Genomic DNA, 55,972 nt, shown 5'->3' with positions numbered 1-55,972 from the left:
AAGAGGCCGCCGAGCGCGAAGAGCCAGAATTCCGGGAAGGCGGCGGTGAAGACGCTCTTTCCGCCGTTGACGAGGATGGCGCCCACGATAGGGCCGATCAGCGTGCCGCGGCCGCCGACCGCCGTCCAGATGACGACCTCGATGGAATTGGCCGGATCGAACTCGCCCGGATTGATGATGCCGACCTGCGGCACGTAGAGCGCGCCGGCGACGCCCGCCATCATGGCCGAGACGGTGAAGGCGAAGAGCTTCATGTGCTCGACCCGGTAGCCGAGGAAGCGCGTGCGGCTTTCCGCATCGCGCACGCCGACGAGGATCTTGCCGTATTTCGAGCGGACGATGCCCGAGGTGACCACCAGCGAGAGGGCGAGCGCGACGGCCGAGGCGGCAAAGAGCGCCGAGCGCGTGCCGGTCGCCTGGATGTTGAAGCCGAGGATGTCCTTGAAGTCGGTGAGGCCGTTGTTGCCGCCGAAGCCCATGTCGTTGCGGAAGAAGGCGAGCAGCAGGGCGAAGGTCATCGCCTGGGTGATGATCGAGAGGTAGACGCCGTTGACGCGCGAGCGGAAAGCGAACCAGCCGAAGACGAAGGCGACGAGGCCCGGCACGGCGACCGCCATCAGCGCGGCGAACCAGAACATGTCGAAGCCGTGCCAGAACCAGGGCAGCTCCTTCCAGTTGAGGAAGACCATGAAGTCCGGCAGGAGCGGATTGCCGTAGGAGCCGCGCGCGCCGATCTGGCGCATCAGGTACATGCCCATGGCATAGCCGCCGAGCGCGAAGAAGGCGGCGTGGCCGAGCGAGAGGATGCCGCAGAAGCCCCAGACGAGATCGAGCGCCAGCGCGAGCAGCGCATAGGTGAGGTACTTGCCGAACAGCGAGACGATGTAGGTCGGGATGTGCAGCGGATGGTCCGGCGCGGTCATGAGGTTCAGCACGGGAACAAGAGCGGCCACGGCGAGGAGCAGCGCCACGACGATGACGATGTTGCGGTCGAGCGCTTTCACGAGAAACGAGGTGATCATGCTTCCACCGCCCTGCCCTTGAGTGCGAAGAGCCCGCGCGGCCGCTTCTGGATGAAGAGGATGATCAGCACGAGCACGAGGATCTTTCCGAGCACCGCGCCGGCATAGGGCTCCAGCACCTTGTTGAGGATGCCGAGCGTGAAGGCGCCGACGAGCGTGCCCCAGAGATTGCCGACGCCGCCGAAGACCACGACCATGAAGCTGTCGATGATGTAGCCCTGGCCGAGGTTCGGCGAGACGTTGTCGATCTGCGAGAGCGCGACGCCGGCAATGCCCGCGATGCCCGAGCCGAGCGCGAAGGTGAGCGCGTCGACCCAGGGCGTGCGGATGCCCATGGAGGCGGCCATGCGCCGGTTCTGCGTGACGGCGCGCATCTGAAGGCCCATCGGCGTCCTCTTCAAAAGGAAGAGCAGGAAGGAAAAGACGGCGAGCGAGAAGAGGATGATCCAGAGCCGGTTCCAGGTGACCGTCAGGCCGCCGAGCTCGAAGGCGCCGGACATCCAGGAGGGATTGCCGACCTCCTGGTTCGTCGGGCCGAAGATCGAGCGCACGGCCTGCTGGAGGATCAGCGAGACGCCCCAGGTGGCGAGCAGCGTTTCCAGCGGCCGGCCGTAGAGGAAGCGGATGATGCCGCGCTCCATGACGAGGCCGACCGCGCCGGTGACGAGGAAGGCGAGCGGCAGGGCGATGGCCAGCGACCAGTCGAAGAGGTCGGGAAAGGACGTGCGGATGACCTGCTGCACGACGAAGGTCGTATAGGCGCCGAGCATGACCATCTCGCCGTGCGCCATGTTGATGATGCCCATCACGCCGAAGGTGATGGCAAGGCCGATGGCCGCGAGCAGCAGCACCGAGCCGAGCGACAGGCCGTACCAGATGTTCTGGCCGGCGGCCCAGAGCGCAAGCTGGTCCTCGATCTGCCGGATGCCGGTCTCGATGTCGGGCCTGAGGCTTTCGTCGGCGGAGGCGAGCACGGCGGAAAGCAGCGAGAGCGAATCGCGCCCGCCGGTCTCGACGATGGTGGCGATGGCCGCCTTCTTCTCCGCCGCCGGACGGTCGGAAACGAGGATGGAGGCCGCGCGGGCCCGTTCGAGCACGGCCTTCACCGTGCGGTCGGTCTCGGCGGCGAGCGCCGTGTCGAGCCCTTCCAGCGCATCGGCGGAGGGCGTGCGCAGGATCGTGCCGGCGGCCTGGAGGCGAACGCCGGCATCCGGGCTCATCAGCGTGAGGCCGCCGAGCGCGGCGCGGATCGTGCGGCGCAGGCTGTTGTTGACCTTGACCTTTTCGAGCGCGGCCTTGGCCTCCTCGCCCGCCTCCTCGCCGGTCAGCGCGTCGATGAGCCTGAAATCGGCGCCGGCCGGCCTGACGATGAACACGGTTCCGTCGGCCTTGCGCTGGTAGAGGTCGCCCTCGGCGAGCGCTTCGAGCGCCGGAACGACCTTCGGATCGCCCGTCTTCGCCAGCGCCTCGACCTGCTGCTGGTTCTCCCGGAAGCTGCCGCCGCCGAGCGCGTCGACCATGGCGCGCAGGTCGTCCGCGGCCCTGAGGTCGGTCGCCATCAGGCACAGGGCGACGAGCAGGCTTTGCAGGAAACGATGGATGAGCCGCGTGTGCATATCATGGCCCTCGGCGCGGTGAGCGATAAAGCCACCCCGGTGCAACGGGATGGCGTTTGGTCGGCAAGGCCCCTCATCCGCCTGCCGGCACCTTCTCCCCACAAGCGAGGGAGAAGGGATATGCCGGACCGTTTTCCCGATTCTGGGCATCCAGGCAGGGCAGGTCCCCTCTCCCCGCTTGCGGGGAGAGGGTTAGGGTGAGGGTTAGGGTGAGGGGCAGAGCCACATCCCGACTGGAAAAGCCGGCTGCATCAGGATCAAGACCCCTTGCCGCCGCACTTGCCGGTGGCGACGTTGAAGTTGCCGCAGGACATCGGCGCGCGCCAGTCGGCGATCAGGTCCTTGGAGTCCGGCAGGTAATCGGACCATTCGTCGCCGACCACGAGGCCGGGCGTTTCCCAGACGGTCTCGAACTGGCCGTCGGCCTGGATCTCGCCGATCAGCACCGGCTTGGTGATGTGGTGGTTCGGCATCATGGTGGAATAGCCGCCCGAAAGGTTCGGCACGGAGACGCCGATCATCGCATCGAGCACGGCGTCCGTATCCGTGGTGCCGGCCTTCTCGACAGCCTTCAGCCACATGTTGAAGCCGATGTAATGGGCTTCCATCGGGTCGTTGGTGACGCGCTTGTCGTTCTTGGTGAAGGCCTTCCACGTCTTGATGAACTCGGCGTTCGCCGGGTTGTCGACGGACTGGAAGTAGTTCCAGGCGGCCAGGTGCCCGACGAGCGGGCCGGTGTCGAGGCCGGCAAGCTCCTCCTCGCCGACCGAGAAGGCGACGACCGGGATGTCCTCGGCCTTGATGCCCTGGTTGCCGAGCTCCTTGTAGAAGGGAACGTTGGCATCGCCGTTGATGGTCGACACGACCGCCGTCTTCTTGCCCGCCGAGCCGAACTTCTTGATGTCGGAGACGATCGTCTGCCAGTCGGAATGGCCGAAGGGGGTGTAGTTGATCATGATGTCCTCGGCGGCGACGCCCTTGGACTTCAGGTAGGCTTCGAGGATCTTGTTGGTCGTGCGCGGATAGACGTAGTCGGTGCCGGCGAGCACCCAGCGCTCGACCTCCTCGTTCTCCATCAGGTAGTCGACGGCCGGGATCGCCTGCTGGTTCGGCGCCGCGCCGGTGTAGAAGACGTTGCGCTGGCTCTCCTCGCCCTCGTACTGGACGGGATAGAAGAGGATCGAGTTCAGCTCCTCGAAGACCGGCAGGACCGACTTGCGCGATACCGAGGTCCAGCAGCCGAACACGGCCGAGACCTTGTTGACCGAGACCAGCTCGCGCGCCTTCTCGGCGAAGAGCGGCCAGTCGGAGGCCGGGTCGACGACGACGGCTTCCAGTTTCTTGCCGAGCAGGCCGCCCTTCTTGTTCTGCTCCTCGATGAGCATCAGCATGGCGTCCTTGAGGGTCGTCTCGGAGATCGCCATCGTGCCGGAAAGCGAATGCAGGATGCCGACCTTGATCGTGTCGTCGGCCGCGAAAGCGCCGTGGAAGGCCGTCGTCGAAAGAATGGCTGCGAGCAGTGCGCCGGTGGCGCGCGCCTTGATGGACATGGTCTGAACCCCTCTGTTCTTTTGACCGCAACGGGGCGGATTGGTTTTTTACCGTTGCTTGAAGAACTATCGGCCAGCCATGCTGCGCCGCACATACGTCATTCTGCGTAGTCGGGAGGGATAAGGCGGAAGCATTTGCGGCACCGCAGCAATTTCGGGGAGGAAGCATCCATGCTAGAACGCTTGATGTGCCGGGTTTCGTCCCCTCCCCTCCGCCATCCTCGGGCTTGACCCGAGGATGGCGGAGGGGAGGGCGGGATGGAGCGGTGCCTCACGCACTTCAAGGGCCGGACGGACGGGCCTGAAAACACAGGGGAACAGCAGGGCACGATGGCCGCACGCCAGCGCATCATACCGGTCCGCCGCGAATACAACCGCTGGGTCGCCAACCAGACGCTGGAGGACTACGCGCTGCGCTTCACCGCCAAGAGCGCGCGGCGGTTCTCGTCCGACCGCATCTCGCAGACCGCCATCGGCGCCATTTCCTTCCTCGCGCTGGAGGCCATCGGCGGCGCGATCACCATGTCCTACGGCACGACGAACGCCATCGCCGCGATCCTCGTCGCCAGCCTGATGATCCTTCTCGTCGGCCTGCCGATCAGCCGCTACGCCATCCGCCACGGCGTCGACATCGACCTCCTGACGCGCGGGGCGAGCTTCGGCTATATCGGCTCGACGCTGACCTCGCTCATCTATGCGAGCTTCACCTTCATCCTCTTCGCCATCGAGGCGTCCATCATGTCCGGCGCGCTGGAGCTGGCGCTCGGCATCCCGCTGTGGATCGGCTACATCATCTCCTCCGTCGTGGTGATCCCGCTCGTCACGCACGGCGTGCAGCTCATCTCGCGCTTCCAGCTCGTCACCCAGCCGTTCTGGATCGTGCTCAACGTCCTGCCCTTCGTCTTCATCGCCTTCGCGGACTGGGAGAAGGTCGGCGAATGGCTCGCCTATTCGGGCCTGCACCATCCGTCCGGGCCGCCCGGCACCTATGCGCCGTTCAACCTCGTCGAGTTCGGCGCGGCCTCGGCCGTCATCTTCGCGCTGATGGCGCAGATCGGCGAGCAGGTCGACTTCCTGCGCTTCCTGCCGCCGGACGGGCAGCGCAAGCTGCACCACCGCATCGCCGTCTTCCTCGCGGGCTCCGGCTGGGTGATCGTCGGCGCGCCGAAGCTGGTCGCCGGCTCCTTCCTCGTCGTGCTGGCGCTCTCGGCGGGCGTGCCCTCCACGCGGGCGGCCGACCCGGCGCAGATGTACTACACCGCCTTCGGCTACATGCTGCCCTGGGATGCCGCCGCGCTGCTGCTGATGGTCGCCTTCGTGGTGGTCTCGCAGCTCAAGATCAACGTGATGAACGCCTATGCGGGCTCGCTCGCCTGGTCGAACTTCTTCTCGCGCCTCACCCACAGCCATCCCGGCCGCGTCGTCTGGCTGGTCTTCAACGTCGCCATCGCGCTCATCCTGATGGAGCTCGGCATCTACCGGCTCCTGGAGGAGACGCTCGGCGTCTTCTCCATCGTCGCCATGGCCTGGCTGTGCACCATCTCGGCGGACCTCTTCGTCAACAAGCCGCTCGGCCTCTCGCCGCCCGGCATCGAGTTCAAGCGCGCCCATCTCTACGACATCAACCCGGTCGGGCTCGGCGCGATGACGCTCTCGGCCGCGATCGCGCTCGCCGCCCATTTCGGCACGTTCGGGGAAATCCCCGCCTCGCTCGCGCCCTATATCGCCGCCGTCGTCGCCTTCCTCGCCTCGCCGCTGATTGCCTGGGCGACGGGCGGCAGGTACTACCTCGCCCGCAAGCCGCGCAGGAGCTGGGCGACGGCGCATTCCATCACCTGCTCGATCTGCGAGCACCCGTTCGAACCGGAGGACATGGCCTGGTGCCCGGCCTATGCGGCGCCGATCTGCTCGCTGTGCTGTTCGCTCGACAGCCGCTGCCACGACCTCTGCAAGCCGAAGGCGCGGTTCAACGCGCAGGTTGCGGGCGTCGCCAAGGCCCTCCTGCCGGAACCGGTGACGGGCGCGCTCGGCACGCGGCTCGGCCGCTACGGCATCGCCACCGCCCTGTCGATCACCGGCATCGGCGTCATCCTCGCCATGATCGCCCATCAGGTCGGCACCGGTTCGCCGGAGACGGCGGCGGTTGTGGAGCGCACCATCGCCATCGTCTTCTTCGTCTTCGCGGTGGTCGCCGGCATCGTCTCATGGTTCTACGTGCTCGCCCACGACAGCCGGGTCGTCGCCGAGGAGGAATCCTCCCGCCAGACCACCCTGCTCCTGAAGGAGATCGCCGCGCACAAGAAGACCGATGCGGCGCTCCAGCAGGCGAAGGAAACGGCCGAGGCCGCCAACCGCGCCAAGAGCCGCTACGTCGTCGGGCTCAGCCACGAACTGCGCACGCCGCTCAATGCGGTGCTCGGCTATGCGCAGGTGCTGGAGCGCGACGAGACCATCCCGCCGCAGCGCCAGGGCGCGATCCGCGTCATCAAGCGCAGCGCCGACCACCTTTCCGGCCTCATCGACGGCCTGCTCGACATTTCCAAGATCGAGGCCGGCAAGCTGCAGGTCTATTCCAACGAGATCAACATCCACGATTTCCTCGACCAGATCATCGAGATGTTCCGCCCGCAGGCGCAGGCAAAGGGCGTCGCCTTCGAGCACAGCCGCTCGGCGAACCTGCCGCACTACGTGCGCACCGACGAAAAACGCCTGCGCCAGATCCTCGTGAACCTCATCTCCAACGCGCTGAAATTCACCGACAGCGGCCGCATCGGCCTCGACGTTTCCTATCGCAGCCAGGTCGCGACCTTCACGGTCGCCGACAGCGGCCGCGGCATTTCGGAAAAGGACCTGCCGCGCATCTTCGAGCCCTTCCAGCGCGGCGATGCCGAGCACGGCCGCATGCCGGGCCTCGGCCTCGGGCTCACCATCACGCGCCTCCTGACGCAGACGCTCGGCGGCGAGATCGCCGTGACGAGCGAGCGCGGCAAGGGCACCGAATTCAAGGTGCGCCTCATGCTTTCGGCCGTCGACCGCCCGACGGCGCCGAAGGACGCGGTGCTGCGCATCAAGGGCTACGGGGGCGAACGCCGCACCATCCTCGTCGTGGACGACAATGCCGACCACCGCAACCTGATGGAGGAGGTGCTGCGGCCGCTCGATTTCACCGTGCTGACGGCGAGGAGCGGCGCGGACTGCCTCGCCCTCGTGGAGGGGCTGAAGCCCGACCTCTTCCTGATCGACATCTCCATGCCCGGCATGAGCGGCTGGGACCTTGTGGAGCGCCTGCGCGCGCTCGGCCAGCCGGGCCCGATCGTCATGCTGTCCGCCAATATCGGCGACGGCTCGGCCGCCTCCGCCCATGCCGGCCACAACGACACGCTGGCCAAGCCCTTCGACCTGCGCCAGCTCACCGACAAGCTCGCCCTGCACATGGGCCTCGAATGGACCTACCACGGCGGGGCGAAAGCGGACGAGCCGGCCGGGACGAGCATCGTCATCCCCGCGCAAAGCCACGTGCGGGAATTGATCCGGCTCGGCGAGATCGGCTATGTCAGGGGCATCGAGGCCAAGCTCGCCGAGATCGCCCGCACGCCCGAGCACCAGCCCTTCACCGACGCGGTGCGCGCCTATGTCCAGGTGTTCGACCTCGCCGGCTACGACGCCTTCCTGAAGACCATGGACCGGAGAGAGGACGCCGCCCGTGACTGAGATGGCCACCCCGCGCGACATCGTCCTCCTCGTCGACGATTCCCCGGAAGCCCTCGGCTTCCTGACGGAGGCGCTGGAACAGTCCGGCTTCTCCGTGCTGATCGCCACCTCCGGGGCCTCGGCGCTCAACATCGTCGACCGCATCACGCCGGACATCATCCTGCTCGACGCGGTCATGCCCGGCATGGACGGCTTCGACACCTGCCTGAAGCTGAAGGCGAACCCGGCGGTGAGCCCCGTGCCCGTCGTCTTCATGACCGGCCTCACGGAGACCGAACATGTCGTGCGCGCGCTCGAAGCGGGCGGCGTCGACTACCTCACCAAGCCGATCAACATCGACGAACTGCGCGCGCGCATCCGCGTGCATCTCTCCAACGCCCGCTCCGCCCAGAGCGCGCGCGTCGCGCTGGATGCGGCGGGGCGGCACCTGCTCGCCGTCAGTGGCGAGGGAAAGATCCGCTGGTCGACGCCGCAGGCGACACGGCTCGTCAACGCGGCGACCGGCAGCGACGAGGGCCTCGACGCGATCGGCGTGCATGTCCGCGCGTGGATGAAGGCACGCGGGGGGGCGCGCGACGGCACCTTCACCATAAGGCAGGCGGGACAGGCGAGCCTTCAGCTTTCCTTCCTCGGCACGATCGGCGCGGACGAATACCTCTTCCGCCTGACGGCGGAAAACCGGCTGTCCGAAGACGGGGTCCTGCGCCAGCATTTCGCGCTCACGCCGCGGGAGGCCGAAGTGCTGCTGTGGATCGCCAAGGGCAAGTCCAACCGCGACATCGGCGAGATCCTCGGCCTCAGCGCCCGCACGGTCACCAAGCATCTCGAGCAGATCTACGTGAAGCTCGGCGTCGAAAACCGCGCCTCCGCGGCCGTGAAGGCCGCCCATGTGCTGCATGAGGTGTGAGCCCTCAGGCGCGAAGGACGGGCTTGCCGGCGCGGGGAAGGTCGGCCCGGCCGCGCCATAGCGCAGCCGCCTGCTTTCGTGCCGCCTCGAACGTGTCCAGGGGGCAGGCCGGCATCGTCAGGAGGGCGGCGGCGGCCGTGTCGACGACGATGGCCTCGGCGACGTCGTCGCGCGCGGCGCCCGTCCAGACCGCCTGCCAGTATTCGCGGCTCGTATAGGCGGTCGGCGGCGGTGCGGCGGAAACGCTCCTGCGCGCGGCAATGCGCGTATCGGCCGGCTCGCCGCCGACCAGGCGGAACAGGGTCGTGGCGCGGAACGGGGTGAACTCGGCAAAATCGCGGTTGCCGCCGAGGATGGACAGGTCGCGCACTCCGAGCAGCACCGCCGCGTCCCGCAACAGGTCCCGCCGCGAGGGCATGGAGACGCCGAGAAGGCTCGCGGCCGCCCCCAGCGGATTGAGCAGGGGAACGGCCGCATTGAGCGGCAGCCGCATCTCCAGGAGGGAATAGAGGCCGAACAGGCGCTGGATCTGCGTCGAGGCGCCGCCGATCGGCAGGTAGGCGATCGCGCCGGCGGCAAGCGCCGCCCTTGCCTCGCCGAGCGACGCGCAGACGGGAATGCCCGCCGTTTCCGCCGCGAGCTCCAGCTTGCCGGCGTCCGGGCCCTGGCCGTAATGGCCGTGCAGGAGGACGCGGTAGCCGGCCATCGCCACCAGCCGCGCCGCATGCAGGAACCAGGGCGGGCTCTTCAGCTTCGGCGACACGTAGGCCGGCCAGTCGAGGTCCGCCAGCCCGTCGCGGACGTCGTAGGCCCCCACATGCCGCCGCAGCGCCTTGATGGACCCCGCCATTTCCGCGGCCGTCACGCCGCGGTACTGCATCGTCGCGAGAAGCGCGCCGACCTGCACCGGATCGGCCTCTCCCGCGAGGATGATCCCCAGCGCGTCCTCGGCCTCCTCCAGCGCCAGCGGGCGGCACCGGCCGGCGCCGCTGCCGGAGGTGGCGATGTATTTCGCCAGGCGCTTCTGCGGCTCCGCATTGTGGCCGATGCCCGCGAGCTTGCGGGCGAAATCGTCGGGTGTCGGCTGGCCTTGCAGCAGCACGCTCGGGCGCACCGAGAGCGGCGGCGCGGAGATGAGCGGCCGGTGCGCCCAGCCGTCCCCGGCCGCCGGCCCCGCCGCCGCAGGCTCGCCCGAGGAGGCCGCGACGAGCTGTTCCGTCTCGGCGGCGAGCGCGCGCAGGCGCAGCCGCAGGCCCTCGGCAAAGGGCGTCGGGATCAGCCCCCTGGCGGTCCGGGTGAAGAGCGGATCGCCGTACATGTCGCGCAATTGCGCGAGCATGCGGCTGACGGCCGGGCTCTGCAGCCCGAGGCCCGCCGCCGCCTTCGCGACGCTGCCCTCGCGCAGCAGGGCGTCGAAGACGACGAGAAGGCGAAGCTGCCCCGGACGGTCCGGCTTGACCGCCGCCTCGCGCATGTCCCTCCCCTCTCCCTTCGTCGCTTCCAGACTATCTTCCACGCCGTCCAATCCCAGCAAGTTGCGATATTTCGAATTTAGAACCGTTCAAAATCACCGCCGTTGACCCCATGTCGCCGAGCTAACTAAGTGGACCTCGAAACTCAAGTTAAATGTGGGGGCGTAACATGGAAGTGATGACGGATCCGCGCGGGCACGCCGCGGGCGGCAACGGCAAGGGATACGGACAAGGCGGGTCGTGGCGCAAGGCCGCGGCGGCGCTCCTTGCCTGCACCGCGCTCCACCTGCCGGCGCCCGCCTACGCGCAGCAGGCGCAGGAAGACGAGGCGGCAGCGGAAGAGACGACGCTCGAGCAGATCGTGGTCACGGCGGGCGGCTACGAGCAGGACATCAGGCATGCCCCGGCCAGCATCTCCGTCGTCGGCTCGGAGACCCTGGAAAGAAAGACCATCGTGGACATCAGCGAGGCGATCCGCACGGTGCCCGGCGTGAACGTCGGCTTCGGCAGCGACGGCACGCGCGGCATCAGCATGCGCGGCCTCGGCTCCGGCTACACGCTCATCCTGATCGACGGCAAGCGCGTGAATGCCGGCGCCACGACATTGCGCCACTACAACGGCGATTTCGACTGGGTGCCGCTCGATGCGATCGAGCGGATCGAAGTCGTGCGGGGTCCCATGTCGACGCTCTACGGCTCCGACGCCCTCGGCGGCGTCGTCAACATCATCACCAAGAAGGGCAGCGACCGGTGGACCGGCTCGCTGACCAGCGAATTCCTCTTCCCCTCCAACGACCTGACGGGCGACAAGCGGCGGCTGAGCGGCTATGTAAGCGGCCCGCTCTTCGAGGACACGCTCAGCCTCACCGCCTACGGAAACATCAGCAAGAAGGATTCCGGCAACGGGGCGCTGTCGGACGGGGTCTCCGTGCCCGACGGCTCGAACGACGTCGACATCACGGCGCGGCTGACCTTCACGCCGTCCGACGCGCACACGTTCGACCTGGAGGCCGGCTACAATCGCGAACGGTACAGGCCCTGGCTCGATCCCGCATCCACGAGCACCGACAGCCAGACCGAGATCGAGCGGGCGACCGCGTCGCTGCGCCACACCGGCGAATGGGATTTCGGAACGACCACCACCACAGGCCACCTGGAGCGCGCGACGAACACCAGCCGCCTCACGGACACCGAGATCTCCGTGCGCACCTATACGCTGGACACCAAGGTCGTCTTCAATCCGATCGACTATTTCTGGACGCACAACCTGATAGCCGGCGGCGAGATCCGCCATGAGGAGATGGACGACCCGGCGAACCTCGGGCGGTACAACTCGGTCACCGGAACGGCCGGCTCGCCGGTCGCGGATGCATTCACCGGCGCGCTCTTCTTCGAAGACGAGATCCGCTTTACCGACGTCTTCCGCATGACGGCGGGCCTGCGCTACGACTACCACGAGAACTTCGGCTCGCATTTCAGCCCGAGGACCTACTTCATCTACGACCTGACGGACGCGCTGTCCTTCAAGGCCGGATGGGCGCAGGCCTTCAAGGCGCCGAATCTCAGGCAGCTCAACCCCAACTGGGTGACCACCTCGCGCGGCCGCGGCTGCGGTGCGGTGGGCGGCCCGTGCGAAATGGTCGGCAACCCGAACCTCCAGCCGGAAACGAGCGACAGCTTCGAGGTCGGCCTCTACTACGACGACGGCGCATGGCAGGGCAGCCTCGGCTACTTCTACAACGACATCAAGGACAAGATCACCTCGGCGCGCGTCGCCACGCTGATCCTGCCCGACGGCAGGAAGTTCGTGCAGCAGATCAACGTCGACCGCGCCCGTTCCCAGGGGTTCGAGGGCGGGCTGACGGTTCCCGTCCACGCGGACTGGACCTGGAGCAGCTCGTTCACCTACCTCTTGGAATCGAAGAACCTCGAAACCGGCATGCCGCTCTCGGCCGACCCGGAATACTCGATCCACACCGAGGTCACCTGGCAGGCCCGTGAAGCCCTCAGCTTCACCGCCTCGCTCGACTGGTACGGCAAGCAGGTCGACTATGTGCAGAATCCGGAGACGCTGGTCGCGCAGAACGTCAGCCCCTATTCGGTCGTGAACCTCTCGACCAAGTACGACATCAACGACAACTTCGCCTTCAAGGCGGGCGTCAACAACGTCTTCGATTCCCAGCCGAACTCGGAATCGAACTACACGGAGAACGGACGGACATACTTCGTCTCGCTGACGGGCAAGTTCTAGAGCGCTTCGGGCCGAAGCGGCACCGCTTCGGCGCCACAGGAAACCATCAAGAGGTTACATCGACCATGAGCATCGCAACGATCATCCGGCGCACCGTCTGCATCGCCGCCCTCATCCTCGCCGTGGCGACCGGCGCGGCCGGCGCAGCCGACATCGTCATCAAGCACAAGCAGGGCGAGACGACGCTTGCCGCCAGGCCGGAGAAGGTGCTCGTCTTCGATCTGGCATCGCTCGACACGCTCGCCGCGCTCGGCGTCGAGGTGGCCGGCGTGCCCGGCGGCGGCAAGCCCGACTACCTGAAGGGCTACAACGACGACAAGTACCTGAAGATCGGCACGCTCTTCGAGCCGGACTACGAGGCCGTCAACGCCGCCGAGCCCGACCTCATCATCGTCGCCGGCCGCTCGGCCTCGAAATACCCGGACCTCGCCAAGATCGCGCCCACCATCGACCTTTCCGTGGACACGAAGAACTTCCTTCCCGAAGCCAGGAACAACGTGGCGTCGCTCGCCGGCCTCTTCGACAAGAAGGCGGAAGGCGACGCGCTCCTCGCCAAGCTCGACAGCTCGGTCGACGCGCTCAAGACGCTCGCGGCCGGCAAGGGCAAGGGCCTGCTGATCCTGACGACCGGCGGCAAGATGAGCGCCTTCGGCCCCGGCTCGCGCTTCGGCATGCTCTACGGCACCTACGGCATCGCGCCGGCAGCCGAAACAAGCCATGTCGGCAACCACGGCCAGGCGATCTCCTTCGAATACATCCTGGAGACCAATCCCGACTGGCTCTTCGTGATCGACCGCGACGCGGCGATCGGCCGCGAGGGCACGGCCGCCGCCCAGTTCCTCGACAACGAGGTGGTCCGCCAGACCAAGGCCTGGCAGGCGGGCCATGTCGTCTACCTCGACGCGGCGGCCTGGTATCTCGTCGGCGGCGGCATCTCCTCCATGCAGCGCACCGTCGACCAGTTGACGAGCGAGCTTTCCAAGGATTGATCCTTAAGCGGGGCCGGCCTGCGGCCCCGCCATGCCATTGCAGGTGAATGCCCGCCTTGAAGTATCTCGTCGCCCTTGCGGCCCTCGTGCTGCTTTCGGTCGCAAGCGTCCTCGTCGGCGTGAGCGACCTTTCGCTTTCCGCCGTCCTGGCCGGGGAGAGCGCGACCGCGCGGCTCGTCCTCGTCGAGGTGCGCATCCCGCGCACGCTGGCGCTCGTCTTCGCCGGCGCGGGCATGGCCGTCTGCGGCACGATCATGCAGATGCTGGCGCGCAACCGCTTCGTCGAGCCGTCGACCGCCGGCACGGTCGAATCCGCCGGGCTCGGCATCCTTACCGTGCTGCTCCTGGCGCCCGGGCTGCCCGTCTACATGAAGATGCTCGTCGCGACCGCCTTCGCGCTCGCCGGCACCAGCCTCTTCCTGCTCATCCTGACGCGCATTCCGCTGCGCTCGCCGCTGATGGTGCCGCTGGTCGGCATCATGCTCGGCGGCATCATCAACGCCGTCACCACCTTCTTCGCCTATCGCTACGACATGCTGCAATCGCTCGGCGCCTGGACCACCGGCGACTTCTCCGCCGTGCTGCGCGGCCGCTACGAGCTCCTGTGGCTCTCCCTCGCCCTGACGGCCCTCGCCTATGCCGCGGCCGACCGCTTCACCGTCATCGGCATGGGCGAGGCCTTCGCCACCAATCTCGGCGTCGACTACGGCCGCGTCGTCGCGCTCGGCCTCGTCATCGTCTCCATGGTCACGGCGTCGGTCGTGGTGACGGTCGGCATGGTGCCGTTCCTCGGCCTCATCGTGCCCAACCTCGTCGCCATGGCCATGGGCGACCGGCTCCGCCGCTCCCTGCCCTGGATCGCCATCAGCGGGGCGGGGCTGGTGCTGGTCTGCGACATGGTCGGCCGGCTCGTCATCGCGCCGTTCGAGGTGCCGGTCGGCACGGTGCTCGGCATGCTCGGCAGCGCCTTCTTCCTCTACCTCGTGCTGAGGAGGCGCTCGCGTGCAGCCTAGAGCCGTCCTCCTCGCCCGTTCCCGCCGAACGCTGGTCCTTCTCGCCGTCCTGGCGCTCGCCGCCTGTCTTCTCTTCATGACGCTCGGTGCGAAGGGAAGCTGGTCCTTCGTCCTGCCCTTCCGCGGCGCCAAGCTCTGCGGCATGCTGCTCGTCGCCTATGCGATCGCCGTCTCGACCGTGCTGTTCCAGACGATCACCAACAACCGCATCCTGACCCCGTCGATCATGGGCTTCGACGCGCTCTACGCGCTGATCCAGACGGTCATGGTCTTCTTCCTCGGCGCCCAGGCGACGAGCGCGATCGATCCGCGGCTGCTCTTTGCCGTCGAGTGCGGCGCGATGGTGCTGTTTTCCTGCCTGCTCTACCGCTGGCTCTTTTCCGGCGCCGTGCGCAGCCTCCATGTGCTCATGCTGGTCGGCATCATCTTCGGCATCCTGTTCCGCAGCGTCTCAGGCTTCCTCCAGCGGGTGATCGACCCGAACGAATTCATCGTGCTGCAGGACCGGCTCTTCGCCAGCTTCAACAGCTTCGACACGCGCCTCCTCGCCCTTTCCGTCCTGCTGATCGCCGCGGCGAGCCTTGCCGGCTGGCGGCTCTTCCACACCTTCGACATCCTCGCGCTCGGCCGGGAGAACGCCATCGCCCTCGGCGTCGCGCATCGCCGGGTGACGACGCAGATCCTCGTCATCATCGCCGTGCTCGTGTCGGTCTCCACGGCGCTCGTCGGCCCGGTCACCTTCTTCGGCCTCCTGGTCGCGAGCCTCGCCTATCAGTTCATGCCGTTCGGCCTGCACCGCTTCACGCTGCCGGCCGCGGTGCTTGCCGCCGTCATCAGCCTCGTCGGCGGCCAGCTCGTGCTGGAACGCCTCTTCGCCTTCGACACCGCCGTCGGCATCGTCATCGAGTTCGTCGGCGGCCTCGTCTTCCTCATCCTGCTCGTAAGGGGGAAAACCCGATGATCCGCGTCGAGAACGCCGTCAAGCGCTATGACGAAACCGTCGTCGACGGCGTCAGCCTCACTCTCGCCGCGGGCGGCGTGACCGCGATCATCGGCCCGAACGGCGCCGGCAAGTCCACGCTGCTGTCGATGATCAGCCGCCTCACCGGCCTCGACGCCGGCACGGTGACCGTCGACGGGCTCGATGTCGCCAGGACGCCCGGCGACGTGCTCGCCCGGCGCCTTTCGATCCTGCGGCAGGACAACCAGATGACGGCGCGGCTGACGGTCGGCGATCTCGTGGCCTTCGGCCGCTACCCTCATTCGCGCGGCCGGCCGACCCGCGAGGACGCCCGCCACATCGAGAACGCGCTCGGCTACATGGACCTGGCGGGGCTGCGCGACCGGTTCCTCGACGAGCTCTCCGGCGGCCAGCGGCAGCGCGCCTTCGTCGCCATGGTGCTCTGCCAGGATACCGACTACGTGCTCCTCGACGAGCCGCTCAACAATCTCGACATCCGGCATGCCGTCGCGATGATGCGCATGATCCGCCGCGCCGCCGACGAGCTGGGCAAGACCGTCGTCGTCGTGCTGCACGACATCAACTTCGCCTCCTGCCACGCCGACCGCATCGTCGCCATGCGGGACGGCCGCATCTTCCGCCAGGGCACGCCGGAGGAGATCATCCATCCGGCGGTCCTTGAAGAGCTCTACGGCACCGCCTTCGAGGTCACCGTCACGGCGGGCAAAAGGCTCGCCAACTATTACCTCTAGGGCCGCTGGTCGTATGCGCGGGCGGCAAGGCGCCTGTTCCCGGCGGCAAAACCGCCGCCGCGCAGAAGCGAACGTTCGACGAGGCGGTATGCGCAGAGCCCGGCGGCCAGCCCCGCCAGGGCCGAGGCGATGAAGACGGACGGCGCGGGAAGGCCGAAGGCGGCGCCGGCCTTCGCGACGACGGAGATCGCGAAGGTGTGCCAGAGATAGATCGAATAGGACGCATCTCCCAGCATCGCCGGGATCTTGAGCCGCGGAACGCCGCTCGCCTTGTCGAGGGCGACGGTGCCGTAGACCATCGCGCAGGCGAGCGGGCCGCAGGTCCATTCGTCGAAGGGCAGTCGCAGCATGCCGATCGCCGCGAAGCCCGCAAGCCCGAGGCCGATCAGGGCGAGGGCGATGGGCGGGCGCGGGATGCGGCCGGCGAGCCACAGGCGGGCGATCAGCATGCCGGCGACGAATTCCAGGATGATCGGCCGCGTATAGGTGACGAACAGCGGCGCATCGCTCTCGGCCACAAGGCCGATCGCCACCAGCAGCAGGAAGGCCGCGGCCATCGCCGGCAGCCGCAGGCGGGCCGGCAGCAGGAGGCAGGCGGCGAACACGGCGTAGAAGAACATTTCGTAGTTGAGCGTCCAGCCCTGGACGAGCACCGGCCAGATCTCGCCGCTGCTCGGCGAGCGCGACGGCACGAAGAGGAGCGATGCGGCCACGTGGTCCGCCGTCAGCACCAGGTTGGGGAAGAGGCCGGCAAGCGCGCCGGCCACCATGAGGCCCGTCGCCAGCCAGTAGACCGGCACGATCCGGCGGATGCGGTCGAGCAGGAACCGGCCCGGCGCGACCGGGCGCCGGTCGACGATCACCCACATGATGAAGCCGCTGATGACGAAGAAGACGTCGACGCCGGCCGCGCCGATCGCGAATGCGTAACCGCTGCGCTCGGCCGCATGGAAGAGGACGACCGCAAGGGCCGCGAAGGCGCGCAGGTACTGGATGCCGTAAAGCGTTCCCCGGCCTTCCGCCGGCCGGTCCGTGGCCGTCATGCGCGCGTCGCCCCTTGCCGGCGCAGGGCGGGCCACCCGTGCGCGGGAGAATGGACCGCAAGGCTCCTCCGGCTGTCCGCCAGCTTCCCGGCCGCGAAGTAGAGCAGGAAGGAGCCGACGTGGTAGGGGTTGAGGATGTCGATCTCGACGAAGGTGCGCACCGCCAGCAGGAAGGCGACGGTGAACAGCACCAGGGCCTCCACGTCCCGCGCCGCCGACAGGAGCCGGCGCAGATGGCCGATGAGGGCGGCGAGGAGCACCATGGAGAGCAGGAGGCAGCCGATCAGGCCGGTCTCGACGGTGGCGGCGATGAAGGTGTTGTGGAAGTGGAAGCCGCTGCGCGTGCTGATGAAGAAGGCAGCCCAGAGCCGCTCGGCCTCGGCGAAGCCCTGCACCCAGAACGCCTGGTAGCCGATGCCGGCGAAGGGCGCCTCGCCAGCCGCCTCGATGCCCTGCTGCCAGAGGTAGGTGCGGCCGGTGAGCGTCGCGTCCTTGCCGAACGCGCCGAGGAGCATTTCGTATCCCCCGCCATAGGCCGCGGCGGCAAGCCCGAGGACGGCGAGCACGGCAAGCACCAGGAACAGCATCTTGCGGTCGGCGGGCGCGAGCCTTTCCAGCGCGCGCAGCGCAAGGCAGAGGCCGGCGACGGCGGCGGTGGTCAGAACGGACGTCGCCGACTGCGAGGCCTTGAGGCAGTAAAGGGCAACCAGCACGCAGCCGGCGGCGCCGATCCGCCACAGGCCGCGTTCCGCGCCGAAGAAGAGGGCGGCAAAGGCGAAGAGCACGGCGAGCGAGGCGTAGAAGCCGAGCTGGTTCTTGGAGGCGAAGGCGCCGACGAAGCTGTAGGTGCCGTCGAGCGGATCGAGATGGTAGACGCCGAAGGCGAGCGAATAGACGAGCACCAGCCCCGTGCCGATAAGCCCGCCCCGCACCAGCGTGCGCGTGTCGACGACGCGCATGGCGATCAGCGCGCAGACGACATGGGAGAGGTACTGCACGGCGGCGCGCGCGGTGGCGCCGGGCGCCTGCGACCAGAAGACGGAAAGGCAGGCGAACACCGCGAAGGCGAAGATCCAGAGATAGCGCCTGTAGTTGCCGAGGACGCGCCTGTAGTCGACGGCGACGAGCGGCAGCCACAGGGCGTAATAGGCGAGGATCGACGCCTGGCCGAAGCGGAAGGAATAGGCGAAGACGAAGAAGGACAGGGCCACGGCGGCCGCGGCATAGGTCTCGTTGCCGGCGGGTCCGATCAGGCGCGTCTTCGCGATCCGCATGGCGGCCTCACTGGGTCGCCAGGTTCAATTCCACCTTCACGATGTCGCCCGGCAGGACCGGCGTCGTCTCGGTGGCGCGGATCTGCTCGGTCTTTCCCCCGACCGTGCGCAGGATCGAATAGCCGATATTGGCGGCGGAAAGCCCGCCCTTCAGCGCGGCGGCGTCCGCCGATTGCATCAGCGCCTCGGACATCAGGTCCCGGCTGGTGCCGAGCTTCAGCGCGAGCGTGTCGAGCTCCTGCTCGGTGTTCTGCAACTCCTGCGCCAGCTGCGCGTCCCAGTCGTTGGTGAGGTTGGTCTCGTCCTGCGAGGCCTTGTTGATGTCCTGCTTGGCCTTCAGCGAGGCCGTGTCGATATCGAGCAGCGCCGCCTGCAGGTCCGCGGTGCGCTGCTCCAGCGCAAGGCGCCGCGAGCTGACGGCAAGGCCTTTTTCGGCAAGGGAATCCACCTTCGACAGGTCGCCCTGGACGAGTTCGAGCTGGCGCGTCTGGGTTTCCGACTTCTTGCCGAGCGAATCGATCTCGTTGGTGAGCAGCGACTTGAGGTCGGCCAGCGCCGTCAGTTGCAGCCGCAGCCGCTTCTCGCGCGAGGCCATCAGCGCCTTCTCGCTTTCCATGATCGCGCGCGCCTCGTCCGAATTGCCGAGCTCCTTCGGCATCTCGATGTCCTTGGCGCCGTTCATCTCGGCGAGGATGCGCGCGCGCCGGATGAGGAGGCGGTTGCGCTCGGCGAGATAGACGGCGGCCTCGCCTTCCGAGCGCAGGAAATCGCGGGCGAAGCGCTGGCCGGGCTCCGCGCGCCTGAGGCCGCCGCCGAAGCTGACCGCCTTGAGGACCGTGAGCCCCGGCGCATAGGGATAGGCGCCCGGCGTCTGCACCTCGCCGGCAAGGTAGACCGGCCGGTACTCGGCGATCTCCACCGACGCGGACGGCAGGTCGCGCAGGCCGAACAGGATCTGCATCTTCTTGCCGATCTCCTCGGCAAGCTCGGCCGTCGTGCGCCCGTCGGCCGCCAGCTGGCCGATGAACGGCAGGGAGAGCGAACCGTCGGCGCCGATGCTGTAGTCGCCGCTGACGGCGCTCCAGTCGCGGATGGCGCCCTCGGCGGTCTGCCATTCCGCGACGCGGATGCGCAGCTTGTCCATCACGCCCAGCCGGTATTCCTCCGCAAGGGCCGGCTGTGCGGCGAGCATGAGGGCAAGGCAGAGCCCGCCGAGCACTTTCATGGGAAAGGCGGTCGCGGCCTGGGCCGCGTTTGAGATCGACTTCATAAAAACCCCTATCTCTCGTCTCCCGCGATCCGGCCGGACGCGGGAGCGACCTTCGGTTCAGTAGCTGCCGCGCGACAGGCAGACGGCCGGGATGGTGCGGGCGACGATGACGAGGTCGGTGGTCAGCGACCAGTTGCGGACATAGTGCGTGTCGAAGGCCACGCGCTTCTCGTAGGACACGTCGTTCCGCCCGCTGACCTGCCACAGGCCCGTGAGGCCGGGGCGGGTGCGCAGGTAATAGACGGCGCAGGCCTCGTAGAGCTCCAGCTCGTCCTCCACGACCGGACGCGGGCCGACGATGCTCATCTCGCCCTTGAGGATGTTGATGAGCTGCGGCAGCTCGTCGAGGCTGAGCTTGCGCAGGACCGTTCCGACGACGGTGACGCGCGGATCGTGCTGCAGCTTGCGCGTGGTGCGCCATTCCTCGTAGGCGGCCGGATTCTGCTCCAGATATTTCTGGAGGATGGCATCGCCGTTCTCCGCCATGGTGCGGAACTTCAGGCAGCGGAAGGTCGATCCGTTATAGCCGACGCGGCGGTGGCCGTAGAAGATGCTGCCGCCGTCGGAATATTTCACGAGCGCCATGATCAGCACGAAGATCGGGCTGAGCACGACAAGGGCGGCAAGCGCCACCAGAATGTCAAAGCTCCGTTTCGATATCCCCCCCACCGGCGGAGCACCGGCTGTAACCGAACTGAAAAACGGCGAACTGGCCGATCGACTCGCGGACTTCATAGAGATGGCTCCATTGGATTTGCGATTTGGTCGGGTCCCTCGGACGCGTTCCGACATCCAATGCCGAGTGTATGGTCACAGTTTGTTTTTCACAGCGTGAGATGTGGGATAAATTCCGGGCTTCCCACATTTAAGAAAATCTTAATATCCTAAAATTTTATCTTTCCAAGTATCCATCAAGTAACCATTGCCGAATTTCTCCGGCGAAGGCAGCGAAATCGCGCGCCCGCCGGGCAGGTTATATCCGGCATCACTTCTTTTGACCGGAAATCTTCCCCCGGTTTTACGTATCTATACAGCCTTCCTTTTCAAAATTCCCGTTTTACCCGGTGCGGATACCTGGAGATCGCGGATTTTTTTGCATTGCAATATTATTTTGCGGTGCACATTTTTTCCGTAAGGAATGCCTCATATTGTAATAAAAGTTGATCGGACGGTTGACGAAGCGCAACCCATCGGATGCGGCCCGGTTCTACAAGCTCGCCTATTCGGCGCAATTGCGGGCTCGCAAGGCGCGGGACGCGGCGGAATCTGGGCGAGAAGAAGGCAAGGCGATTCCCCGGCGGGCCGAAGAGACCGCCTTAACGGAAGCGCAAGACAATTGGGCAAGGATCGGAACAGGCCTTCCGCTCTCTGGTTAATACCAGTGATTGCACGGAGCGCAACGGCACCCTATAGTCCGAACGAGCCTCAGAGGAGAAGGCGGACCCATCGATGAAACGAACGCCGGATACGAAATGGCGGGACAGCCCGGCCTATGCGCCGCGCTTCTTCCTGAGCATGGCGATCGCTTTGGTGGCTTTCGCGGTCGTGACCTACCTCAGCACCGGCTCCATCGCGACGACGGCGATCCAGACCCTCGTCTGCGCGGTCCTCATCCAGGTCGGCTATTTCCTGGCCACGCTCTACCTCGTCTGGCGGACGGCGAAGGAGCGGAGGGCCGAGGCCGAGCAGGGGATGCGCGGCAAGCAGGAGGTCGACAAGGCCACGCCGAAGGTCCCCGTTTCGATGAACGAGCCCGGCCACTCGAAACCCTGACCGCCCCGCCTCCCGCGCGGGGGCCGTTTTTGTGCCCTTTTCCCCTTTCATGCTGCATTGCAGCGCGAGCGTGGCTCGCGCCGATGTTCAACGCGTGAGAGGGATGTGATCGTGACCCAGGATGAAAAGGTCTGCGTCATCATTGCCGCGAAGAATGCGGAAGAGACGATCGGCCGGGCCGTGCGCTCGGCGCTTGCCGAACCCGACGTGGCGGAAGTGGTGGTGGTGGACGACGGATCGGACGACCGCACCATGGCGGCCGCGGCCGCGGCCGACGATGCGAGCCGGCGGCTGGACATCATCCGGTTCAGGACGAACAGGGGGCCTTCCGCGGCCCGCAACCATGCCATCGCCATTTCGCGCTCGCCGCTGATCAGCATTCTCGATGCGGACGACTTCTTCTTTCCCGGCCGCTTCCGCCGGATGCTCGCCTGCAGGGACTGGGATTTCATCGCCGACAACATCGCCTTCATGGAGAAAGCCGATCCTTCCCGCCGACCGGCCGAATTCGCCCCGCGCCCGCGCCGGCTCGACCTCAAGGCCTTCATCCTCGGCAACATCTCCCGCCGCGGGGCGCCGCGGGGAGAACTCGGCTTCCTCAAGCCCGTCATGCGCCGGTCGTTCCTCGACGCCCACGGCCTGCGCTACCGCGAGGACATGCGCCTCGGCGAGGACTACGAGCTCTATGTGCGCGCCCTTCTTGCCGGCGCGCGCTATACCGTCATCGAGAGCTGCGGCTATGGCGCGGTGGTGCGCGCCGATTCGCTGAGCGGGCAGCACCGGACGCGGGACCTCGAGGCGCTGCACGAGGCGGAGCGTGCCATCCTCGCGGCGGGCAACGTCCCGTCCGAGGCGGCGGGCGCGATGCGCCGGCACTGCCGGCAGATCGGCAAGCGCCATGCCCTGCGGCACTTCCTCGACCGCAAGCGGGAAGGCGGTGCCGGCGCGGCCATCGCCTATGCCATCGAGAACCCCGGGGCGATGCCGGCCGTCGCCGGCGGCATCCTGCGCGACAAGCTGGACGCCGCGCGCCGGCGCGTCCGCCCGCAGGCCCCTTCCGCACAGGGCGGGCTGCGCTACCTGCTGCCCGCGGATGCCGGCTGACCGCCGCGCTTCAGAGATAGTCGCGGCGCACCTCTTCCAGGATGCCGTAGAGCCTCGCCTTGCGCTCGCAAAGGCGCGCATCGGCGCTGAGCTGCGGCTCGGCCCGGCTCGCCTGCCATAGCGCCAGCGTCGAGGGAGCGGCGAGCACCTGCTTGGCCGCAAGGCGCAGGCCCGAGCGGGGCGCCGCGCCGGCCACGGCGACACCGCCCTCCGCCGCCGCCGGCGCGCCTGCCGTTCCCTCGTAGTCGACGCCCCAGAAGCGGGCCCCCTTGATGATCGCCTCCGCCCGGGTGGAGATCGGGATGCGCCGGGGCCGGTGCTCGACACCGACCGTCGAGGCCCAGTCGCGCCACTTGAAGCTGTTGATGTTGGCGGAGGTGCTGACGGCCACCCAGGGCACGCGGAAGGCATCGGCCAGGATGGCGCCGTGCATCGATTCGGCGACGATCAGCTCGCACTGCGCGATCTCGCGGATCACCGCCTTCGCCTCGCCGCGCGGATCGATATAGTGGAGGCCCGCCTTGGCGCAGACCACCGGCCAGAGGCCCGCCACCGCCGATTCCCAATGGGGAACGAAGGCGCATCCGTAGCGCTTCGGCTGGCCGGCGAACTCGGGCATGTCGGCGACCAGCACCGCCGGGTCGATGACGCCGAGGTCTTCCGGCACGCCGGCCTTCGCGGCGGTCAGCGGACCGCGCACGCAGCGGATGTCCCAAAGGCTCCTGTCGCGCATGTCCGGCAGGTCCCCGTAGCCGAAGCCGCTGCCGAGCACGAGCTTGCGTCCTTCCGCGGGCAGGAGCGCGCGGTTCAGCACCGTGCCCACGCCGACCAGCAGCACGTCCGGGTGCACCTCGCGAAAGCCCGGCAGCAGGAAGTCCCAGAGCCAGAGGTTGAGGTCGTCACCGAAATTGCCGTGCTGCGATTCCCAGTAATAGGGCTTCATGTCCGACTCCTTGGAAGAGCGTGTTGCGAAGGGAGCGGCCGCCTGCGGCCCGCCCCGGGATCAACGGGAGAACTTGCCGACGGCAAGCTCGACGGCGCTCGCCAGGATGCGCGGATCGCGCATCGCCCAGCGCGCCAGCATGTCGAACTGCGGGAGCTTGCGGTGCCTGAGGCGCCGCGCCTGGCTCCAGAGCGCCTGGCGCCGGGCCGTCTGCTTGTAGGAGCGGAGCGAGGCGACTTCGGCCGGCCGTTCGGCGAAGCGCGACTCCAGCCGGTCGAGCGCCACCCAGGTGTTGAACTGCTGGCGCAGGAACTGCGGCGAATCGTTGTCGACGCCGTGGAAGATGTTGAGCCCCTCGCCGCGAACGGCGCCGGCCGCCCCGCCGAGCACGACGCGCCGGGCGGCGAGCACGCAATCGCAGAAGAAGAGCACGTCCTCCGCCGCCAGCCTGAGGGCCGCGTCGAAACGCACCCGCTCGAACAGGGGTCGGCCGATCACCATGGAGGAGAGATGCAGGAAGCTCCAGTTCTTGAGCATGACCTGCGTCAGGCCGGGGACTTCGATGAGCAGCGGATCGTCGCTGAGCCGCTCGACGGCCTCCGTCCGTTCGAGGTCGGCGACGCCGAAATGGTAGTAGAATTCATCGCCGCCGGTGATCGAGGCGAAGTAGCAATCGGCCGAAAAGCCGGTCATCGCCGCATGCGCCGCGGCGAGGTGGCCGGGCGTCCAGGTATCGTCCGAATCGAGGAAGGCGACGAATTGCGTTTGCGCCGGCACATGGTCGAGCCCCGTGTTGCGCGCCCCGCCCGGGCCGGCATTCTCCTGGCGGATGATGCGCACGCGCGCGCGCTCTTCCCGCGAAAGGCCCACGATGTCCCCATCGGCCGGATAGGGCGATTCGTCATCGACGACGATGACGTCGAAGTCCTTGAATTCCTGGGCGAAGACGGACGCGAGCGCGCGTCCGAGAATGCCCGGCTCCTTCTGGTAGAAGGGGATGATAACTGTCAGCTTCGCCATCTTTTCGTCCCTGTGGTTTCTCTAGAAAGAGGTTCGTCTGGTCTCCTCCCACGGGGGCGCGGCCGTTTCCGGCGCAGGCTTGTCGTCGTCGTCAAGGCTCCCTTTTCAGCAGGAATCCGCTATGTCCCAGCATGTGAACGCGAAGTCGGTGACGCGAAACGTCGGCTGGAGCGTCCTATCCAAGACAAGCACATTCGGGCTTAAATTTGTCACCGTGCCCATTCTTGCCCGGCTGCTGACGCCGGAGGAGTTCGGCGCGGTGGCGGTCGCGCTCGCCGTCGTGCAGTTCCTGGCGATGATCGGCGGGGCGGGCCTTGCCTCCGCGCTCATCCTGGAGGCCGGGGAAGACGAGGAGACGATCCACTCGGTCTTCTGGGCCAACCTGGCGTTCGCCTTCCTGATGGCGGCGGGGCTCTACATCTGGGCCGAACCGCTCGCCGGCTGGTTCGGCGCGGCGGATGCCGCCTATCTCCTGCGCCTCATGTGCCTGCTCATTCCGCTCCAGCTTGCGGGCGACGTCGCCTATGCGCTCGTCGCGCGGCGCATGCAGTTCAGCCGGGATGCGCTGTGGAGCATGATCTCCGAATCGATCGCGGCGATCGCCGCCGTGATCCTGGCGCTCGTCGGCTTCGGCGTCTTTGCGCTCGTCGCCCAGTTGTTCGTCGCGGGGGTGGTTCGGCTCGCCGGCCTGTTCTTCGTCTCCCGCTATCTGCCGCGGCTGCGGTTCCGCCTCGCGCAGGTGGTGCGGCTCGCGCGCTTCAGCCTCGGCCTGATGGGCTCGGAAATCGCCAACTTCGTCACCTTCCAGTCGCCGATGGTGGTGATCTCGCGGTTCCTCGGCCTTGCCGATGCCGGCGCCTATTCGGCCGCCAACCGGTTTTCCAGCATTCCCAACCAGGTCGTGCTGTCGGGCGTGATGGGCGTGCTCTTTCCCGCCTTCAGCGCGATGATGCACGACCGCGAGCGCCGCTCGCAGGCGCTGATGCTCAGCACGCAGGTGACGACGCTGATGCTCGCGCCGATGATGTTCGGCCTGTGGGCCCTCGCGGAGCCTTCCATGCTGGTCCTGTTCGGGCCGCAATGGGCGGCCGCCTGGCCGGTGCTGGGCCTGCTCGCGCTTTCCAAGGGCCTCCTGACGCCCTGCAGCACCTTCATCCCCTACCTCAAGGGGTCGGGCAACGGCGGGGCGCTGTTCTGGTGGGCGGTCGGCCGCGCCGTGGCGACCACCGCGGCGGTCGCCTACGGCGCCTATGGCGGCACGCTCATCGGGGCCATGGTCGCCCTCTGCATCGTCAATGCGCTGGTCCTCGTCGGCTATTCCTGGGTGGTGTTCCGCGCCGATGGAACGCCGTTCCTTTCCGGCTTCTACCGGTCCGTCCGCCCCATGCTCTCCGCCGCGCTCATGGCCGTCGCCGTGCGCTACGTGCTCGACCACCACCTCGCCCACCATGTCCATCCCGTCCTGCAGATCGGCCTGGGCATCGCGCTCGGCGGCGTGGTCTATGCAGTCCTGGTCCTTCTCACCGAACGTCCGCTGCTGCGAAAGCTCCTCGACCTCGCCCGCCGGCCGAGGCCGGCCGTTGCCGGGCTGCCCTGAGCCCGCCCCAATTCGGCGCCGCCGCGCCGCAATTGCCGCAGTCCTCGATGAAATCCACAAAGCAGCACGAAAAAAATTCGGCGCCGTTTTCATCCAGAAATTGCGTCTCGATCAGTATATTCGAATAGACTGCAAAGTATTGGCGGACGGGCGCTGGATCTTCCGCCCCCGGCAAACGGGAGGCGGGTTTCCGCCGTTCCCGGCGCGGCACGCTATGCTGCAATGCAACCGAACCGGTCCGCAATTTTGCTGCGTCGCCATATTTTTTGCCGTCCTGTCCCACAAACTCCTCTTCGTAGGCTCGAGTCTGCTCTTGTTTGAAACGCCGTCCGGGGGGAACGGCCACCAGAGGGGTGACGGACACCGTGGATATCGACGCGACCGTTTCAGCGCGGATCAACCTGATGCGCATCGTGCTGATCTCCGGGATCATCTTCGTGCATGTTCCCTACGATCCGGCGACCAGTCCCTATCTGGGACAGTTCGGCGGGCTCGACTGGATGCGCGTGTTCCTGGCCGACAGCCTCTTCCGCATCGGCGTGCCGTGCCTCAGCGCCATTTCCGGCTTCCTGCTCTTCCATCGCGGCTTCGACGCCTTCGACTACGCCAGGACGCTGCGCACGAAGGCCTCGACGATCCTCCTGCCGTTCCTCCTGTGGAACACGGCCTTCCTGGTGCTCGTCTACGCCGCACAGTCCCGGGGCATCGGCTTCGGCTACCTGCCGGACGTGGTGAACGCCACGCCGCGCGAACTGATGAACCTCGGCCTTGCCGTCGAGGCCTGGCCGATCAACATTCCGCTCTACTTCCTGCGGGATCTTTTGCTCTGCCTCGTCCTGTCGCCGCTGATCGCCCTTGCCGTGCTGCGCTATCCGCGCACCGTGCTCGCGCTGATGCTGGCCTATGCGGTCCTGCCGCTGCCGAACGGCATCTTCCTCAAGAAATCCATCCTGTTCGGCTTCAGCTTCGGCGTCTGCGCCGCGCTGCACCGTCTCGACATCAGGCGCCTGGACCGCTTCGCCGTCCCGATGGTGCTGGCCGTGCTGGCGATGGCGGTGCTGCTTTCCCTCGCCCTCTACGCCTACGGCCCGGAATTCCCCGCCTGGCTCAGCACGCTGCGCAGCCTCGCGGCCATCGCCGGCATCTTCGGCGCCTGGGCCCTGTCGGCGCTTCTCATCCGCACGGGGCCCGGCCAGGCGCTGTCGCGGATGGGCGGCCTCAGCTTCTGGATCTTCTGCGCCCATTATCCGCTGCTCGTCCTGTTCTGGATGGTCTGGAACCGGCTCGGCATCCCAGACTACCCGCTGTTCTACGCCGCAAGTCCGGTCCTCGCCCTTGCCATCCTCGTTGCGAGCCACGCGGCCGCGCGGCGCTTCACGCCCTCGCTTCACGCCATCCTCACCGGCCGCCGCCTCGGCGAGCGGAAGCGGACCGCGGCGGAGCGAAACCAGCACCCGACGATGAAGCCTGCCGGCTCCGTCGCCCAACGGAGGTGACAGAATGACCGTTTCCCTGCCGAACACCCTCAAGGCGTGCGTGATCCTCGCCGCCCTCGCCGCGGCCGGCCCCGTCGCCGCCCAGGAGGGCGCGACCGGCACCTCCTTCGTCGAGGAATTCGACCGGCTCGACAAGGCCGTCTGGTACGTCTCGGACGGCTGGAACAACGGCGCGCACCAGAACTGCACCTGGTCGGAAAAGCAGGTGGCGGTGCGCGACGGCAAGCTCGTGCTTTCCTTCGACGCGGCGGCGGGCGGCGACCGCAGCTATGCCTGCGGCGAAGTGCAGACGCGCAAGCGCTACGGCTACGGCACCTATGAGGTGCGCATGAAGTCGGCGACGGGCTCCGGCCTCAACTCGGCCTTCTTCACCTATATCGGCCCGACGGACAAGAAGCCGCACGACGAGATCGACTTCGAGGTGCTCGGCAAGGACACGACGCGCGTGCAGGTCAACCAGTATGTCGCCGGCAAGGGCGGCAACGAGAAGCTGGTCGAGGTCGCCGGCGGCGCCGACGGCGGTTTCAACGACTATGCCTTCGTCTGGCAGAAGGAGCGCCTGCGCTACTACGTCAACGGAGCGCTCGTGCACGAGGTGACGGACCCTGAGAAGCTGCCGTCCAACGCCCAGAAGATCTTCCTGTCGCTCTGGGGCACGGACACGCTGTCCGACTGGATGGGCCGCTTTTCCTTCGCCGGACCGACGACGCTGGAAGTGGAGCGCGTCGCCTTCACCGCCGAGGGCGATCCCTGCCAGTTCGACGGCTCCGTCGCATGCCTGATGAACTGAGGAGCGATCGGATGGCGCAGACGCTCCGGGTTCTCTATCTCGTTCACGACCTTTCCGATCCGGCGGTCCGCCGCCGGGTGCTGATGCTGCAGGCGGGCGGCGCCGAGGTGACGCTTGCCGGCTTCCGGCGCGGCGAGAACCGGCTCGCAAACATCGAGGGCATCGTGCCGCTGGAGCTCGGGACGACCGAGGATGCCCGCTTCGCCCAGCGCCTCCTCGCCCTTGCCGGTGCCGCGGCGACGCTCTCGCGGCGGCTGGAGGGTGTCGCCCGGCCGGACGTCGTCCTTGCCCGCAACCTCGAGATGCTGGCGCTCGCCGGCCGCGCGGCGGCGCGCTTCGGCGGGGTGCCGGTCGCCTACGAATGCCTCGACGTCCACCGCCTCCTGCTTCGCGGCGGAGCCGTCGGCCGGGCGTTCAGGGCGGCGGAGCGTCATTTCGGCCGGCGCGCCGGCCTGCTCGTCACCAGCTCGCCGGCCTTCGTCGAGCACTATTTCAAGCCGCTCTCCGGCATCCGCGCCCCCGTTCACCTGCTGGAGAACCAGGTGCTGGAGCTCGACGGCGGCGGAACGGGCCTGCCCGTGCGCACGCGGCCGGCGGGCGCGCCCTGGCGCATCGGCTGGTTCGGCGCGATCCGCTGCCGCAAGTCCCTCGACATCCTCTCCGCCTTCACCCGGCGGATGGAGGGCCGCTTCGAGGTGGTGCTGCGCGGCCGGCCGGCCTATCGCGAGTTCGACGATTTCGACGGCATCGTCGCCCGCGAACCCTTCATCCGCTTCGAAGGCCCCTATCGCAATCCCGAGGACCTTTCCGCCATCTACGCGCAGGTCGATTTCACCTGGGCCATCGACTTCTTCGAGGAAGGGCAGAACTCGCTCTGGCTCCTGCCCAACCGGCTCTACGAGGGGTGCCGGCACGGCGCCCTGCCGATCGTGCTTTCCGGGACGGAGACGGCGCGGCTCGCCGTGCAGCGCGGCGTCGGCATTGCGCTTCGCGATGCGCGCGTCGAAACCCTTGTCGACCGGTTCTCGGCCTTCGACGGCGATGCCTACCGGGCGCTCTACGCCAATCTCGTCAAGCTCGGGGCGCGGCCGTGGATCGCCGACCGCACGGACTGCACCGCCTTCGTCCAGCGCCTCGCCGCCCTCCGCCCGCCCGGCACGCAGCCGGCGATGTCCCGTCCCCTTCCCTCCCTCGTCGCAAACAAGGTGGATTGCCATGACCGTTGACGCTGTAACATCCGTGCGTTGCCTGATCGTGATTCCGTGCCTCAACGAGGCCCGCTACCTCGAGCCGCTCGTCCGCCAGCTCCAGCCGGCCTTGCAGGGGCTCAACGCCACGCTCGTCGTCGTCGACGGCGACAGCACGGACGGCACCGGGGACATCGCCCGCCGCCTCGCCGCAAGCGTGCCGGACATGCATGTACTCGACAACCCGAAGCGCATCCAGAGCGCGGCGATCAATCTTGCCGTGGCGACCTTCGGCATGGAGCACGACTACCTCATCCGCATCGATGCGCACGGGACCTATCCGGAAGACTACTGCCGCGTGCTGGTGGAGGACGCGCTGGCGACCGGGGCCGATTCCGTCGTGGTCGCCATGCAGACCGTCGGCTTCGGCACCTTCCAGAAGGCAACCGCCGTCGCGCAGAACTCGGTGCTTGGCAATGGCGGTGCCAAGCACCGTGCGGGGGCGGAGAGCCATTGGGCGGACCACGGCCATCACGCGCTGATGCGCATCTCCGCCTTCCGCGCCGTCGGCGGCTACGACGAGACCTTCACCGCCAACGAGGACGCCGAATACGACTACCGGCTCCGGCAGGCCGGCTACCGCATCTGGATGACCGCGCGCACCTGCATGGTCTACTATCCGCGCGCCAGCGCCCTGCCGCTCTTCAAGCAATATTTCGGCTACGGCCGCGGCCGGGCGCGCAATTTCCTCAAGCACCGCTCGCGCCCGGGCCTTCGCCAGCTGCTGCCGCTGATGGTGGCGCCGGTCGCCGTCGGCGCGTTCCTCGCGGCAATCACCTGGATCGCGGCCGTGCCCTTCGTCCTCTGGGCGGCGGCCTGCATGGGCTACGGCGCCTGGATGGCGCTCGGCCAGCGCAACCCCTACGGCCCGCTCGCCGCCGTCTCGGCCATGATCATGCATTTCGCCTGGTCGGCCGGCTTCTGGCGCGAAGTCCTCGACATCCGCCAGCGCAGGGTGCCCGCATGACGGCCCCGCCGCTCCGCGTCGACATCGCGGTCTGCACCTTCCGGCGGGAGGCGCTGGCGGAGACGCTCGCCTCGCTCGCCCGGCTGATCGTGCCGCCGGGCGTCCGGCTGCGCGTCGTCGTCGCGGACAACGATGCCGAACCGAGCGCCCGCGCCGGCGTCGAGGCCGCGAGGCCCTTCCTGTCGATGGAGGTGATCTACGTCCATTGCCCGGCCGGCAACATTTCCATCGCCCGCAACGCCTGCCTCGACGAGGCGGATGCCGATTTCGTCGCCTTCGTCGACGACGACGAGACGGTGGAGCCGCAATGGCTCGACCGGCTGCTGGCCGAGGCGCAGGCACAAGACGCCGACGTCGTCCTCGGGCCGGTGCGCGCGCTCTACAGGCCCGACGCGCCCGCCTGGATGCGGCAGGGCGACTTCCATGCCACCCGCCCCGTCTGGGTGAACGGCGAGATCCGCACCGGCTATACCTGCAACGTGCTGATGCGCCTTGCCGCGCCCGCGCTCGCCGGACGCCGTTTCGACCTGGCGCTCGGACGCAGCGGCGGCGAGGACACCGCCTTCTTCGACCAGGTGCACCGCGCCGGCGGCCGCATCGCCTTTGCCGAGGACGCCTGGGTGAACGAGCCGGTGCCCTCCTCCCGCGCCAGCTTTTCCTGGCTGGCGCAGCGCCGGCTGCGCATGGGCCAGACGCACGGCCGCCTCCTTGCCGAACGGCATGAGGGCGCCGCGCGGGCGGGCGCGGCGGCCCTTGCCGCGGCAAAATGCGCGGCGTGCCTTGCCGGCGCCGGCGCGCTCGCCTTCCTGCCGGTGCGGCGCAACCGCTTCCTGCTACGCGGCCTCCTGCATGCCGGCGCCGTCGGCGGCCTTTTCGGCGCGCGCGCCATCGAGCCCTACGGAAAGCTGGAGGCGGCCCGATGAGCGATGCATCCGCCCCCGACGTCAGCGTCGTGATCGCCGCCTATAACGCGGCCGATACGGTCGGGCGCGCGATCCGCAGCGCCGTCGCGCAGGAGGGCGTGAGCGTGGAGGTCGTCGTCGTCGACGACTGCTCGGCGGACGAAACGCGCGCGGCCGTGACATCGCTCGGCGAGGCTGCCGTGCGGCTGATCGCGCTCGAGCGCAACCGGGGGCCGGGCGGGGCGCGCAACGCGGGCTTTGCCGCGGCGAACGGCCGGTGGATCGCCGTGCTCGATTCCGACGACACGATGCAGCCCGGCCGCCTGCGCCGCCTTGTCGCGGCCGGCGAACGGGAGAACGCGGCCGTCGTCGTCGACAATCTCGACGTGCTGCACCTCGACGGACGCGTCGAGCGGATGTTTGCGGAAGACCGCCTCGCCCGCATGCCGCACCTGACGCTGGCGGACTTCATCGATTCCAACCGCATTTTCCGCAGCGCGCACAATTTCGGCTACATGAAGCCGGTCTTCCGCCGCGCCTTCCTGGAGGACAGCCGGCTCGCCTTCGACGAGGAGCTGCGGATCGGCGAGGACTACCTGCTGCTCGCCTCCGCGCTCGCCGCCGGCGGCCGGTGCGCGGTCGTTCCCGAGGCCGGCTACACCTACCACATCCGCGAATCCTCGATCTCGCGCGTTCTCCATGTGCATCACGTGGAGGCGATGCTCGAAGGCGACCGGCGCTTCCTTGACCGCTTCGCCCTTGCGGGCGCCGCTGCCGCCGCGCAGCGCCGGCGCACCCGCAACCTGCGGGAAACGCACGCCTTCCTCTCGCTCGTCCGCCACCTCAAGAATCGTTCGCTCGGGTCCGCCCTCAAGGTGGCGCTCGGCGATCCCGTCGCGCTCCGGCATCTCGCCATGCCGATCGCTGCCCGATGGCGCCGCCTCACGGCGCCGTCGACCCATCGCAAGACGGCCGCGCCCCGCGCGGCGGCGTCCCCATCGACAGCGCAAGACCTGGCGCTCAAGAACAAAGGATAATGCCATGGAGAGAACCAAGACCGTCCGCAAGGCCGTGATCCCGGTCGCCGGCAACGGAACCCGTTTCCTGCCGGCCACGAAAGCCATGCCGAAGGAGATGCTGACCATCGTCGACCGTCCGGTCGTGCAATACGCCCTCGACGAGGCCCGCGAGGCCGGCATCGAGCATGTCGTCTTCGTCACGAGCCGCAACAAGCAGGTCATCGAGGATCATTTCGACGACACGCCGGAACTGATCTCCTCGCTGGAGCGGTCCGGCAAGGACGACAAGGTCAGCGAGCTCGGCCGGCTCCTGCCCGCGGCCGGCTCCGTGAGCTTCACGCGCCAGCAGGCCCCGCTCGGCCTCGGCCATGCGGTCTGGTGCGCCCGCGACCTCATCGGCGACGAGCCCTTCGCGCTCCTCCTGCCCGACATGGTCTCCTTCGGGCCGCGCGGCTGCCTCTCCGGCCTCATGGACCTCTACGGGGAGGTCGGCGGCAACGTGGTCGGCGTGGAGCAGTGCGCCCCGGAAGAGGCCTCGCAATACGGCATCGTCGGCAAGGGAGAGGCCGTGCGCCACGGCTTCGCCGTCACCCACATGGTGGAGAAGCCGCGGGCGGGCGAAGCCCCGTCCAACTTCTTCCTCAACGGGCGCTACATCCTCCAGCCGGAGGTCTTCCAGCACCTCGCCCGCCAGCAGCGCGGCGCGGGCAACGAGATCCAGCTCACCGACAGCATGCTGAAACTCTCCGAGACGCAGCCGTTCCACGCCCACGTCTACGAGGGGCGCACCTACGACTGCGGCTCCAAGCACGGCTTCATCGAGGCCAACGTCGCCTTCGCGCTGGCCCGTCCGGACATCGGCGGCGCCGTCTACGAATCCCTTCGCGACATGGTGTCGTCGCACGAGAGCCGGATTCGTGCGGCATAAGGAAGAGGCCCCGGACCGGCGCCGTCCGGGCCGGGGCCGTCACCCGCGGGAGGAAGCAGCTTTCCATCGAGCCGAGAGGCAGAACGGAGCCCCATGCACCAACGCACCGTACCGCACAGCAGCATCCTGCGACGGGAGCCGGATCCGTCCGATTCCTTCATCGACCTCAATCGCCTGCTGTCGATCCTCGTTCGCCGGGCCCGGCTGATCGGGCTCGCGGTCGCCCTCGCCGTCGCGCTGGGCGTGGCCTATCTGCTGTTCGCCACGCCGGTCTACACATCCATGACGCAGATCCTGCTCGACGAGGACCTTTCGCGCTATGCGGAAGAGAGCGAGCCCTCGCCGCAGAGCAGCCAGCAGGTGGACATGCGCATCGCGAGCGCCGTCGAGATCCTGAAATCCGGCCGGCTGGCGCTGCGCGTGGTGGACGACCTGAAGCTTGCCGACAACGAGACCATCCTCAACCCGCCGCAGTCGCCCGTCGCGATCGCCAAGTCCTGGGTCAGGTCGGCGAGCTCCCTTGCGTCCGGCGATCCCGAAGCGTCGCAGGCCGCGCTCGCGGACGGACGCCGCCAGAAGGCGGCCGCCATGCTGCAACAGTCACTCACGGTGGAGCGCGTCGCCCGCAGCGCGGTGCTTGCCGTCTCCTTCCGCTCGACCGATCCGCAGCTCGCCGCCGCGGTCGCCAAGCGCTATGCGGAAGCCTTCTTCGAGGACCAGCTGAGCGCCAACTTCACAGCGACGGAGCAGGCCTCGGCCTGGCTGCAGGAAAGGCTCACCGACCTTCAGGCCCGCGCCCAGGAGGCCGCGCTGGAGGTCGAGCGCTACCGGAACGAAAACGGCCTGACCACCGCGCGCGGCGAGCTGATGTCGGAACAGCAGCTTGCCGACCTCAACAGCCAGCTTATCCTCGCGCAGGCCGACGCGGCAAGCGCCTCCGCCCGCTACGCCCAGTTCAAGGCCATCGTCGAGCAGGGGCCGGACAGGGCAGTCGAAAACGCGTCGATACCGACGCAGCAGGCCGACGGCTCGGTGCTCCAGGAGCTGCGCGGCCGCTACAATTCCGTCGTCAAGCGCGCGCAGGACATCGCCCGGAACTTCGGGGCGGACCACCCGCAGGCCGCCGCGCTGAGGGCCGAGAGGGAGGACCTCGCCGGGCAGATATACCGGGAGCTCCAGCAGCTCACGGCAAGCTACCGCAACGAATACGACGTCGCCCGCTCGCGCGAGGTGTCGCTGCGCGAGAGCATCGAGAAGGTGGCCGGCAACAACGCCGAGGCGAACCGCTCCTCCGTGCGCCTGCGCGAGCTGGAGCAGAGGGCGACGGCGCTCAAGGCGCTCTCGGAATCCTATCTCAGCCGCTACGAGCAGGCCTCGCAGAAGCAGTCGTTCCCGATCGCCAAGGCGCGGGTGATCTCGGATGCCGGCGTGCCCGTCTCGCCGTCGAGCCCCAGCAAGACGATGGTGCTCGGCCTGTCGCTGGTGCTCGGGCTGATGGCCGGCGGCGCGCTGACCTTCGTGCAGGAAATGCGCGAGCGCTCCTTCCGGCTGGAGAACGACGTGCGCAGCGTCCTCGGGCTGAAACCGCTCGGCTACCTGCCGCTGGTCGGCGGACGGAAAAGGCGCAGGCCCGCGATGATCGGCGCCAAGGCGGTGAAAGCCGAGCCGCCGGCCGCCGGCGAGGTGGACATCATCCCCCTCGAGCGCATGACCCGCGTCGTGCTGGATGCGCCCCGCTCCGTGTTCGCCGAAACGCTCCGCAACGCGAAGCTGGCCAGCGACGTCATGCTCCAGGGCCGCGATACCCGCGTGATCGGGGTCACCTCGGCCCTGCCCGGCGAAGGAAAGTCCACCGTCGCGACCAACTTCGCCGCCCTGCTCGCCATCAGCGGCAAGCGGACCCTGCTGATCGATGCGGACGTGCGCAGGCCCGGCCTCAGCGCCATGATGAAGCCGGCGCCGCAGACGGGCCTCGTCGAGGCCGTCCTCGGCGAGACCACCTGGAACCAGGTGCTCAAGATCGACCGCCAGTCCAAGCTCGCCATCCTGCCGATCGCGATCCGCCAGGGCGATGCCCGCCGGCACGACGCGAACGAGCTGATCTCTTCGCCGGACATGAAGCGCCTCATCGAGGAGGCCCGGCAGGCCTTCGACTATGTCATCGTCGACCTGGCGCCGCTCGGGCCCGTCGTCGACGCCAAGGCCTTCGAGCCGCTTGCCGACGGCTTCCTTTTCGTCGTGGAGTGGGGCAAGACCCCGTCCAACCTGGTGCGCGATCTTCTTTCCGCCGAACACCGGATCGAGGCGAAGGTGCTCGGCGTCATCCTCAACAAGACGGACATGGCCGCCCTTCCGCGCTACAGCGATCCGGGAGGAGCCGAAAAGTACCGGGATCTCTACGACCAGTACTACACGGACCGGGTGCAGGACATCGCCCGCCGCCAATAGAGGCGGCAAGCAAAAGGCTAGCTGGACACGCCGCTCGGCCGGGCGACCGAGCGGCTGCGCTTGTCGAACGCCCTTGCCAGCGCGTCGGCGATCTCCTCGTCCCGGAAGGGCTTGCGCACCACCGCGAGCGCGCCGTCGAAGCCCTGCTGGACCGCGCCGGGATCGCCCGTCACGAAGATGACGTCGATCCCGAAACGGTCGATCAGCCGCCGGGCGAGAAGATGCCCGCTGTGCCCGTCCGAAAGTCCGAGATCCACCAGGGCTATGTCGGCGCGCGGCGCATAGGCGAGCGCCTGCTCCACGGTCGAGACCGGGCCGATGGTCTCATAGCCATAATCCTGCACCACGTTTTTCAGAAGTTCGGCGATCAGGAACTCGTCCTCGACGATCAGAACGCGCATGTCGGTCCTCGGGTTCGCGGCGGGGATCAATCGGATTTCGACGCGTGCTCGGGCTTGCCCTTGCGCTTCGTCGAAGCCAGCTCCTTCAATTCGCCTGCGGACATGGATTTCTCCATGCTCTTGGAGGCGCCCTTCAGCTCGCTCTTCTTGATCTCACCCCGTTTTGCAGCAAGGGCCGCGCCAGCGGCCTTCTGTTGCGCTTTCGATTTTGCCGGCATGGAATGACCTCCTCGTCCTCGATATGCCGCCAAACCCGCAAAGTCCGCCAATGTTCCCGCAAGGCGCGGCACCCGCGACGAAATGGCCGGATCACCCGCCCGCCGCTGCCAGCGCGGCCGTGATCGCCGCGGCATCGTAGGGCTTTTGCAGAAGCACGGCCGGGCGGTCGCCCGGGATGGCGGGCAGGCTGTTATGGCCCGTGGCGAAGACGACGCCGAGCACCGGGTTGTCCTGCCTCGCGCAGATCGCAAGCTCGGTTCCCGACATCGCGGGCAGGCCGATATCCGTGAGCAGGACGTCGAAGGACTGCTCCCTGAGCAGAGGCAGGGCCTGTTCCGCGGTCGCCGCCTCGACGACCTCGTGGCCCATCTCCTGCACGAGATCGACCGCATTGAGGCGGATCAGGAAATCGTCCTCCACCAGCAATATCTTGAGCCGCTTCGCCTCCGGCGCATCGGGCCCTGCCTCCTGCGCGCCGGGCTCTGGCCCCGCCTCGCATGCGGCCGGCGCCTCGGCCTCCGCCGAAGTCTTTGCGCGGGCCGCCAGCGAAGCGCGGATCTTCCTTGCGAGGGCCTCCCGGCTGTATGGCTTCGGCAGGAGCTCGACGCCCGCGTCGAGCCTTCCCTCGTGCACGATCGAGTTCTCCGTGTAGCCGGAGGTGAAGAGGACGGCGAGGCCCGGCAGGCGTTCACGCGCCTTGCGGGCGAGGTCCGTGCTGCGCAGCGGCCCCGGCATGACGACATCGGTGAAGAGCAGGTCGATGGACACGCCGCTTTCGATCACCGTCAGGGCGCTCGCCGCGTCGCGCGCCTTCAGCACCGAATAGCCGAGGTCGCTCAGCATCTCGACGACGGTGGCGCGCACCTCCTCGTCGTCTTCGGCCACGAGGATGGTCTCCGTGCCGCCCGTCACCGGGCCATGGTCGACGTCCGCCAGCCGGTCCTCCTTTTCCAGCGAGCGCGGCAGGTAGATGCGCACGGTCGTGCCCTCCCCCGGCTCGCTGTAGATCTTTATGTGGCCGCCGGACTGCTTGACGAAGCCGTAGACCATGGAGAGCCCGAGGCCGCTGCCCTTGCCGACCGGCTTGGTGGAGAAGAACGGTTCGAAGGCGCGCTCCATGACCTCCGGCGTCATCCCCTGGCCGGTATCCGTCACGGCGATGAGGACATATTGGCCCGGCTGCACTTCCGCATGGTTCCGGGCATAGGTGTCGTCGATATAGGCATTGCCCACCTCCACCGTGAGCTTGCCGACGCCGTTCATGGCATCGCGCGCGTTGATGGCGAGGTTGAGCACGGCATTCTCGATCTGCGAGGGGTCGACGAAGGTGTTCCACAGGCCGCCGGAGCGGATCGTCTCGATCTCGATCGCCTCGCCGATCGTGCGCCGCAGCAGGTCCTCCAGGCCGGCGATGAAGCGGCCTATGTTGATGACCTTCGGCTCCAGCGCCTGCCGGCGGCCGAAGGCGAGAAGCTGGTTGGCGAGCTTCGAGCCGCGGCTGACGCCCGCAAGCGCGTTGGCGATGCGCTGCTCCGCGCGGGCATTGCCGGCGACATCCTTGCCGAGCAGATGGAGGTTTCCCGATATGACCTGCAGGAGATTGTTGAAATCATGCGCGACGCCCCCCGTCAGCTGGCCGATCGCCTCCATCTTCTGGGCCTGGCGCAGCTGCTCGCCCGCCTCGGCGAGCGCGCGGGCCTGCTCGCGTTCCGCGGTGACGTCGCGGCCATAGGCGAAGGTCAGGCCCTCCTCGGCGAAAATGCGCCAGGAGATCCAGCGCGCCGAGCCGTCGAAGTGGCGGAAGCGCACCTCCAGCTCCGGCGAGCCGAAGCGCCGCCCGCCGGCGAGGAAGGCGGCCGTGTCCTCCGGCCAGACGAACGTGCCGAGACGCCTGCCGACGCTCTCGCGCGCCGGGAAACCCAGCACCGCCGTCCAGGCCGGGTTGACCGAACGGATCGTGCCGTCCTCGCCCGTCACCACGAGCAGGTCGCGCGCGTTGCGCCAGAGGCGGTTGACCTCCGCCGTGCGCTCGCTCACCTGCCGTTCCAGCGAGTTCGCCAGCTGCTCCAGCTTCTGCTCGGCCCGCCGCCGCTCGACCGCGATGCGGGTGCGCGCCGCCACGTCGCGCACGAAGTCGAGCTCGCTCGCCGACCATTCGCGCGCATCCTCATGGTTGAGGTAGAGCAGCGCCACGAGGCCGGAGGCCTCCGTCACCGGCATGTTGATGAAGGCGCGCGCCTTGATCGCCTTCAGCTTCCCGGCGGTCGCCTTCGTGCGCGGATCCTTCTCCGCATCGGCCACGACGACCGTCTCGCCGCGCTTCAAGTCGTCGATATAAGTGCCGTATTCGCGGAAATTGAGCACGCCGGCGATCGTCTCGACGCCCGGCGCGTTCCAGTCGCGCTCGATGGTGATCGTCTCGGCGACGAGGTCGATGGTGCCGTAGCCGGCCCGGCTGACATTGTGCACCTTCGCCAGCGTCTCCGCCGCCGCAAAGGCGATGTCGGTCGGATCGGTGAGCTGGCTGAAGCGGTCGGCAAGCTCGATCAGCGCATTGCGCCGCGCCTCTTCCGCCCGCAGCTCGGTGACGTCGTGCCCCTGCACGAAGATGCCCGTCGCCCGGCCGTCGTCGCCGAAGATCGGCTGATAGATGAAATCGAGGTAGCGCTCGTCCGGCACGGTATCGTGCCTTCGCCGCAGCAGCACGCGCACGCCCTTGCCGACATAGGGCCGGCGGGTCGCGAGCACGCGGTCGAGCAGGTCGACAAACCCCTGCTCGGCGACTTCCGGCAGCGCCTGCCTTATCGGCTTTCCGAGGATGTCGCGATGGTCGACGAGCTGGAGATAGGCATTGTTGGCGATCTCGAAGACGTGGTCCGGCCCGATGAGGGTCGCCACGAAGCCGGGCGCCTGCTCGAACATCTGGCGAAGGCGCTCGCCTTCCGTCTTCAGCCGCTCCTCGGCCTTCACCTTGGCGGTGGTCTCCACCACGATGGCGATGACGCCGGCCGGCCGGCCGTCCTCGCCGAGCACCGGCGAATAGTCGAGGTTCATCCAGACCTGCTCGGGCTCGCCGCGGTGGCGGTAGAGCGTCAGCTCCTGGTCCTTGTAGGCGAGCGTTCCGCCGGCAAGGCCGACCTTCATGACATTGTCGTTGAAATCGGCGACCTCCGGCCAGCCTTCGCGCACCTTGCTGCCGAAGATGGCGGGATGCCGCCCGCCGGCGAAGACGGAATAGGCGTCGTTGTAGATCATGATGCCGTCCTCGCCCCAGAGGAGGACGATGGGCACCGGCGAGCGCAGCATGAGGCTCACCGTCGTCTTGAGGGTCTGCGGCCAGTCCTCGAGCGGGCCGATCGGCGTCGCGGTCCAGTCGAAGGCGGCGATCAGGCCGGCGGCATCGCCGCCGCCGCTCAGGAACGGATAGCGGCTGCCCACGTCCCGTCCCACCTCGATTCTTGACGCCATTCCCTCACCTCGTTGAGCACCCGCCTGCCGGGACCGCGCTCCTTCCAGCGCAACCTCCCGGCGGAAGGCCGCGATCGATCCCGTCCATCCGGATTTGTCCCGTCTTTCCAAGGGCCGGACAGCGGACGGGAAATAGGGCGCGGATGCGCCGCGTCAAAGGCCGGCCGGCAAGGGAATGCGGATTTTTCTGCGAACCGCCGGAACATCGCGCGGGCAAGCCTGTTCTGTCCCCGTCCGGTGTCCGCCGGAACCCAATCCCGGAACCCAATCGAGGAGAACATGGACATGGCTGAGAAGACACTCAACGATCTGTTCTACGACACGCTGAAGGACATCTATTATGCCGAGCGGCAGATCGTGAAGGCACTGCCCAAGATGGCCCGCGCCGCCCAGGCGCCGGAGCTGAAGCAGGCTTTCGAAAAGCACAAGGAAGAAACCGAAGGCCATATCGAGCGCCTGCAGCAGGTGTTCGAGGCCATCGGCAAGCGGGCGCAGGGCAAGACCTGCGAGGCGATCCAGGGCATCCTTGCCGAAGGCGAGGAGATCATCGAGGAGTTCAAGGGCACGAACGCGCTCGACGCCGGCCTCATTTCCTCCGCGCAGGCCGTCGAGCACTACGAGATCACCCGCTACGGCACGCTCAAGGCCTGGGCCAACCAGCTCGGCCATCGCGACGCCGCCAGGCTTCTCGAGACCACGCTGAAGGAAGAGGCCAAGACCGACGAGACGCTGACTACGCTCGCCGAGAGCGCTGTCAACGCGGCCGCGCAGAAGAAGGTCGCCTGACACCGTCCGACAAAGCCGGGCGCATCTTTGCGCCCGGCCTGCCAGCCCCGTACAAGCTTGTCCGGCGATGCTCTTTGCGAAGAGGATTTCCGGAGACGCATCGGCATGGCATCGCATCGGCTGAGGATTGTCGGGGGAACGGACATGGACCGCGGCGCGCCCCCACCGCGCCTGCCGACGCCGGCGGACGTCTATCGCGAAGCCAGGCGGCGGCTTGCAAACGCCGACATCCAGACGCTGCGCGTGCGCGCCGCGGCGACCGGACGCGACATGCCGAGGGCCGCCCACTACCTCGCCCTGCAGATCGAGTTCGTCGCCCGCTCCCTTGCCGCACTTCACCCCATCCCCGCCGATTTCGCCGAGGACATCTACTGGCCGTGCTAGTCAGTCGATCTCCAGGTCGGCGCAGAGCGGCAGGTGGTCCGACGCGCGCCGCGCGAGCGGGCTGTCGTGCACGAAGGTCCCGTGAACCCGTATCCCTTCCCCGACGAAGATATGGTCGATCCGCAGCATCGGCAGCCTGGACGGGAAGGTGGCCCTGATCCTGCCGCCCGCCTCGACCTGCGCATCGCGCAGGCGCCGCACCAGCAGGCGGTAGCACGCCGAGCGGGTCACGGCATTGAGGTCTCCGGCAAAGACGACGCGCGCGTTTTCCGCCATCTCCGCCCCGAGCCAGCCCGGCCCGATCAGCGCCTCGGTCTGCCGCACGCGCTCGGCGCCGAGAAGGCCGAGATGGGTGACGAATATCTGGAGGTTCACGCCGTCCACCGGCACTTCGACCCAGAGGGCGCCGCGCGGCTCGCCGCGCGACGGCAGGCTGTCGGCCTTCACGAGGCGCGTCGGCAGCGCGGTCAGCAGGGCATCGCCATAGCGCTCCTCCTCCAGATGCAGGGCCGGGTGGAAATGCGAGACCATGCGCAGATGGGTGGCGATCGCCTGCGCCTGGTCGATCCCGCCGCTGCGGGCGCGCGCGACGTCGACCTCCTGGAGGGCGACGATGTCCGCCTCGCATTCGGCGATCACCTCGGCGATGCGGCCGGGATCGAGCTTCCGGTCGGTGCCGAAGCAGCTGTGCACGTTGTAGGTCATGATCCTCAGGCGCCTGCCCATGCCTTCCCTCTCGTTCTTTCGGACGGGCCGGGAACACCGAAAGCCTCGTTTTCGTTCCGCCCCCGATACATCAAAGGAAACCCGGATACATGAAACGAAGCCATATCCTCCACGCGCTTGTCGCCTGCGCCGTCCTTGTCGCCGGATGGCTTGTCTACCGGACGCTCAGCCAATATACGTGGGAGGACATCCGCAATTCGATCGCCGCCATTCCCCGCGCGAATTTCGCCCTCGCGCTCGCCTTTGCGGCGTGTTCCTACCTTTGCCTGACGCTCTTCGATTTCCTGGCGCTGCGCTATGTCGGCAAGCCGCTTTCCTATCCGCGAACCGCGCTCGCCTCCTTCACCAGCCTATCCATCGGCCACAATGTCGGCGTCGCGGCACTCAGCAGCGGCGCGGTGCGCTACCGCTTCTATTCGCGCTGGGGGCTCACCGCGGAGGAGATCGCCAAGCTGATCGTCTTCTGCGGCGTGACGGTGGGCCTCGGCCTCATCACGCTCGCCGGCCTCTGCCTCCTTATCCTTCCCGGCACTGCCGGAAAGATCGCGGGGCTCGGAACGGCGGCATCCGCCGCCCTCGGCATTGCCTGCCTCTCGCTCGGCGCCGCCTATCTCGCGCTTGCCGCCTTCGTGCGCGGTGAATTGAAGGTGAGAAGCTGGCGCTTCGCCCTGCCGGTGCCGCGCATCGCCGCCATGCAGATCCTCGTCGGGACGGTCAACTTCGCCTTCGTCGCCGCCTGCCTCCACCAGCTCCTCGGCGGCCAGGCCGGCTACATGGAAACGACGGCCGCCTATGTGGTGGGCAACCTGACGGCCCTCGTCAGCCACGTCCCGGGCGGGCTCGGCGTGCTGGAGGCGACGGTCGCCTTCCTGCTCGGGAGCTCCGCCTCGATCGGCGCGCTGATCGCCTTCCGGGCCGTCTATTTCTTCATCCCGCTGCCGCTGGGGCTGGTTTCGCTGCTCGCCAGCGAGGCGCTTCTCGGAACGAACGACGAGGCGGGCCTGCGCAAAAGCGCGAGTTGACGCAGGCCCGGCCAGGCGGAGAACGGCCACCAGGGCGCGACCGGATCGACGAGCCCCGTCCCCATGACCGGTTCGACGGAGCCCCGCCCGCCGGCATCGGGAAACGGGCGCAGCCCGCGCGCATGCGTGTTGAAGGCGTCGATCGTCCTGCCCAGCGCGCCCTCCGCGCGGACCGCGGCCCCGAAGGCGTCCGGGTCGGCATCCAGATGCTCGGCCAGCAGCCGGTCGCGCAGGGCGACGATGCTCCGGCGCTCCGCATCCGTGCGGGCCTCGATCGCCACGTCGAGCTCGGTGTCCAGCCCCTCGCTGCGCTGGTTGAGGTTGGAAGAGCCGATGCGCAGGAAGACGTCGTCGACGATGACGAGCTTCGAGTGGATCACGACCTCCTGCTCCGTGCCGTCGGCCCGGGGCACGACGGGATAGAAGGCGCGCACGCGGCCATGCCTGTCGCACCGGCCGAGGCGCCGGACGAGCCTGTCGCGGTTGGCGCCGAGCACGAGGCGCTCGATGGTGCCGTGCGACCTCAGCGTCGAGATCACGACGACCTCCGGCCCGTCGGGCTCGGCGAGCCGCCTACACAGCACGTCGCAGACCTTCTTGGAGGCGAAGTACTGGCTTTCGATATAGATGTGCCGCCGGGCCGCCTCGAGGGCGGCGACGGTGAGGTCCATCGCCTCGGTAAAGGACTCGCGCCCGCGGATCGCCGGCTCGGTGCGGGCGAAGGCGACATCCACCTTCGTCATGTCGGGCACCAGGCCGTCGAGGCCGGCATCCGACGGCGCGCCGGTCGCCGGCACCGCCTCGTCCGTGGCAAGAAGCCAGCGCCGGCGCGCGATGTCGCCCGCAGCCCGGGCGGCCTCGCCCTCCAGCGCCACCTGCATGTCGTGCACCGGCTCGTAGGGCTCGCCGGAGGGCGTGGCGCGGCGGGGGTCGTCGGCGCGGTGATCGCTGGTGTCCCAGCGCTTGGCGGTGAGGTCTATGCCGCCGACGAAGGCGACGCGGTCGTCCACGACGACCATCTTCTGGTGGTGCGAGCCGCGGACCGGGTGGCGGCTGTCGAAGGCGAGCAGGATGCGCGGATGGGAGGACCAGCGGCGCTTGCGGAACAACTTCAGCGACTTGCCGGAATAGATCGGGCCCATCGCCCAGACGAGCACCCGGATGGTGAGCTCCGGCCGCTCCTCCGCCAGCTTCAGGAGAAAGGCGCCGAGCGTCGGGGAACGCGGCTCCTCCGGCCGGATGGGGATGTCCGGGTTGAAATCCCAGCCGATGATCCAGACGTCCTTGCGCGCCTGCTCCAGAACGCCTTCCAGCGCCCTGAAATACGCCTCTCCATCGACCAGCACGCTCAGCCGCTCGGCGCTCGCTACGCGCCAGGCGTTGCGGCCGGGCCGGATGATCGGGGAAAGCTTGTCTCTGTCTGCAACGTACAACGGGAACTCTTCGTTTCGCACTCTCTGCCGCCTTGTCCGATGAGGTCAGTCACCCTGCCCGGAAATTCGCGGAAACGGCTTTGGTTCCCCGCAGGCGCGAAGGCCGGAACAATTGAAGCGCGCAGGCATTGCATCCGCTTTGAAGCGGGAGTGCGAGGCGTGGCGCCAAGAGCGAACTGGAAAGGCTTCCTGAAGGTCGGCGAACTGGTGTGCCCCGTGGCCCTCTACACGGCCGCCTCGACGAGCGAGCGCATCTCCTTCCACATGCTCAACCGCGCGACCGGGCACCGGCTGCACCGGGAGTTCGTCGACAGCGAGACCGGCAAGGTGGTGGAGCGCGAGGACCAAGTGAAGGGCTACGAGACCGGCGACGACGACTATATCGTGCTCGACCCGGAGGAGGTCGCCTCGGCGGTGCCGGAAAGCGACAAGATGATGGACATCGAGGCTTTCATCGCCTGCGAGGCCATCGACGACCTTTATTTCGACAAGCCCTATTATCTCGCGCCGGCCGACCGGCATGCGCACGAGGTCTTCGCGCTGATCCGGGAAGGTATGAAGGCGAGGAAGGTGGCCGCGCTCGCCGAAACCGTGCTCTTCCGCCGCGTGCGCACCCTGCTCATCCGCGCGCACGGCGAGGGGCTCGTCGCGACCACGCTCCACTACGACTACGAGGTGCGCTCCGCCGAGGAGGCCTTCTCCGACATCCCCGACATCAAGCTGAAGGGGGAGATGCTGGAACTTGCCGAGCACATCATCCAGACGAAGAGCGGACGCTTCGACCCGAAGAAGTTCGACGACCGCTACGACGCCGCGCTCGCCGAGGTGGTGAAGGCGAAGATCGAGGGCAGGAAGCCCAAGCCCTTCAAGCCGAAGGCCGAGGGCAAGGTCATCGACCTGATGGAAGCCCTGCGGCAGAGCGCCGGCAAGGGCGCCAAAGCCGGCAAGACGAAGCGCGGCGCCAGGAAAGCCGCGCCGGCGCGCAAGCCGGCGGCCGGGCGGCGGAAGGCAGGGTGAGCATGGCGACGCTGGAGACCTACCGGCAGAAGCGGGATTTCAGGGCCACCTCCGAGCCGAAGGGCCGGAAAGCGCGCAAGGGCGGCCACAGCTTCGTCGTCCAGAAGCACGACGCGACGCGGCTGCATTACGATTTCCGCCTCGAAATGGACGGCGTCCTCAAAAGCTGGGCGGTGACGCGCGGCCCGAGCCTGGTGCCGAGCGAAAAGCGGCTGGCCGTGCACGTGGAGGACCATCCGCTCGCCTATGGCGACTTCGAGGGCACGATCCCGAAAGGCGAATACGGCGGCGGCACGGTCATCGTCTGGGATCGCGGCACGTGGAAGCCGCTCGGAGATGCGGCCAAGGCCTATGCCAAGGGCCACCTGGAATTCGAGCTCGACGGCGAGAAGCTGCGCGGCCGCTGGCATCTCGTGCGCATGCACGGCAAGCCCGGCGAAAAGCGCGAGAACTGGCTGCTGATCAAGGGCGACGACGAGTTCGCCGTCGCCGAGGGCGAGGACGACCTTCTGGAGGAGCAGCCGCAATCGGTGAAGACGGGCCGCGGGATCGAGGACGTCGCCGGGGAGGCGCCCGGCTGGTCGTCGAAGACCGGGCGGATCCGGAAATCCCCCGCGGGGAAGAAGACGACCGGGCGGAAGAAAGCGGAAGCGGAAGGCGAGGAGGCCGAGGTTCCGGACCCGTCGGGCATCAAGGGTGCCCGCAAGGGCGGGCTGCCCGATTTCCTGCCGCCGACGCTCGCCACGCTCGCCGCCGCCCCGCCGGCGGGCGGGCGCTGGCTGCACGAGATCAAGTTCGACGGCTACAGGCTCCAGGCCCGCATCGAGGCCGGCCGGGTGAAGCTCCTCACCCGCAGCGGGCTCGACTGGACGAAGAAGTTCGGCAGGGACGTCATCGGGGCGCTCGGCGCCCTGCCCGTCGGCACCGCGCTCATCGACGGCGAGCTCGTCGTCGAAAGCGGTTTCGGCGCGTCCGACTTTTCCGCCCTCCAGGCCGATCTCAGCGACGGGCGCGACGACCGCTTCGTCTTCTATGTCTTCGACCTCCTCCATCTCGACGGCTACGATCTCACGCGCCTGCCGCTGGAGGAGCGGAAATCCCTGCTCGAAAGGCTCGTGCCGGGAACGGACGGCATCCTGCGCTACAGCCACCATTTCGACGAGAACGGCGCGCTCGTGCTGCGCCATGCCTGCCGCCTCAGCCTCGAGGGCGTCGTCTCGAAACTGCGCGACGCGCCCTATCGCGCCGGGCGCAGCAAGGGCTGGATCAAGTCGAAATGCTCGGCCCGGCAGGAGTTCGTGATCGGCGGCTTCATGCCGTCCTCCGTCTCGCGTCGGGCGATCGGTTCCCTCGTGCTCGGCGTCTTCAGGAACGGCAAGCTGGATCCGGTCGGCCGAGTCGGCACCGGTTTCAGCGTGCCGGTCGCCACCGATCTCTTCCAGCGGCTGAACCGCATGCGGACGGACGAAAGCCCCTTCGGCCGGAGGCTGACGGCGGAGGAAGGGCGCCAGGTGCGCTATGTGCGGCCGGAGCTGGTGGCGGAAGTGGAATTCCGCGCCTGGACGGCCGACGGGCACCTGCGCCATGCTTCCTTCCGGGGCTTGAGGGAAGACAAGCCAGCAACGGAGGTCGTCGCCGAAGTGCCCAGATCGAAAACCACCGCGAAAGCCGCGCCCAGGCCGGAAAAGCCGCCGCGCCGCACCGTGCGCCTCACCCATCCGGACCGGGTCTACTGGCCGGACGAGGGTGTCACCAAGGAAGGGCTTGCGGACTACTACACCGAAGTCTGGCGCTACATCGCCCCCCATATCGTCGGCCGGCCGCTCGCGCTGCTGCGGGCGCCGGGCGGCGTCGGCGGCCAGTCCTTCTTCCAGAAACACGCCTGGAACGGCATCAATCCCAACATCGTCCTGGTGCAGGACCCGAAGGAGAAGGACGACGAGCCCTATGTCGCGATCAACGATTTCGACGGGCTGATGGGGCTCGTGCAGTCGGCGACGCTGGAGATCCACCCCTGGGGCTCGACCCTTGCCGACTGGGAGCGGCCGGACCGGATCATCATGGACCTCGACCCCGGCGAGGGCGTGGAATGGCCGGCAGTCATCGAGGCGGCCGAGGAGACGCGGCAGCGGCTGGAGGCGGCGGGGCTCAACGCCTTCGTCAAGACCTCCGGCGGCAAGGGCCTGCATGTCTGCGCGCCCCTCAAACCCGCCGCGCGCTGGCCGGCGGTCAAGGCCTTCTGCAAGGGGCTCGCCGACGCGATGGCCAAGGACAGTCCCGACAAGTACGTCTCGACCATCACCAAGTCGAAGCGGCGCGGCAAGATCCTCATCGACTACCTGCGCAACCAGCGCGGCATGACGGCGGTCGCGCCCTATTCGACCCGCGCGCGCCCCGGCGCCGCCGTCTCCATGCCGCTCGCCTGGGACGAGCTCAGCGCCGACATCGGCCCGGCCTATTTCACCGTCGAGAACACGCCGACGCGCCTGCAGGCGCTGGAGGCCGATCCCTGGGCGGCGTTCAAGTCGGCGGCAGAAGCGCTCGAGCCGGCGAGGACGGCGAATGCGAAAGGCTGACGCCTACTTGCCCTTGCCCTCGGCCTTGATGCTCTTGCGCAGGGCATCCATGATGTTGATGACGTTGCCGGCGGTCGGCGGCGGCGCCTTCTGCTTCGCCGGGCGCTTGCGGCCCTTCTTCTTCGCCGCGATGATGTCGAGAAGGCGGCCCTGCACCGGATCGTCCGCCATCTTCGGGTCCCAGGATTTCGTGCGCTCCTTGATGAGCGTCTTCACCAGCGACAGCGCCTTGGAATCGGGTTTCGCCTCCTTCAGCCCGGCAAAATAGTCCCCTTCGGCACGCACCTCGTCGCCATAGCGCAGCGTCCACAGCACGATGCCCTTGCCGCGCGGCTCCAGCATCACCGCCCGTTCGCGCCGATAGAGCACCACCCGCGAGATGCCGACCGTGCCGGTCGAGGCCATCGCCTCGCGGATCACGGAAAACGCCTCCTCCCCGACCGTGTCGTTCGGCACGAGATAGTGCGGCGTGTCGTACCAGATCCATTCGATCGATTCGCGCGGCACGAAGGTCTCGATGTCGATCGTGCGCGTGCTTTCCAGCGCGACGGCGTCGATCTCCTCGTCCTCCAGAATGACGTAGTCGTCCTCGCCGCGCGGATAGCCCTTCACCTCGTCGTCCTCGTTCACCGCCTTGCCGGTGACGGCATCGACATAGCGGCTGACGACGGGATTGCCGGTCTTCTCGTTGAGGGTGCGGAAGCGCACCTTGTCCTCCTGCGAGATGGCCGGCGCCATCGCCACCGGGCAGGTGACCAGCGAGAGCTTCAGGTAGCCTTTCCAGAACGAGCGCGGCGCCATCACCCCTCCCTTTCGAGCGGCAGGTGCTTCGACAGGGCGAAGCGCTCGGCGAACTCGATGTCCGCCTGGGTGACGACGGGGATGGGATCGGAGAGGATGGCAAGGAGGGTTTCGCGCGAAATGGAATCCTCCTCCAGCGCTTCCATCAAGGCACCGCGGGTTTCGCGCTCGGCGCGCAGCAGCGCGGCCAGCGCCAATATCAGTCGGTCCTTGTTGTCCATGGGTCGCTCCTTCGCGAAACGCGCGTTCGTGTCCATAATGCGACATCCGGCCGTGGGTTCCGGAACATTCGGCGGGCATTGCGGTTCCAGTGGAAAAGGAGGCCGATCATGGCGACGACGAAGAAAAAATGGTCGCAGGACGTCACCGAAGGCAGCGATGCGCTGGACCTTGAGGAGGGCGTCTTCAAGCAGCGCAGCGCAAAGAAGATCGCCGCTTCCCTCAAGCGCTCGGCGGAAGCGAGCGACAGGCGCAAATCGAGCCCTTACCGTTCGGCCATGTCCATGCTGACATTCTATATCAACCGAGCCGGCGACCAGCTTTCCAAGAGCCACCGCGAGACGCTGGAAAAGGCCAAGGACGAGTTGCGGAAGGATTTCGGCAAGACGCCGAGGCACGACGGGTGAGGCGATGGTGAAACAACCGGAAACGCTGTTCTTTCCGGCAAGCGAATGGGTTCCGAACCATCCCTTCCTGCCGGTGCTGGTCTACCGCCAGGTTCTCACACCGGCCGAGAAGGATCGCGCCCACGCCTTCGAGCGGCTGTTCTCGGACGCCGGATGGCAGGGCCTCTGGCGCGACGGCGTCTTCTCCTACCAGCACTATCACGTCGGCGCGCACGAGGTGCTCGGCATCGCGGAAGGCACGGCCGAGCTCCTGATCGGCGGGCCGGACGGCGACAGCCTGGATGTCCGCGCGGGCGACTGCCTGGTGCTGCCCGCCGGCACCGGCCACCAGCGCATTGCCGCCAGCGAGGATTTCCTGGTGGTCGGCGGATACCCGCCGGGCCAGCATGCCGACATCGAGACGGCCGCGGCGACACCCGGCGAACTGAAGATCATCGCCACCCTGCCCATCCCAAAAAGCGACCCGGTCTACGGGATCGCCGGGCCGCTCGTTTCCCTCTGGCGGGAAAGCGCAGGAGGTTAACCCACGTCGATCAGCGCGATGCCGAGGTCGGGGCGGTGCCTGCGCCGCAAGTCGGCGGGCGTCTCGCGCAGCACGACCTCCAGCGTGGGCCGGACGTGGCCTTCCAGGAAATGGCCGCCCTTCGTGCTGCCGTCCGAAAAGCCCAGCACGACATGCAGGTGCAGGCTCGCCTTGCCCTCGTCGTCCACCGCCACGTCGCCGATCATGCTGAGAACCTCCGTCTGCACCTCGACGGGTATCTTCTTGTAATTCTTCGTCTCGAACTCGAAAAAGGCGATCGTCGCGGTCCGGAAGGCGCCGATCGCCGTGATCGACGCCGCCGTCACGCCGTTGCTTTCGGCAAAGGCGGTGATGCATTTGAAGGCCTCGTCGCCCTCGTCGAGGACGAGGATGAACGTGCGTTCGCCCGCGTCGCTTGCCAGGAGTTTGTGCTTCATCGTCTGCCTCCGTTGGGTCGAGGGGGAAAGGCCCGAAACGCGCTTCGGTTCCGAGCCTTACGAGGCGGAGGCCGCTTTCCGGTCGCTTGCGGCCGCGATCGTCGCCAGCGCCGAGCGGATGGCCGACGGCGAGGATGCCTTGGCGAGCGCGCAGGTCGCCGTGGCGAGCGAGCCGACCCGGATCGACTGGCCGCCGCGCGCATTGGCAAGGGCGAACATGGACTCGTCCGTCAGGTCGTCGCCGATCGTGATCGGCAGGCGCCCGGCAAAGGCCGGCTGCTCCAGATAGGAGGCGACGGCGGCCCCCTTGTCGGCGCGGGAGGGGCGGATCTCGAAGACCATCTTGCCGGGCTGCAGCACCCAGCCCGGTCCCGCCTCCTCGGCAAAATCGCGCATGATCTTCTCGAGGGCCGCGTCATAGGCGGGCGCCAGCCGGTAGTGGGCGGCGACGGCCGCCCCCTTGTCCTCGATGAGCACGCCCTCCATCCAGGCCGTCTTCTCGACCAGCCGCCGCTTCAGCACGGTGAAGGCGGGCGTCGCTTCGGCGATCGACGTCTGCCCGTCCGCGCCCCTGAACTCCGCGCCGTGCAGCCCGGCGATGGGAAAGCGGTAGGGCGCGAACAGGCCGTCGGCATAGGGAAGGCTGCGCCCCGTCACCAGCGCCAGCGCGCCGGAAAGGCGGGCGGAAACGGCATCCAGGTTCCCCGGCAGCGACAGCGGAACCTGGATGGCGTCCGGCGTCGTCGCAAGGTCGAGCAGCGTCCCGTCGATGTCGAGGAAAAGCGCCCAGCGGTCCGGCTCGTCGACGAGGCGCCTGACGAGATGGCGTGTCGCGGCGTCGGACGGCCGCAGTTTCTCCTGTTCGTTCATGGACCTCAAAGTTAGATCGTCGCCGCCGGACGGCAAGGGCGCGGCAGGAACAAGTTTTTCCCCGGCGCATTGTGTTCCCGCATCGGGCAAAGGAGCCGGCATGGACAAGCAGAAGAAGCCGCAACGAACCGAGGACAGCAACGCCCCCGTCATCCACGGTGCCGAAGACCTGCCGGCGGTGCAGGTGACCAGCTACAATCTCGAATTGCGCGACAAGGAAGGCTTCATCGGCGACCGGGCCAACAAGTCCGCCTTCCGCGACGCCATCGACGCATGGCGAAAGCGCGTGCGCGAGGGCGGCTCCGATCCTCTCGGCGAGGTGCCGACGGACGACCTCTCCAAGAAGGAGATCGATGCGCTGCTCAAGGAACCGGAGACGGAGGCCGCAGCGCTCGTGCTCGCGGCCATCGACGATTTCGCGAAGGGGCTTGCCGGCATCCTTGCCCGCTACCTGAAGGAGGAGGCCTGGAAGGGGACGAAACGCATCGTGGTCGGAGGCGGCTTCAAGGACAGCGCGACCGGCCTGACGGCGATCGCCCGCACGCAGATCCTGCTCAAGGCCGAAGGCGTGAAGGTGGAGCTCGTGCCGATCGCCCACCACCCCGACGAGGCCGGGCTGCTCGGCGCCGTGCATCTCATTCCCTCCTGGATGCTGAAGGGGCACGACGCCATCCTCGCCGTCGACATCGGCGGCACCAACATCCGCGCCGGCGTCGTCAAGCTCAACCTCGACGACAAGCCGGACTTCTCCAAGGCGAAGATCTGGAAATCGGAACTGTGGCGGCATGCCGACGACGAGCCCCGGCGCACGGCGACCATCGAGTATCTCGTCAGGATGATCGAGGCGCTCGTCGCCAAGGCGGAAAAGGCCAGGCTCGCGCTTGCGCCGGTGATCGGCATCGGCTGCCCCGGCATCATCGCCGCGGACGGATCGATCGCGCGGGGCGGCCAGAACCTGCCGGGCGGCAACTGGGAAAGCACGCATTTCAACCTGCCCGAAGCGCTGCGCAAGGCCATCCCCCGGATCACGGACGAGCCCACCTTCGTCATCATGCACAACGACGCCGTCGTGCAGGGCCTGTCGGAGGTGCCGCGCATGGCGGACGTGAAGGGCTGGGCCGTGGTGACGATCGGCACGGGCCTCGGCAATGCCAGCTTCGTCAACAAGCAGACCTAGACGCCGCGCGTCCCGAGGGACGCGCAAGGCGCGTCAGGCATACCGCCTCCGCCGCGCCGTAGCGTGGATCAGGCCCTTCTGGAGAAGGATGAAGGCGAAGAGCAGGAGGCCTATGAGGATCTTCGTCCACCAGCTCGACAGCGACCCGTCGAAGGTGATGTAGGTCTGGATGAGGCCCTGGATGAGGATGCCGACCAGCGTTCCCGCGACGAAGCCCGAGCCGCCCGTCAGCAGCGTGCCGCCGATGACGACCGCCGCGATGGCGTCGAGCTCGACGCCGACGGTGGCCAGCGAATAGCCGGCCGAGGTGTAGAGCGAGAAGACGATGCCCGAAAGGCCGGCGAGGAAGCCGGAGAGCGCATAGATCCCGACCGTCGTGCGGCCGATCGGCACGCCCATCAGCCGCGCCGTCGCCGTGCCGCCGCCCAGCGCATAGACGTTCGCGCCGAAACGGGTGCGGTGCGCGATCAGGATGCCCGCGGCGAAGACGAGCAGCATCAGCCCGCCGATCAGCGTGATGCGCCCGCCGCCGGGCAGCTTGTAGTAGAGGCTCTTCAGCGTGGCGTAGAACGGATGCCTGATCGGGATCGAATCGATCGACAGCACGAAGGCCATGCCCCGCGCTAGGAACATGCCGGCGAGCGTGACGATGAAGGGCGGCATTTCGAGGTGGTGGATGATCGCCCCCATCAGCGCGCCGAAGGCGGTGGTGATGACGAGCGCCAGCGCGAAGGCGGCGAGCGGGTGGATCGCCGTCGACTGGAGCAGCACGGCGAGGAAGACGCCGGTAAACGCGATGACCGCGCCGATGGAAAGGTCGATGCCGCCCGACAGGATCACGAAGGTCATGCCGACGGCGGCGATGCCGAGGAAGGCGTTGTCGGTCAAAAGGTTGCCGATCACCCGTGTCGACAGCATGTTCGGGTACTGCGCGATGCAGACGGCATAGGCGATGAGGAAGATCGCGACCGTGGCGGCGAGCGGAAGATAGCGCGGGTTCATTTCGCCTCCTGTTCCGCCTTCTTCCCGCCGGCCCGCGGGCGGGAGAGGAAGGCGAAGGCCGTCTTGGCGCGCGGCGACTGGATGACCAGGATCATGACGATGATCGCCGCCTTGATGATGAGGTTGAATTCGGGCGGGAAGCCGGAGAGCAGGATGCCCGTGTTGATCGCCTGGATGATGAGCGCGCCGAGCAGCGAGGCGGCGATGGAGAAGCGCCCGCCGAGCAGCGAGGTGCCGCCGACGACGACCGCGAGGATCGCGTCGAGCTCCAGCCAGAGCCCGGCATTGTTGGCGTCCGCCCCGCGGATGTCGGCGGCCGCGATGATGCCGGCAATGGCGGCGCACAGGCCGGAAAGCACATAGGCGGCGATCAGGAGAACGCCCGTCGACACGCCCGACAGCATGGCCGCGCGGCGGTTGACGCCGAGCGCCTCGATCAGCATGCCGAGCGCCGTGCGGCGCACCAGGAGCGCGACGGCGATGCCGAAGGCGAGCCAGATGACCACCGGCATGGGCAGGCCGAGGAACGAGCCGCTGCCGATGAAGACGAGGCCCGCATCGTTGAAGGTGAGGATCGCGCCCTCGGTGATGAGCTGCGCGATGCCGCGGCCCGCGACCATCAGCACCAGCGTCGCGATGATCGGCTGGATGTCGAGCACGGCGACGAGGATGCCGTTCCACAGGCCGCAGGCAATGCCCGTGCCGAGCGTGACGAGCAGCGTCGCCGCCAGTCCGTAGCCGGACGTGATGCAGGCGGCGGCCACCGCCCCGCAGATCGCCATGACGGCGCCGACGGAAAGGTCGATGCCCTTGGTGGCGATGACCACGGTCATGCCGATGGCGAGCAGCGCCACCGGCGCGCCGCGGTTGAGGATGTCGATCAGGCTGCCGTAGAGCCGGCCGTTCTGCATCTCGAGCCGGAAGAATCCGGGAAAGGCGACGGAGACCATCAGGAGGATGACGGCGAGCGCGGCGACCTGGGGAAACAGGCGGACGGCATAGGATTTCAGCGTCGCCGTCATGCGTCCGTCCTCCCGCCGGAGGCGGCGATCGCCTCGACGATGCCCTCGGTGGTGACCTTCTCGCCGGCAAGTTCGGCCACGTGCGCCCTGTCGCGCAGCACGATGACGCGGCTCGAATAGGCGACGAGCTCTTCGAGTTCGGAGGAGATCACGATCAGCGACATGCCTTTCTCGCAGAGGGTTTCGATGAGGCGGATGATCTCCGCATGGGCGCCGACGTCGATGCCGCGCGTCGGCTCGTCGAGGATCAGGAAATCCGGGTTGGTGGCGAGCCAGCGGGCGAGGATCGCCTTCTGCTGGTTGCCGCCGGAGAGCAGCTTGATCGGCTTCTCGCGGTCGCTCGTGCGGATGTCGAGCGCCTTGATGTAGCGGTCCGCCAGCCGGTCCTGCTCGGCGCGGCTGATCGGCCGCGCCCAGCCGCGGCGGGCCTGGAGGGCGAGCGCGATGTTCTCGCGCACGGAAAGGTCGCCGACGATGCCGTCGACCTTGCGGTCCTCCGGGCAGAACCCGAATTTCTCGCGGATGGCGGCGCGCGGCGAGGAGAGGTCGAGCGTGCGGCCGTCCGCTTCCGCCGTGCCGCTGTCGGCGCGCTCGGCGCCGAAGAGGATTTCCGCCGTCTCCGTGCGGCCGGAGCCGAGGAGGCCGGCAATCCCGACCACTTCGCCGAAACGCACGTCCAGGTCGAAGGGCTGGATATGGCCCTTGCGGCCGAAATCGCGGAAGCGGAAGCGCACGTCGCCGCCCCCGCCCTTCGGCCCGTGCCCCGCCGCCACTTCCTGCACCAGCTCCCGGCCGAGCATCATGGCGATCAGGTCGCGCCGCGGCAGGTCCGCCGTCTCGCGCGTGCCGACGAGCTGGCCGTTGCGCAGGACGGTGATGCGGTCGGAGATCTCGTAGACCTGCTCGAGGAAATGGGTGATGAAGACGATGCCGAGGCCGCGCTGCTTGAGGCGCCGCACGATGCGGAAGAGCATCGCGACCTCGTGCGTGTCGAGGCTCGCGGTCGGCTCGTCGAGGATCAGCACCTTGCCGGAGAGATCGACCGCGCGGGCGATGGCCACCACCTGCTGCACCGCGACGGAATAGGCGGCAAGCTCGGCGGTGACGTCGATGTCGAGCTCGTATTCGGCGAGCAGCGCCCTGGCGCGCCGGTTCATCTCGCGCGCGCTGACGAGGCCGAAGCGCTTCGGCTGCCGGCCGAGGAAGAGGTTTTCGCCGACCGTCAGGTTCCCCAGCAGGTTCACCTCCTGGTAGACCGTGCCGATGCCGAGGTTCTGCGCTTCCAGCGTGCTGTGCGGATCGACGTCCGCGCCATCAAGCAGGATGCGGCCGCCGTCGCGGCGATAGGCGCCGGTGAGGCACTTGACGAGCGTCGACTTGCCGGCCCCGTTCTCGCCGAGCAGCGCATGGACCTCGC

The 55,972-nt window shown here is 67.8% G+C and carries 49 protein-coding genes (2 of these 49 running past the window's edge); 26 read left to right on the top strand and 23 right to left on the bottom strand.

The window, feature by feature from the left end:
- The 3 genes from urtC to urtA all read right to left on the bottom strand — a co-directional run.
- Positions 1-1,022: the 5' portion of an urea ABC transporter permease subunit UrtC gene (gene urtC, locus ACIIOY_RS08645; RefSeq protein ID WP_411034238.1), read on the bottom strand. It extends 139 nt beyond the left edge of the window; 1,022 of the gene's 1,161 nt are visible here — the first part of the coding sequence; its start codon is at positions 1,020-1,022; its stop codon lies beyond the left edge, outside the window.
- Positions 1,019-2,638, bottom strand: coding sequence for an urea ABC transporter permease subunit UrtB (gene urtB, locus ACIIOY_RS08640; protein ID WP_411034237.1), 1,620 nt, complete (start codon positions 2,636-2,638; stop codon positions 1,019-1,021). The genes urtC and urtB overlap by 4 nt, the downstream gene beginning before the upstream one ends.
- 257 nt (positions 2,639-2,895) lie before the next feature.
- A complete protein-coding gene (urtA, locus tag ACIIOY_RS08635) occupies positions 2,896-4,188 on the bottom strand; it encodes an urea ABC transporter substrate-binding protein (RefSeq protein ID WP_411034236.1) in 1,293 nt (430 codons plus the stop codon).
- A gap of 330 nt (positions 4,189-4,518) precedes the next feature.
- On the opposite strand from urtA, the gene ACIIOY_RS08630 reads away from it, so the two are divergent.
- Positions 4,519-7,899 (top strand): hybrid sensor histidine kinase/response regulator, encoded by a 3,381-nt coding sequence (locus tag ACIIOY_RS08630; RefSeq protein ID WP_411034287.1) that lies wholly within the window; start codon positions 4,519-4,521, stop codon positions 7,897-7,899.
- A 1-nt stretch (position 7,900) separates the two neighbouring features.
- Positions 7,901-8,806, top strand: coding sequence for a response regulator (locus ACIIOY_RS08625; protein ID WP_411034286.1), 906 nt, complete (start codon positions 7,901-7,903; stop codon positions 8,804-8,806).
- Between the two features lie 4 nt (positions 8,807-8,810).
- Here ACIIOY_RS08625 and ACIIOY_RS08620 read toward each other — a convergent pair whose 3' ends face one another.
- Complete coding sequence (locus tag ACIIOY_RS08620) at positions 8,811-10,280, bottom strand: glycosyl transferase family protein (protein WP_411034285.1); 1,470 nt, start codon at positions 10,278-10,280, stop codon at positions 8,811-8,813.
- A 167-nt stretch (positions 10,281-10,447) separates the two neighbouring features.
- Here ACIIOY_RS08620 and ACIIOY_RS08615 point away from each other — a divergent pair, with 167 nt between their 5' ends.
- From ACIIOY_RS08615 to ACIIOY_RS08595, 5 genes are all read left to right on the top strand, one after another.
- Positions 10,448-12,529, top strand: a complete 2,082-nt coding sequence (locus ACIIOY_RS08615; protein ID WP_411034235.1) for a TonB-dependent receptor domain-containing protein — start codon at positions 10,448-10,450, stop codon at positions 12,527-12,529.
- 65 nt (positions 12,530-12,594) lie between these two features.
- Positions 12,595-13,518, top strand: a complete 924-nt coding sequence (locus ACIIOY_RS08610) for a siderophore ABC transporter substrate-binding protein (RefSeq protein ID WP_411034234.1) — start codon at positions 12,595-12,597, stop codon at positions 13,516-13,518.
- 47 nt (positions 13,519-13,565) lie between these two features.
- Positions 13,566-14,531 carry an ABC transporter permease gene (locus tag ACIIOY_RS08605; protein ID WP_411034233.1) on the top strand — a complete coding sequence of 322 codons (966 nt, stop codon included), beginning with the start codon at positions 13,566-13,568 and terminating at the stop codon, positions 14,529-14,531.
- Entirely contained in the window at positions 14,521-15,492 is a 972-nt protein-coding gene (locus ACIIOY_RS08600; RefSeq protein ID WP_411034232.1) for an iron chelate uptake ABC transporter family permease subunit, read from the top strand. Before ACIIOY_RS08605 ends, ACIIOY_RS08600 begins: the two co-directional genes overlap by 11 nt.
- On the top strand, positions 15,489-16,244 hold the full coding sequence (locus ACIIOY_RS08595) for an iron ABC transporter ATP-binding protein (RefSeq protein ID WP_411034231.1): 756 nt from the start codon (positions 15,489-15,491) through the stop codon (positions 16,242-16,244). Before ACIIOY_RS08600 ends, ACIIOY_RS08595 begins: the two co-directional genes overlap by 4 nt.
- Here the strand turns inward: ACIIOY_RS08595 and ACIIOY_RS08590 are convergent.
- From ACIIOY_RS08590 to ACIIOY_RS08575, 4 genes are all read right to left on the bottom strand, one after another.
- A complete protein-coding gene (locus ACIIOY_RS08590; RefSeq protein ID WP_411034230.1) occupies positions 16,241-17,287 on the bottom strand; it encodes an acyltransferase family protein in 1,047 nt (348 codons plus the stop codon). The genes ACIIOY_RS08595 and ACIIOY_RS08590 overlap by 4 nt on opposite strands.
- Positions 17,284-18,561 (bottom strand): O-antigen ligase family protein, encoded by a 1,278-nt coding sequence (locus ACIIOY_RS08585; RefSeq protein WP_411034229.1) that lies wholly within the window; start codon positions 18,559-18,561, stop codon positions 17,284-17,286. Before ACIIOY_RS08585 ends, ACIIOY_RS08590 begins: the two co-directional genes overlap by 4 nt.
- A gap of 7 nt (positions 18,562-18,568) precedes the next feature.
- Positions 18,569-19,786: a polysaccharide biosynthesis/export family protein gene (locus ACIIOY_RS08580; RefSeq protein WP_411034284.1), complete on the bottom strand. Its 1,218-nt coding sequence runs from the start codon at positions 19,784-19,786 to the stop codon at positions 18,569-18,571.
- 102 nt (positions 19,787-19,888) lie between these two features.
- Positions 19,889-20,566 (bottom strand): sugar transferase, encoded by a 678-nt coding sequence (locus ACIIOY_RS08575; protein WP_411034228.1) that lies wholly within the window; start codon positions 20,564-20,566, stop codon positions 19,889-19,891.
- 714 nt (positions 20,567-21,280) lie between these two features.
- On the opposite strand from ACIIOY_RS08575, the gene ACIIOY_RS08570 reads away from it, so the two are divergent.
- A complete protein-coding gene (locus tag ACIIOY_RS08570) occupies positions 21,281-21,604 on the top strand; it encodes an exopolysaccharide production repressor protein (protein ID WP_411034227.1) in 324 nt (107 codons plus the stop codon).
- A gap of 105 nt (positions 21,605-21,709) precedes the next feature.
- Positions 21,710-22,708 (top strand): glycosyltransferase family 2 protein, encoded by a 999-nt coding sequence (locus tag ACIIOY_RS08565; RefSeq protein WP_411034226.1) that lies wholly within the window; start codon positions 21,710-21,712, stop codon positions 22,706-22,708.
- A gap of 10 nt (positions 22,709-22,718) precedes the next feature.
- Here the strand turns inward: ACIIOY_RS08565 and ACIIOY_RS08560 are convergent, their stop codons facing one another.
- Complete coding sequence (locus ACIIOY_RS08560; protein ID WP_411034225.1) at positions 22,719-23,651, bottom strand: polysaccharide pyruvyl transferase family protein; 933 nt, start codon at positions 23,649-23,651, stop codon at positions 22,719-22,721.
- Between the two features lie 60 nt (positions 23,652-23,711).
- Complete coding sequence (locus tag ACIIOY_RS08555) at positions 23,712-24,671, bottom strand: glycosyltransferase family 2 protein (RefSeq protein WP_411034224.1); 960 nt, start codon at positions 24,669-24,671, stop codon at positions 23,712-23,714.
- Between the two features lie 121 nt (positions 24,672-24,792).
- Between ACIIOY_RS08555 and ACIIOY_RS08550 the strand changes: the two genes are divergently transcribed.
- On the top strand, positions 24,793-26,268 hold the full coding sequence (locus ACIIOY_RS08550) for a lipopolysaccharide biosynthesis protein (protein ID WP_411034223.1): 1,476 nt from the start codon (positions 24,793-24,795) through the stop codon (positions 26,266-26,268).
- Here the strand turns inward: ACIIOY_RS08550 and ACIIOY_RS08545 are convergent.
- Positions 26,192-26,701, bottom strand: a complete 510-nt coding sequence (locus tag ACIIOY_RS08545) for a hypothetical protein (RefSeq protein ID WP_411034222.1) — start codon at positions 26,699-26,701, stop codon at positions 26,192-26,194. The genes ACIIOY_RS08550 and ACIIOY_RS08545 overlap by 77 nt on opposite strands.
- Here ACIIOY_RS08545 and ACIIOY_RS08540 point away from each other — a divergent pair.
- The 8 genes from ACIIOY_RS08540 (at position 26,673) to ACIIOY_RS08505 (ending at position 36,065) form a co-directional block, all read left to right on the top strand.
- On the top strand, positions 26,673-27,764 hold the full coding sequence (locus tag ACIIOY_RS08540) for an acyltransferase family protein (protein WP_411034221.1): 1,092 nt from the start codon (positions 26,673-26,675) through the stop codon (positions 27,762-27,764). The two genes, ACIIOY_RS08545 and ACIIOY_RS08540, sit on opposite strands and share 29 nt — an antisense overlap.
- A 4-nt stretch (positions 27,765-27,768) precedes the next feature.
- Positions 27,769-28,554, top strand: coding sequence for an endo-1,3-1,4-beta-glycanase ExoK (exoK, locus tag ACIIOY_RS08535; RefSeq protein ID WP_411034220.1), 786 nt, complete (start codon positions 27,769-27,771; stop codon positions 28,552-28,554).
- Positions 28,555-28,565: 11 nt separating this feature from the next.
- Positions 28,566-29,780, top strand: a complete 1,215-nt coding sequence (locus ACIIOY_RS08530; RefSeq protein ID WP_411034219.1) for a glycosyltransferase — start codon at positions 28,566-28,568, stop codon at positions 29,778-29,780.
- On the top strand, positions 29,770-30,768 hold the full coding sequence (locus ACIIOY_RS08525; protein WP_411034218.1) for a glycosyltransferase family 2 protein: 999 nt from the start codon (positions 29,770-29,772) through the stop codon (positions 30,766-30,768). Before ACIIOY_RS08530 ends, ACIIOY_RS08525 begins: the two co-directional genes overlap by 11 nt.
- Positions 30,765-31,691: a glycosyltransferase family 2 protein gene (locus ACIIOY_RS08520; RefSeq protein WP_411034217.1), complete on the top strand. Its 927-nt coding sequence runs from the start codon at positions 30,765-30,767 to the stop codon at positions 31,689-31,691. The genes ACIIOY_RS08525 and ACIIOY_RS08520 overlap by 4 nt, the downstream gene beginning before the upstream one ends.
- A complete protein-coding gene (locus ACIIOY_RS08515) occupies positions 31,688-32,707 on the top strand; it encodes a glycosyltransferase family 2 protein (RefSeq protein ID WP_411034216.1) in 1,020 nt (339 codons plus the stop codon). Before ACIIOY_RS08520 ends, ACIIOY_RS08515 begins: the two co-directional genes overlap by 4 nt.
- A 4-nt stretch (positions 32,708-32,711) precedes the next feature.
- Positions 32,712-33,617 (top strand): UTP--glucose-1-phosphate uridylyltransferase, encoded by a 906-nt coding sequence (locus ACIIOY_RS08510; protein WP_411034215.1) that lies wholly within the window; start codon positions 32,712-32,714, stop codon positions 33,615-33,617.
- 93 nt (positions 33,618-33,710) lie between these two features.
- On the top strand, positions 33,711-36,065 hold the full coding sequence (locus ACIIOY_RS08505; RefSeq protein ID WP_411034214.1) for a polysaccharide biosynthesis tyrosine autokinase: 2,355 nt from the start codon (positions 33,711-33,713) through the stop codon (positions 36,063-36,065).
- A 17-nt stretch (positions 36,066-36,082) separates the two neighbouring features.
- Here ACIIOY_RS08505 and ACIIOY_RS08500 read toward each other — a convergent pair whose 3' ends face one another.
- The 3 genes from ACIIOY_RS08500 to ACIIOY_RS08490 all read right to left on the bottom strand — a co-directional run bounded on the left by ACIIOY_RS08500 (position 36,083) and on the right by ACIIOY_RS08490 (position 40,153).
- Positions 36,083-36,466, bottom strand: a complete 384-nt coding sequence (locus ACIIOY_RS08500; RefSeq protein WP_411034213.1) for a response regulator — start codon at positions 36,464-36,466, stop codon at positions 36,083-36,085.
- 26 nt (positions 36,467-36,492) lie between these two features.
- A complete protein-coding gene (locus ACIIOY_RS08495) occupies positions 36,493-36,684 on the bottom strand; it encodes a DUF3008 family protein (RefSeq protein ID WP_411034212.1) in 192 nt (63 codons plus the stop codon).
- A gap of 91 nt (positions 36,685-36,775) precedes the next feature.
- The gene (locus ACIIOY_RS08490; protein WP_411034211.1) at positions 36,776-40,153 is read right to left on the bottom strand and encodes a response regulator; all 3,378 of its coding nucleotides are present in this window, start codon (positions 40,151-40,153) and stop codon (positions 36,776-36,778) included.
- A 285-nt stretch (positions 40,154-40,438) separates the two neighbouring features.
- Between ACIIOY_RS08490 and ACIIOY_RS08485 the strand changes: the two genes are divergently transcribed.
- Positions 40,439-40,939, top strand: a complete 501-nt coding sequence (locus tag ACIIOY_RS08485; RefSeq protein WP_411034210.1) for a YciE/YciF ferroxidase family protein — start codon at positions 40,439-40,441, stop codon at positions 40,937-40,939.
- A gap of 105 nt (positions 40,940-41,044) precedes the next feature.
- A complete protein-coding gene (locus tag ACIIOY_RS08480; protein WP_411034209.1) occupies positions 41,045-41,323 on the top strand; it encodes a hypothetical protein in 279 nt (92 codons plus the stop codon).
- Here the strand turns inward: ACIIOY_RS08480 and ACIIOY_RS08475 are convergent, their stop codons facing one another.
- Complete coding sequence (locus ACIIOY_RS08475) at positions 41,324-42,049, bottom strand: endonuclease/exonuclease/phosphatase family protein (RefSeq protein ID WP_411034208.1); 726 nt, start codon at positions 42,047-42,049, stop codon at positions 41,324-41,326.
- An 89-nt stretch (positions 42,050-42,138) separates the two neighbouring features.
- Here ACIIOY_RS08475 and ACIIOY_RS08470 point away from each other — a divergent pair, with 89 nt between their 5' ends.
- A complete protein-coding gene (locus ACIIOY_RS08470) occupies positions 42,139-43,071 on the top strand; it encodes a lysylphosphatidylglycerol synthase domain-containing protein (RefSeq protein WP_411034207.1) in 933 nt (310 codons plus the stop codon).
- Here the strand turns inward: ACIIOY_RS08470 and ACIIOY_RS08465 are convergent.
- On the bottom strand, positions 42,969-44,504 hold the full coding sequence (locus tag ACIIOY_RS08465) for a phospholipase D-like domain-containing protein (RefSeq protein ID WP_411034206.1): 1,536 nt from the start codon (positions 44,502-44,504) through the stop codon (positions 42,969-42,971). The genes ACIIOY_RS08470 and ACIIOY_RS08465 overlap by 103 nt on opposite strands.
- 159 nt (positions 44,505-44,663) lie before the next feature.
- Between ACIIOY_RS08465 and ku (ACIIOY_RS08460) the strand changes: the two genes are divergently transcribed.
- Together ku (ACIIOY_RS08460) and ligD are read left to right on the top strand one after the other, a co-directional pair.
- Complete coding sequence (gene ku, locus ACIIOY_RS08460; protein ID WP_411034205.1) at positions 44,664-45,521, top strand: non-homologous end joining protein Ku; 858 nt, start codon at positions 44,664-44,666, stop codon at positions 45,519-45,521.
- Positions 45,522-45,523: 2 nt separating this feature from the next.
- The gene (gene ligD, locus ACIIOY_RS08455; RefSeq protein WP_411034283.1) at positions 45,524-48,097 is read left to right on the top strand and encodes a DNA ligase D; all 2,574 of its coding nucleotides are present in this window, start codon (positions 45,524-45,526) and stop codon (positions 48,095-48,097) included.
- A 3-nt stretch (positions 48,098-48,100) separates the two neighbouring features.
- Here ligD and ku (ACIIOY_RS08450) read toward each other — a convergent pair whose 3' ends face one another.
- Entirely contained in the window at positions 48,101-48,898 is a 798-nt protein-coding gene (gene ku, locus ACIIOY_RS08450; RefSeq protein ID WP_411034204.1) for a non-homologous end joining protein Ku, read from the bottom strand.
- Positions 48,898-49,119, bottom strand: coding sequence for a hypothetical protein (locus ACIIOY_RS08445; protein WP_411034203.1), 222 nt, complete (start codon positions 49,117-49,119; stop codon positions 48,898-48,900). The genes ku (ACIIOY_RS08450) and ACIIOY_RS08445 overlap by 1 nt, the downstream gene beginning before the upstream one ends.
- A gap of 108 nt (positions 49,120-49,227) precedes the next feature.
- Between ACIIOY_RS08445 and ACIIOY_RS08440 the strand changes: the two genes are divergently transcribed.
- Both ACIIOY_RS08440 and ACIIOY_RS08435 read left to right on the top strand, forming a co-directional pair.
- Positions 49,228-49,524 (top strand): DUF3175 domain-containing protein, encoded by a 297-nt coding sequence (locus ACIIOY_RS08440; RefSeq protein WP_411034202.1) that lies wholly within the window; start codon positions 49,228-49,230, stop codon positions 49,522-49,524.
- A gap of 4 nt (positions 49,525-49,528) precedes the next feature.
- Complete coding sequence (locus ACIIOY_RS08435) at positions 49,529-50,047, top strand: cupin domain-containing protein (protein ID WP_411034201.1); 519 nt, start codon at positions 49,529-49,531, stop codon at positions 50,045-50,047.
- Here the strand turns inward: ACIIOY_RS08435 and ACIIOY_RS08430 are convergent.
- Entirely contained in the window at positions 50,044-50,484 is a 441-nt protein-coding gene (locus tag ACIIOY_RS08430; protein WP_411034200.1) for a PPC domain-containing DNA-binding protein, read from the bottom strand. The two genes, ACIIOY_RS08435 and ACIIOY_RS08430, sit on opposite strands and share 4 nt — an antisense overlap.
- A gap of 57 nt (positions 50,485-50,541) precedes the next feature.
- Entirely contained in the window at positions 50,542-51,354 is an 813-nt protein-coding gene (gene otsB / locus ACIIOY_RS08425; RefSeq protein WP_411034199.1) for a trehalose-phosphatase, read from the bottom strand.
- Between the two features lie 100 nt (positions 51,355-51,454).
- On the opposite strand from otsB, the gene ACIIOY_RS08420 reads away from it, so the two are divergent.
- Positions 51,455-52,531 (top strand): ROK family protein, encoded by a 1,077-nt coding sequence (locus tag ACIIOY_RS08420; protein WP_411034198.1) that lies wholly within the window; start codon positions 51,455-51,457, stop codon positions 52,529-52,531.
- Positions 52,532-52,564: 33 nt separating this feature from the next.
- On the opposite strand, the gene yjfF is transcribed toward ACIIOY_RS08420, so the two are convergent.
- The 3 genes in view from yjfF to ytfR are tightly spaced (each overlapping or abutting the next) and all read right to left on the bottom strand, a layout consistent with a single transcriptional unit that may run on beyond the window.
- Positions 52,565-53,533 carry a galactofuranose ABC transporter, permease protein YjfF gene (gene yjfF / locus ACIIOY_RS08415; RefSeq protein WP_411034197.1) on the bottom strand — a complete coding sequence of 323 codons (969 nt, stop codon included), beginning with the start codon at positions 53,531-53,533 and terminating at the stop codon, positions 52,565-52,567.
- Complete coding sequence (locus ACIIOY_RS08410) at positions 53,530-54,555, bottom strand: ABC transporter permease (RefSeq protein WP_411034196.1); 1,026 nt, start codon at positions 54,553-54,555, stop codon at positions 53,530-53,532. The genes yjfF and ACIIOY_RS08410 overlap by 4 nt, the downstream gene beginning before the upstream one ends.
- A protein-coding gene (gene ytfR / locus ACIIOY_RS08405) for a galactofuranose ABC transporter, ATP-binding protein YtfR (protein WP_411034195.1) crosses the window boundary here: on the bottom strand, positions 54,552-55,972 show its 3' portion. The gene runs 100 nt beyond the window's last position; only the last 1,421 of its 1,521 coding nucleotides appear in the window; its start codon lies off the right edge, out of view; the stop codon is at positions 54,552-54,554. Before ytfR ends, ACIIOY_RS08410 begins: the two co-directional genes overlap by 4 nt.

It is taken from the genome of Shinella agrisoli, assembly GCF_046557955.1.
Taxonomy (GTDB): Bacteria; Pseudomonadota; Alphaproteobacteria; order Rhizobiales; family Rhizobiaceae; genus Shinella.
Note: the sequence above shows the minus strand (reverse complement) of the source record. Positions and strands in the feature narration are given on the sequence as shown.

Excerpts from the sequence above, each read along its gene's own strand:
- urtB (WP_411034237.1), bottom strand. The coding sequence starts at position 2,638 with ATGCACACGCGGCTCATCCATCGTTTCCTGCAAAGCCTGCTCGTCGCC.
- urtA (WP_411034236.1), bottom strand. The coding sequence starts at position 4,188 with ATGTCCATCAAGGCGCGCGCCACCGGCGCACTGCTCGCAGCCATTCTT.
- ACIIOY_RS08630 (WP_411034287.1), top strand. The coding sequence starts at position 4,519 with ATGGCCGCACGCCAGCGCATCATACCGGTCCGCCGCGAATACAACCGC.
- ACIIOY_RS08625 (WP_411034286.1), top strand. The coding sequence starts at position 7,901 with ATGGCCACCCCGCGCGACATCGTCCTCCTCGTCGACGATTCCCCGGAA.
- ACIIOY_RS08620 (WP_411034285.1), bottom strand. The coding sequence starts at position 10,280 with ATGCGCGAGGCGGCGGTCAAGCCGGACCGTCCGGGGCAGCTTCGCCTT.
- ACIIOY_RS08615 (WP_411034235.1), top strand. The coding sequence starts at position 10,448 with ATGGAAGTGATGACGGATCCGCGCGGGCACGCCGCGGGCGGCAACGGC.
- ACIIOY_RS08610 (WP_411034234.1), top strand. The coding sequence starts at position 12,595 with ATGAGCATCGCAACGATCATCCGGCGCACCGTCTGCATCGCCGCCCTC.
- ACIIOY_RS08605 (WP_411034233.1), top strand. The coding sequence starts at position 13,566 with ATGCCCGCCTTGAAGTATCTCGTCGCCCTTGCGGCCCTCGTGCTGCTT.
- ACIIOY_RS08595 (WP_411034231.1), top strand. The coding sequence starts at position 15,489 with ATGATCCGCGTCGAGAACGCCGTCAAGCGCTATGACGAAACCGTCGTC.
- ACIIOY_RS08590 (WP_411034230.1), bottom strand. The coding sequence starts at position 17,287 with ATGACGGCCACGGACCGGCCGGCGGAAGGCCGGGGAACGCTTTACGGC.
- ACIIOY_RS08585 (WP_411034229.1), bottom strand. The coding sequence starts at position 18,561 with ATGCGGATCGCGAAGACGCGCCTGATCGGACCCGCCGGCAACGAGACC.
- ACIIOY_RS08580 (WP_411034284.1), bottom strand. The coding sequence starts at position 19,786 with ATGAAAGTGCTCGGCGGGCTCTGCCTTGCCCTCATGCTCGCCGCACAG.
- ACIIOY_RS08575 (WP_411034228.1), bottom strand. The coding sequence starts at position 20,566 with ATGAAGTCCGCGAGTCGATCGGCCAGTTCGCCGTTTTTCAGTTCGGTT.
- ACIIOY_RS08570 (WP_411034227.1), top strand. The coding sequence starts at position 21,281 with ATGAAACGAACGCCGGATACGAAATGGCGGGACAGCCCGGCCTATGCG.
- ACIIOY_RS08560 (WP_411034225.1), bottom strand. The coding sequence starts at position 23,651 with ATGAAGCCCTATTACTGGGAATCGCAGCACGGCAATTTCGGTGACGAC.
- ACIIOY_RS08555 (WP_411034224.1), bottom strand. The coding sequence starts at position 24,671 with ATGGCGAAGCTGACAGTTATCATCCCCTTCTACCAGAAGGAGCCGGGC.
- ACIIOY_RS08550 (WP_411034223.1), top strand. The coding sequence starts at position 24,793 with ATGTCCCAGCATGTGAACGCGAAGTCGGTGACGCGAAACGTCGGCTGG.
- ACIIOY_RS08540 (WP_411034221.1), top strand. The coding sequence starts at position 26,673 with ATGCGCATCGTGCTGATCTCCGGGATCATCTTCGTGCATGTTCCCTAC.
- ACIIOY_RS08545 (WP_411034222.1), bottom strand. The coding sequence starts at position 26,701 with ATGATCCCGGAGATCAGCACGATGCGCATCAGGTTGATCCGCGCTGAA.
- exoK (WP_411034220.1), top strand. The coding sequence starts at position 27,769 with ATGACCGTTTCCCTGCCGAACACCCTCAAGGCGTGCGTGATCCTCGCC.
- ACIIOY_RS08530 (WP_411034219.1), top strand. The coding sequence starts at position 28,566 with ATGGCGCAGACGCTCCGGGTTCTCTATCTCGTTCACGACCTTTCCGAT.
- ACIIOY_RS08525 (WP_411034218.1), top strand. The coding sequence starts at position 29,770 with ATGACCGTTGACGCTGTAACATCCGTGCGTTGCCTGATCGTGATTCCG.
- ACIIOY_RS08520 (WP_411034217.1), top strand. The coding sequence starts at position 30,765 with ATGACGGCCCCGCCGCTCCGCGTCGACATCGCGGTCTGCACCTTCCGG.
- ACIIOY_RS08515 (WP_411034216.1), top strand. The coding sequence starts at position 31,688 with ATGAGCGATGCATCCGCCCCCGACGTCAGCGTCGTGATCGCCGCCTAT.
- ACIIOY_RS08510 (WP_411034215.1), top strand. The coding sequence starts at position 32,712 with ATGGAGAGAACCAAGACCGTCCGCAAGGCCGTGATCCCGGTCGCCGGC.
- ACIIOY_RS08505 (WP_411034214.1), top strand. The coding sequence starts at position 33,711 with ATGCACCAACGCACCGTACCGCACAGCAGCATCCTGCGACGGGAGCCG.
- ACIIOY_RS08500 (WP_411034213.1), bottom strand. The coding sequence starts at position 36,466 with ATGCGCGTTCTGATCGTCGAGGACGAGTTCCTGATCGCCGAACTTCTG.
- ACIIOY_RS08495 (WP_411034212.1), bottom strand. The coding sequence starts at position 36,684 with ATGCCGGCAAAATCGAAAGCGCAACAGAAGGCCGCTGGCGCGGCCCTT.
- ACIIOY_RS08490 (WP_411034211.1), bottom strand. The coding sequence starts at position 40,153 with ATGGCGTCAAGAATCGAGGTGGGACGGGACGTGGGCAGCCGCTATCCG.
- ACIIOY_RS08485 (WP_411034210.1), top strand. The coding sequence starts at position 40,439 with ATGGCTGAGAAGACACTCAACGATCTGTTCTACGACACGCTGAAGGAC.
- ACIIOY_RS08480 (WP_411034209.1), top strand. The coding sequence starts at position 41,045 with ATGGCATCGCATCGGCTGAGGATTGTCGGGGGAACGGACATGGACCGC.
- ACIIOY_RS08475 (WP_411034208.1), bottom strand. The coding sequence starts at position 42,049 with ATGGGCAGGCGCCTGAGGATCATGACCTACAACGTGCACAGCTGCTTC.
- ACIIOY_RS08470 (WP_411034207.1), top strand. The coding sequence starts at position 42,139 with ATGAAACGAAGCCATATCCTCCACGCGCTTGTCGCCTGCGCCGTCCTT.
- ligD (WP_411034283.1), top strand. The coding sequence starts at position 45,524 with ATGGCGACGCTGGAGACCTACCGGCAGAAGCGGGATTTCAGGGCCACC.
- ku (WP_411034204.1), bottom strand. The coding sequence starts at position 48,898 with ATGGCGCCGCGCTCGTTCTGGAAAGGCTACCTGAAGCTCTCGCTGGTC.
- ACIIOY_RS08445 (WP_411034203.1), bottom strand. The coding sequence starts at position 49,119 with ATGGACAACAAGGACCGACTGATATTGGCGCTGGCCGCGCTGCTGCGC.
- ACIIOY_RS08440 (WP_411034202.1), top strand. The coding sequence starts at position 49,228 with ATGGCGACGACGAAGAAAAAATGGTCGCAGGACGTCACCGAAGGCAGC.
- ACIIOY_RS08435 (WP_411034201.1), top strand. The coding sequence starts at position 49,529 with ATGGTGAAACAACCGGAAACGCTGTTCTTTCCGGCAAGCGAATGGGTT.
- ACIIOY_RS08430 (WP_411034200.1), bottom strand. The coding sequence starts at position 50,484 with ATGAAGCACAAACTCCTGGCAAGCGACGCGGGCGAACGCACGTTCATC.
- otsB (WP_411034199.1), bottom strand. The coding sequence starts at position 51,354 with ATGAACGAACAGGAGAAACTGCGGCCGTCCGACGCCGCGACACGCCAT.
- ACIIOY_RS08420 (WP_411034198.1), top strand. The coding sequence starts at position 51,455 with ATGGACAAGCAGAAGAAGCCGCAACGAACCGAGGACAGCAACGCCCCC.
- yjfF (WP_411034197.1), bottom strand. The coding sequence starts at position 53,533 with ATGAACCCGCGCTATCTTCCGCTCGCCGCCACGGTCGCGATCTTCCTC.
- ACIIOY_RS08410 (WP_411034196.1), bottom strand. The coding sequence starts at position 54,555 with ATGACGGCGACGCTGAAATCCTATGCCGTCCGCCTGTTTCCCCAGGTC.